This is a genomic window from Acetobacterium sp. (genome assembly GCF_039830195.1).
GTDB lineage: Bacteria > Bacillota > Clostridia > Eubacteriales > Eubacteriaceae > Acetobacterium.
This window is the reverse complement of sequence record NZ_JBDODG010000042.1, coordinates 1-57671: the sequence shown is the minus strand read 5'-3', so window position 1 is coordinate 57671 and position 57671 is coordinate 1. Positions and strand designations below refer to the sequence as shown.

The following is a 57671-nucleotide window of genomic DNA, read 5'->3' as shown; positions in this document are numbered from 1 at the left end:
ATCTTGTTTAATGTCTGGAATTTCTACTTTAGCAGCATCTCGGTTAGGGAAGTTTTCAACAGCTAATTTAACAATTTCGTTAGCATTGTCTAAACCGGTTGCTTCAGAGAATTCGATGTACATATCACCTGCAATTTTTGCTTTTGCTGAAGTACTGATAAATCGGGTATGGTATGTTTTAGCCAGTTCTGGAAGGGCCGGGAAGATACATTGAACGTCAACTACAACTGCTTCGATAGCACCTGTAATAATACACATTTCCTGTTGGTAGAAGTTACCGGCAATTTTAATACCATGTCTCATGGTCATTTCATTACCTGTACAACACATACCAACAATGTTAATGCCTTTAGCACCTTTAGCTTTTGCCATTTCAACCATTTCTGGGTTTTGAGCAGCTAATACAACCATTTCAGCCAGGTTAGGATCATGACCATGAATCAGGATATTAACCATTTCAGCATCAATAACACCCAGGTTAGAAGAAGATGCACGTGCGGTTGGTGTTCCGTATAAGATATCAGAGAATTCGGTTCCGATCATGGATCCGCCCCATCCATCAGACATACCAGTTCTCATTCCACGTCGGAAGATGCTTTCATAGTCAGCAGCACAACCCATATGAGTTGAATGCATTAAAGTAGTTACTTCCATATCAATCGCACGTGGTGCGATATCTTCACGTGCCCAGATTTCTTGTCGAGCTTGTGGTGCTCTTTTTAAGAAACGTTGGGTTCCAAAAGGTTTACCAAATTCTTCAAGGGCTAAATCAGCCATTTCGTGAGCTAATGCATAAGTTTCTTTGGTATCGGCATCAACTACATCCCATTCTTTAGCGATTCTTCTTAATTTAGCTTCATCACGAATTTTGAATGGGCCTTCAGCTTTTGTACTATGCATAGCATGAACGATATCACGGGCATGATCTGAATGGGCAGATGTTCCGCCGGCAACCATTCTGGCAAAGTTTCTTGCTACAATTGTGTCAGCGTTTGCTCCACAAATACCTCTTTCAGCTCCTTTTCCAGGAACTGGACTGACTCGACATGGACCCATTGCACAAATTCGGCAACATACCCCTGCTTCTCCAAAACCACATTGGGTTTTTTGTGCAGCTCGGCGATCCCACATTGTTTCTGCGCCATCTCTCTGAGCTTTCGCAAGGGAAGCTTCAGCGACCTTATCGTAGTTTAAAATTTCATTGCTCATATTTTTTCTACCTCTCTAAATTTATAATTTATATCAACGCACCCGTTTCGTATAAAAGTTATTTTTTACGTATTTGTAAAAAGTTTCGTCATATTGAAAAAAATAGTCAAAATTCCCTTTACAAACATTGTTAAATGTTATACAATGTAGGTGAGTGATACATTATACATAGTTGTTTGCTCCTGACCTTCATCTTATCTTGTGCGGCAAGTGATGAATTGTGGTCGGGGGCTTTTTTTTATTGAGTATTTTCAAATACCTGTTTTATTGATTTAAAAAGGTATCTAAATTAAAACTCGAGAACTGAATCTGCATAAAGGATATTATTTTTGATAATATCGCAAGCTACGATTGTTTCTCGTAATCGTTTGTCGCAAGGATTAACGATTGCAGAGCTGAATCCACACTGCATAGCCATTGCTAAAACAGCACAGTCTAATAATGGACGAATATGTTTTGGCGCACCGTTAGATACGTTACTTAATCCACCAGTTGTTAACAAGCCCATGTCAGTGATCATTTGGATTGCTTCTAAAACATCAACTAATTGATCTTGCATTCCTTTGATTACGATGAATAATGGGTCAAACAGTAAATCTGTTGGTTCCATTCCTCGTTCCATACCACGTTCTAATAATTCTGAACAGTAAGCAATACGTTCGTCATTATTTCCTGGTACACCTTCTTTAGAGCAAAGAGCGATAACCATAGCGTCATTAGCTGCTGCTAAATCAACATATTCAATACGGTCGCCTGCATCTGCAGAGTTTACGATTGGTTTTCCTTTTGATCGGTTATAAACCTGAATACCAGCTTCAATCGCTTTCATGTTAGCTGTATCAAGCGCGATTGGCACATTATCAAAGTTTTCCTGGAGTAATTTAACACCCCATTGCATTAACTCTTCGCCGCCTCTTTCAGCAGGTCCGATGTTTAAATCTAAGTAGTCTGCACCAGCATCTAATTGTTCTTTTGCTCTTAAAAGAATTGGTTCTGGATTTCTATCTGCAAATGCCTGACGGATTGCAGGAGAAATACAGTGAATTCTTTCACCAATAACCATGAATTTTGACATATTGTTCCCCTTTCAAATTGAAAAAATGTTTAGGTGTGTCCGGGAATAACCCCGGACACAGATTAATATTATGCTTGCATATCTCTTAAGAACTTAGGTAATTGCATTGCTTCGTTTGGTCCAACGATTACTTCCCATTCAGGCAGTAATTCAGCTAAATCGCCTTGAAGTACAGCAACTTTACCTGGTAAGATTAACTTACGAGAGGTAGTTAAGCTGGCAACATCGGCTTCTTTAATGAAGTTAGCGATAACAGAAGAACCAAATTTACCAGCAGCCCAAGCAGTAAGAACTGAGTAACCACCAGCATCTGGAATTGCCAGGTAAGCAGGAACTTTAGATCGTTCGATTTCACCAGCAACAACAAAGTAAGATAATGCGAAGTCAACGGTAACCAGAACTGGATCATTACCGGTTGGTTTGTTGAATTCATATACCTTAGGTTCAACACGCATTGGTTTTTGTGGATCTGTAAAGATATTTTGTCTTAAACCAAACAGTGGTAAAGCAGCGTTGAAGTCCATTTCTTCCATAACGATGATTGAACCATATCGTAGAACAAAAGCAGAAGCCAAAGCAATTTGCAGGTTGGTGTTACCAGCTGCCAATTTGTTAGCAAATACTACTGATGGATATCCGAATGTTCGGTCATTGCCTTTGATTGCTGCGGTACGGATATCAACTGCATTTGCATAGGCTTCTTTGATTGAAGCTTCGCCGACATTTAATACCAGGTTTTTATAACCCATTTTTTCGATTTCTTCTACTAAATCGTGTAATGCTTCAATACTGTCTGCAGAAACACCAAGAACAGCATCTGCTGCTTTAGCTACGTCAACCATAGCTGCTGCGTTATCTTTAGTAGCACCCATGATAATTGCGCCAGCGCCAGCGCCAGCAACCGCTGCTTTTGCTACTTCAGCATCAGTTGTAACGATCATTGGAATTTTGCCGCATTCAGCAACTTTTTTAACAAGAGCTGCAAATTTAGCTGCATCTGCTGCAAAACGCACAGCTACAACTTCAACGAACATCATTTCGCCAATTCGTTCATAGTTTACTTTTTGTAATTTTGCACAAGCTGCATCAACATCAGCATCGCTCATTGCATCTGATAATTCAACTGCAAATAAGTTTTTGTTGACTAATGTTTTTTCATGTCTGAATAATACAGTTTCGCCACCAAGAGTTTTTTCAGTTTCGCCAGATCCTACTTTGATTGATTTCATTGGAGGAGCAGTTGCTTCTGATAATAATTCTTTGGATTCTTCTGAAATGTATGGACATTTTTCGATGGGAACACCACCGGTAGCGGCTTTCATTGAGAAAGCCATACATGTTGGGAAACCACACTCTTTACAGTTTGTTTTAGGTGTGAGTTTAAAAATATCTAAACCTTTTACTGCCATTTGTATTCGCCTTCCTTTCCTAACCTATGATTCCAGCAACTAAACTTTTGATTGTTTTAGCTGATTCTGGATGTCTTACGATGATAGCGTTTGATCCGCCAACAACACAAGCTGCTGCTGTCGAAACTTCCATACCGATACCACGTGCTTCCTGATCGCCCCATTCTGGTGCATCTTCAATTGTGGAAACCGCTTCTTTTACGCCCCATGATTCGTTAGAAACATTGGTCATAATTGGCATCTGTAAAGCTTCATCATTTTGACCTAGGCCGGCCAGACGAATACGATCCATGGTTGAAGCAACATATTCAAAACCGTAACCGGCTGCTGCTGTTCCAACATCCATGATGATATCTTTGCTCTTAACACCAAGTTGTGTTAATAAGATGTTTAATTGTTTTGCAAGGTTGATGTCTACTGCAGATTCAGCTGATACTTTTTGACCATAAGCCATTCCGCCGGCAGCACCGATTGTTTTGTAATTATCTTCTATTGCAGAGAATAAAACGACATTTTTTCCTTCAAGAGCTTTAGCTACTTCTTCTAATAACTTAGCATCTTTTTCTGCGTTTTTACATCCTTCTACAACTAAAGGTACGTTAATTGCAGCTTCTACTGCTACAGCTGTAGCAACACAGCTTTCAACTGATGCATCAGCGCCGTTTGGATCAGCACTTTCAAGTTTAATTAACAAGAAATCAGCACCTGATTTTTCTACTGCTGCTTTTGCTAAAGCTGCTGGATTTTTAAGATCATCACCGTAAATTGTTCCAAAGCAATCTGCCCACTCATCGGTGGTATCTGAGATTGCGATTCCAACTGCGGTCTTGAATCCTTCAGTACCTAAAAATGGTAATGAGTTTTCTCCACCTATGCTGATAGCTGCATCTCCTACACCTATCTCACATACGTTGATCTTGCCACTAAATTTTTGTTCTGCTTTTTTGTATGGCATTTTTTTGTTTCCTCCTAACCTGTTACCTTTTTTCAAAATATTTATTTCAAAGCATGACACTTTAAAACCAAATTAAAACCATTACATATTCTACAGCTTTTTACCTGTATATATAAGTATACACAGATTGTACTATATTAGTTAAAAGTTTGTCAATTAATTTTCGGCATTTTTCTAAAATTTATCCTAATTTTTTTTAGAGTCTAAAGAGAAAGTAAAGGTTTTCAACGAAATCATTAAAACATCACCTAAAATTGCTAAATCTTTAATGTTGAAGACGTCCGTTAATTTTTTATCAAACAATATTTGGGCTTCCGCTTCAAACTCATCGTCCCCAAACCATAAAATCCAGATGATATCAACTCCGGTTGTCACTGTGAACCGCCAGGAAAGATCTCCTTTGCCGTAGGTCTCGGCTTCTAGCATATTCATATAATTTTTTAAATGTTCTGGCATTTCGTTGCCTATTTGTGCAAAAACTTGAATGCAGCGTTTATGAAAATTGGAATAGTATAATGGGCCATCGGGAAATTCTTTAAAACTGATCCATTCATTGGTCGCTTCTTTTCCGTTGGCATTCATTAAATATCTGAGAATAAAAATTTTGACGGAATAATTATCAAATTCCGCGCCCTGGGCATTCACAACCATACCACTGGGGTAGTCTATAAAATAGGATTCACCTAGGACGGTCAATTCAAACCGCCCATTTTGCGGATCGTAGGGACAAAGCGAATTTTTGCTCATCTCATCGGGATCATAGTTTTTGAATAAATCACGGTTGATGACATAACTGCTTTCCGAAAAATGGGGATCAATATCATGTATTTTTGATTGCTTCATTATTTCTTACTAAGTTCTTTTAATGCCGGGATAAAAATATCGCCCATCACTGCCATATCCTCGGCACTGAAGGCACTGGGGAAGTTAGCGTCAAATAGTATTTGTGCTTCTGGTGGAAATTCATCATCACCGATCCATAAAATTACGGTCATAAACATATTATTAATGACCTCAAAACGCCAGGATAAATCTCCCAGTTTTTGTGGCTCGGCGTTTAGAACTGCCATCGCCTTCTTTAATCCGTCAATATTGTAATTGAAGGTAAAAGCAAAACGTTTGAGACATCGGCCTTCAAAACAGGCAAAATAGACATTACCACCGGAAACATCCCGGTAGGCAATATTTTCGCCGGTGGCCTTGACCCCTGTGGCATTGATCAGATAACGTAAGATCATGGTTTTCAGTTTATAATTATCAAAGTCCTGTCCGTCCATATCGGTCACATCTCCCTGAGGATAGGCGACCTTGTAAGGGGTCCCCATCAGGGTAGCTGTAAAAAAGCCACCTTCTTCATCATAAGGACAGGTGCTGTTTTTAGCGATGGTCTCGGGATCCTGGTCTTTTAATAGGCCTTTGTAATGTTCGTAGGGTATTTTATCTTTTCTTTTCTCTTCAATTGCGGTTTCATCCCGTAACGTATTTTCCATTCAAAATCTCCTGTTTTAGTTTTCCATGTTAGCTTTCTAACGAGGGAAATAAATTCATATTGGTATGAGGAATAAAGCATGCCGAGATGAATTCATCCATATAGGTCGGGTGAACGCTTAATTCCATGTATGTCATATTTTGTGATATTTCCCGAATCTTGTCTTTTCCCTCACTGAGGGTCAAGGCCAGATAGCATCCCTGCATCGAGCTGTTGCCGATATAGAAATACTTTTCCACTGGGATATCTGGCAGCATCCCCAGGGCTATGGCGTTGGTGATATCCAGATTGGTCCCGATGCCCCCGGCAACATAAATGTTTTCCAGGACGTCGATGGGCATATCCAGGCTTTCCATCAAAATATAAATGGCCGAGAAAACAGCTCCTTTGGCTTTGATAAAGCTGTCGATATCAATTTCAGTAATATAGATATCTTTTGAGCCATTATCCAATTCTTTGGAATAGAGATAGTATTGGCCAATTCCGTATTCATCAAATTTGATCCGGGGATGATCAAGATCCCGTTCCATTCGACCCTTGCCATTAATAATACCGGTTCGCTTCATTTCACAAATTAAGTCGATAATCCCTGATCCACAGATTCCCACTGGGCTGACATGACCAATGGTATTATAAAAAGGTCTTAAATCTTCTTCATTGATGGTGACTTGTTCAATGGCGCCCGGCACGGCCCTTGTACCACAGCTGATTTCTCCGCCTTCAAAAGCCGGTCCGGCCGAACAGGCACAAGTCATTAAAAAGTCTTTGTTGCCAAAGACAATTTCGCCGTTTGTTCCCAGATCTACCAGCATCGTAAAGTCTTCCCGCATCCATACCGGTACGGCAAAGACGCCGGCAGTAATATCGCCGCCAACGTAGCTGGCGACCGATGGGGCCAGATATATTTTTCCTTCCGGATTAACATTGATCCCCAACTCGGCACATTTCATTTCGGGAATGTCATTGATGGCCGGGATAAATGGCTCACGTCTTAAATAATCGGGATTTAATCCCAATAACAGGTGATTCATGGTGGTATTCCCCGCGGCACAAACTTCATAAATATCTTCTTTGTTGATACCGACAGTCTTGACCATCTTCTCGATCAGATTATTAATACTCTCATCAACGATGGCATGGCGAAGGTTTTCTAATCCGCCAGGCTTTTCAGAATAAACAATGCGGTTGATAATATCAGCCCCGTATTTAACCTGAGCATTACCCATCGAAGCTTTTGTCAAAATCTCATTGGTATTCATATCCACCAGACAGGCTGATACAGAAGTTGTACCAATATCCAGAGCGATCCCGTAAAGCACTGATTTTTCGCTATTAGCCGGTTTGACATCGAGAATTTCAGCTACTTCCCGACGTTTTAAATAAACGACTTCGATTAAAAAATCATTTTTCCTGAAGGCATCCGGCAGTTTTTTCATCACATTCAAACTGATGGTTATGTCTTCATAGCCAAGATTCTGTTTGAAATAGAGCTTCAGCCGATCTTCATCGGCACTGTTATCTTCAATACTGGGGCATGGCAATTGGATGATCTCCGACCAGAGTCGGCTGGCATTGGTCATACCTTCTTTAATCATTTTCTTGCGAACGTATTTGATGTTCTTATTTTCGTTATTTGACAGATCGGTGATCTGCATTTCGTTTACAAAAGAAGATGCTAAATCTGGTACTTCCACCTCGATATCTTCAATGATGGTTGCATTACAGGAAAGAACGATCCCGTTGGCCATTTCTTCCTCAGAAATATGTCTGGTTTTTTCAGTTTTAACCTGACCCGATCCAATCTTCACCTTGCATTTACCGCAGGTGGCATTCCCGCTGCAGGGTGAGTCAATCATGACACCGGCTCTTCTGGCTGCTTCCAGTAAGTTTTCTCCATCGCTTGCAATTAAATCAACCGTTCTTTTTCCTTTGATATTAAATCGTACCTTTTTCATATAACAATCTCCCCTTTTCCGCAGTTTCCGTCTAAAAGGGCTGGATACCAGCCCCGTTTGTTATTTAAAATCTATTTTATCTATTTTTTGCCGTTTTTGATAATTTCCAGTTTCTTGACAATATCTCTTAAGGCAACCTTGGCTGGTGAATCAGCAGGTAACTGAACCAGTGGTTTACCATAGGCATCATATTCAAAAACATTTTGATCCAATGGCACAACCCCAATCAGGTCAAGGCCCTGATTTTTGATTTCTTCGGCGGTTCCTTCGTTTAAAACGCCATCAGGCGCCCGGTTAACGATCAGCTTGATCACCGGTACTTTTAGTTTCAGTTCGGTAACCAGCTCTTTAATTCGGCCAACGGCCTGAATCCCGCGACGGGAACAGTCACTGACCAGAATGAGCATATCGATTTTACCAAGTGTTCCCCGGCTTAGATGTTCCATCCCAGCTTCGTTATCGACGATGATGTACTGATAATTTCCTGCCAGCATATCGATTTGCGTTTTCAGAATTCCATTGACGTAACAATAACAGCCGGCACCCTGGCTGCGGCCCATAACCAGAAGATCATAACCATTGCCTTCGGCGACTGCCTGATTTAAACGCAGTCTTAAAAAGTCAGTTTTGGTTACGCCTGGAGGCAGTGGTACCCCATCCATTTCGGCATGGTTTACTTCTTCTTTGATCTCACCAATGGAAAGTTCCACTTCTTCCCCTAGCACTTCGTTAAGGTTTGCATTGGCATCGGCATCCACTGCTAAAATAGGACCCAAACCTTCTGCAACTAAATATTCAATAAGCATACCGGTAAGACTTGTTTTTCCAACGCCACCTTTACCTGCAACTGCAATATTAAAAGCCATAATGTTTTCCTCCATTATCGTTTCCCCGGTCAATTTTCTTTAATCAGTGTATGTTATTATCACTGATTTTTCAACAGGAAAAATTCGTATTTTGTCAACTTGTATATATATGTATCGACAGGGCTATCATATCATAATCATTCTCGTTTTACAACAGAACTTTGACATATTAATCTCAAATTAAGGCCTCATCAAATTATTTTTTCCCAACTTCTGCAAAGGTTTACGAAACCATGGTAATTCCTGTACTTTTTTTACGATTCGTCTCTGTTTGCACATTTGAAATACGTTTTATTTTCGTTCATTAATAGACCCTATTCTTCTGTTTTTAAATTTAAAAAGCCATATCCCCGGAGATTTGGGATATGGCTGTATTTTTTAGGTAACAAATTAGAGGACAAATTTTTATCGGTAGGTTAGATATTTGAAATTAATCGCGATCCACTTATCTTAGTTCATTCCCTCAATTGAGGAAAAATATCAATTGAATATATCGCAGATTATTCTTTTGCCGGAACAGCATGGATAATATTTCTACTCATTCCTGTAATTTATCGTTTTTTACGATGGTGCTTTAGGCATTTTCTAATACTTTTCCATCAGTGGTGACCGTTAATACCTGCCAAGGTATCATTTTCCCTGAATTCTGGAGCGCTGTAGTAACCGCTGCCGTGATGCCGCCGCAACAGGGAACTTCCATTCGCACCACAGTGACGCTTTTAATGTCATTAAGCTTTAGTATTTCAGTCAGCTTTTCAGCATAGTCAACGGCATCCAACTTGGGACAACCAATCAAGGTAATTTTATTTTTGATAAAGCGATTATGAAAACCGGCATAGGCATAGGCGGTACAATCTGCCGCAATCAACAGGTGAGCGCCGCTGAAGTAGGGTGCATTAACCGGAGCCAGTTTAATTTGAACCGGCCATTGTCGCAATTGCGATTCAGGAGCTGCTACCACAGGTTTTTCCGCTGCAGCAGTTTCCCGAACAATTGCCTTTGATGAGGAGCCGGGGCATCCGCATGCCAGTGGTTCCAAACCATCATCTTCTGCTACGTTTTCCCGGACAATGGTTTTAGCATGGGTTCCCGGACATCCGCCTGCTTTTTTCTCACCACTGTTTTGTGTTGCTTCTTTCTTTTTCATATTTTCCAGAACAGCGGCTTCGTCGTAAGCTGCCGCTTCCCGTTCCACAAAGGTGATCGCCCCGGTAGGACAGCTTGGCAGACAGTCTCCCAATCCGTCACAGTAATCGTCTCTTAATAATTTTGCTACACCATTAACCATTCCAATGGCTCCTTCATGGCAGGCTTCGGCGCATAATCCACAGCCATTGCATTTTTCTTCATCTATTGTAATTATTTTTCGTATCATCTTTTTTTCCTCCCTGGAATATCGTGTATTGATTTCTTGAACCAATCATAATATAATCTACCCAAAACTACCGTTGCATATGCAACATAAAGGGAAATTATGAATAAAAATATAGAAGTTTTAAGAAAAGTCAAATTATTTGATGGCATTGATGAAAATCTCGAGGCTATGCTTCAATGTCTGGGCGGTGAGGAAAAAAACTATGACCGGGGGGAAATCGTCCTGCTGACTGGTCAGCCAGTGACCGCTGTTGGTGTCGTTTTATCTGGAGAAGTTCAGGTAATTCAAGAGGATTATTATGGTAATCGCTCCATTCTCACCGAATTAAGTCCCAGCCATATTTTCGGTGAAGCCTTTGCCAGTGCTGGCATTAAGGAAAGCCCGGTGACTGTGTTGGCCAAAACCAATACGACCGTGATGTTTCTGGGGATCGAACGGGTTATTAACACCTGTCCCAACTCCTGCATTTTTCACAACCACCTGATCGAAAATCTATTGAAAATTCTGGCCCGAAAGAATATTCTGCTCAGTAATAAAAACCAGTTATTATCACGGCGAACGATTCAGGATAAGGTTCTTTCTTATTTATCGCTGCAGGCCGAAAAAAAAGGAAACCTCGCTTTTGAGATTCCCTTTAGCCGCAATGAGCTGGCAGATTTTCTATGTGTAGACCGCAGCGCCCTATCCCGGGTTCTTTCCAAGCTGCAAAAAGAGGGCACCATCGAATACACCAACAATCATTTTAAGCTTCTTTAGAACTTACCAGCGCTTCTTCTACTGCATCCTTTTCCAGGTTGTTTTCAATATCCTGATACAGGGTCCGGGAAACCACAATGGAATCCCCGCGGTCATAGAGACGATCCAGATAGTCCAGATAGGCTCCGGGGGTAATAATGCCGTTAACCTTGATCAGATCGATTCCGGTTTTACCGACAATGGTATCCACCAGCTTAACACAGTTGGTGCCCAGAGCATAATAGGTTTTGAATTCATTGCCCTGCTGAAATTTGTAAAAGCTGGCTTTGGCGTCGTTATAGAGCTGACTGGAAACATCCTCAAAATCCTGTGGACTTCCTTCGATTTCCCCCTTTTCCGCCTGTTCTGCCTTCGGTTCCCAGGGAAGCACCTGAGAAAGGAGGTTGTCCAATTGATCTTGGACACCTTTTTTTTGTTCCGGGGTCAGAGCGAGGCCATAGCCCATCAAGATTTTCTTTTCGACTTTTAAGGCCTGTTTAACATGTTCGGCTTTGGGCATTTCAACCAGAACCCCATCTGCTAAAAATCCGCCCAGTTTCCAGGTGGAGTCATCATAATTTCCATAACTGTAAACATTCGCCCCGATGGAGGCGTCCACATGTCCCATCCCCGGGATCAATCCTTCTTTGGTATGGATAAAAATCTCCATATCAGTAGTTCGTTCAATGGTGTGGTCTTCCAATAGCAACAGCGCATCCGGTTCTTCTTCCACCAGTTGATTCACTTTTTTCAACATCCGCATCGGTAAAAATGCTGCAAAAACCAGCGGCAGGGTCACTCGCAGATGTTTTTTGGCTTTTTGCGCTCCGTCATTGTGCTTCATTAAGCTGACCAGGGCATCGCCAAAAACATTAATGGCAAAAAAGATCAGATAAATTCCAAAAATGATCCCAAACAGCCGACCAGTGGTGGCAAAAAAAGCCATGTCAATGCCCAGCCCGATATACACCAGGGCCACCAGTAGGGTCCAAGCCCAGGGTGCTCCGTCATTTTTTAGTTTCAAACTGCTGATCAGGACAAAACAGCCGATGATGATCCCGAGCATTCCCACTGCAAAACTGAAAGGTCCTTTGAGAAATTGGGGATAGGAATAGACAAAGATCCCACCTAAGATACAAAGTAATCCAATGCCGAGCTCTTTAAATTTACTTTCATTCTTTTTTAAAAAAATGGCTGAAAGATACATAACCCCAACGATAATCAGCATAATCGACATGCCCATTACCATAATACCCCAGGCCAGTTTAACGTCAAGCAGCATAATCAGCCCACCGATGAAAACTGCAATGGATATTAATAACCAAACAACCGGTGCGGTATTTTTGAAAGCTGACATAAAAACGAACCTCCTTGGGTTTTCTTTTATTTTATCAGAATTCACCACGAACGACAATCGTATTATTTAGATCAATGGCAATCAGAACTTGCTCGTTTCACTACGCTCGTATGATTGTGCAGCAAATGTCATTGTCTGCGAAAGCGAGCTTTCTCGCCAAAGCCGCTTGCTGCACTTTTAATAAAAAAACTCTGGTATCAACAAATAAACCAGAGTTATTCTTATATTCAGGTTAAGGGAATCACGACTTTCTGGTTTTGATAGGATTCGACGGCGACGGGGACCTGGTAGACGGCACCGATGTTTTCGGATGTCATAACGTCCATTCCGCCGTAACAGAAAATTTCACTGTCTTTCAAAAAAAGGAACCGATCACAATACCGCAGCGCCAGGTTCAGATCGTGGATCACGATAACTACGGCAATTTCTTTTTCTTTGGTAATGTTCTGGATCAGTTTTAGTACCTCCAACTGGTTCTTGAGATCAAGACAGCTGGTGGGCTCATCCAAGAGCAGCACCTTTGGTTCCTGGGCCAGCGCCCGGGCAATCATAACCTTCTGCAATTCCCCACCGCTTAGCTCGTCGATATAGCGCAGCGAAAATTTTTCCAATTCCATATTTTTAATAATCTTTTCGACAATCTCGTAATCTTCTTTTTTAGGTGCCAGTTTGATATAGGGTTTTCGGCCCAATAAGATGGCATCGTAGGCGGTGATGCGACTACCTTCGCTTTTCTGGGCGACATAAGCCGTATTTTTGGCGATATCAAGTCGCGTCATCTTGAGAATATCTGCCTCATTCACGACCACCCGGCCTTTTTGGGGGGCGATAATCTTATTCAGACACTTTAACATGGTGCTTTTTCCGGCCCCATTATTACCCAAGATCGCTACACATTCGCCATTGGCAACGTCAAATTCAATGTGATCCAGAATTTTTCGATTGGATCGATACCCAAATTCCAACGCATCAATTTTCAGCATGATGACCAACTCCTTTAAATATCAGATATAAGAATAACGGAGCTCCCAGGAATGAGGTAATGGCTCCGATCGGTAGAATAACTGGTGAAATAATCAGCCGGGCAAAGGTATCGCTGATCAGCAGCATCAGCGCCCCCATTAAGGCTGATGCCGGCAATAAATAGCGATAATCATTGCCGACAAAACGTCGCATGATGTGGGGGGCAATCAAACCGATAAAGTTGATGATCCCCACAAAGGAAACAATCGTTGCTGCCGTCAGAGAGGCCACCGTCATCCCGATCAGACGGACCCGGGAGACATTGACTCCCAGACCGGTGGCGGTATGTTCGCCACATTCCAGCGCATTGTAGTTCCAGCGGTTAAACATAAAGTAAATCAATGAGGCAATAGTCACGACTGCTGCTACCTGAATATTTTGCATGCTGGCTCGCCCCAGATCCCCAAAAGTCCAGAAAACAATGGCCGCCATCTGAACATCTGAGGAAAAGTATTGAAGCAGTGCCGTTGCTCCGGCAAATAAAGAACTGAGGGCTACTCCGGCCAGTATCATAGTTTCTGGCGAGGCCTTTCTAGCCTTGGATAAACCGAGGATCACAAAGGTCACAAACATCGAAGCTAGAAAGGCACAGGTGCTGGTTAAGTACGGGTTATTAACCGTCACGGCACTGGCCGTATTTCCCATCACTGTTCCACCACCCAGGAAAGTGATGGCAATGGCAGCTCCGAAAGAAGCCCCCTGGGAGATCCCCAGGGTCGATGCTGATGCCAGAGGATTTCTTAAAATACTTTGCATCACACAGCCAGCGGCGGCCAGACCGATGCCCGATACAATGGCCATCAGAATCCGCGGTAACCGGATATTAACGGTTACCAACACATTTTTTGCCGCCCCAAATCCAAATAATGCCTTGAGTACTTCCGTGACCGGAATATCGGCCGATCCGGCAGATATGGCAAAAATAGCGGTCAGAAATGTCAGTATCAGTAGCGTTACAAGGGTCAAAACCTTGCGGTGAACGTATTGATCATAATTAACGCCGCAGGCTGTCTTTTTTTTGTTGTCCATTTTTTTACTTGCCAATTGTCAGCGGCCCAAAGCCCTGACCGGCTGCTACGTATTTTGAATACAGTTTTTCCCCCAACAGGAATTCGAAAATTTCGTCAGTTTTCTGCTCGATATTGATATCCTTGAACTTGTCAGGATAAACCACCGTACCTGCATAATAGGCGTCAGCCAAAGCAATCTCCACATTGGTATAATTATTGTTGTAAGCTAATTGAGTATAAACCTTGTTGTTCTGCACTGCTTTTAGCGAGCTGAAAAAGTCTGGATTCTGAGTATATTGTTCGTTGACGAGATCCATGTTTTCCGGATTCAGGAAAATAATTTCTGGATTCCAGGCTAATACCTGTTCCAGATCCACAGTAAAAGCGGTCTTTTGTCCCGTTTGATCAACCACGTTATTGGCATTGATAGCCACGAAGGGTCCGTAATTCCCGCTGGTGCCATCAAAACCATGTTTACCTTTGAAATTCAAGGCGCCATTATATACCGAGATACGGCTAGCTTCCGGAATGTCTTTGGTTCGGTCATTAAGATCTTTTTGAGCCGCATCCATAAATGCATTGACTTCTTTGGCCCGATCTTCTTTGCCCAATACCTGACCAATAATATCCATCGAAGCGCTCATTTTTCCATCAAATAATCCGGGACTGGCAACCGCCACCACAGGGATGCCGGTTTTGGCCTGCAATTCATCAGCCTGGGTGTAATCCGACACCACAAAAATCACATCGGGGGCCAATTTGATGATTTCCTCATCAAAGGGAACAATTCCACCCGAACCACCCTGACCAATTTGAGCCATCGTTGCAAAATTGGGATTAACCAGGGTATAGGGACGGGTCAGCACTTGAACATTGTCCATATCGGTTCCGCCTTTTACCAGATCCACCGCATCCATATAGGTTAGCAACCGCATCACCCCAAGCGACCCCACACTATCGATCTCAGCCGGTACTTTCACCTGTCGACCCAGACTATCGGTCACTACCTTTGTGGTCGCCTCACTCTTAGTGGTCTCTGCTTTTGTATTGGTGCAACCCGCAAAGATAACAATCATCATTAAACTCAATAAAACCGCTACTATTTTTTTCATTTATTTTTTCCTCTTTCAATTTGCTTCAGACTTATCTGCTGATCCTAAATTATTTTAAAATCCGCGGGTATATGGATTAGAGCAATCTACACAGACTTTTTTGCCGTTTTCCAGCCGAATCATGTGCTCAGCCGTTTTTTCGCCGCATTCTTCACAGATCACACTCTGAAAAATCCGGGCCCGCTCCGGCAATTCATATTCTGGGGTTTTAAAGTCAAATATTTTGCTGGCATCCGGTTCGGTAAGAATATAGTTTTCCATTTCATCCCGTTCCATTTCCGGCAGAGCTTTTAATACCAGTCTGATCTTTTCTCCGGTATTTCGATTGAAAAATGTAAAGGCCTGTTTTCCCCGGTTTCTGAATAACAGGTTGCCTTTGCCCACGCTGCATCCTAAAATAACCTGAACCCCATCAACGCCGCAGGCATCATTTTCAGTGATACAAACAACATCTTCATCTTCTGAAAATGAAATACTAAGTGCCTTAATGGCTTCCTGTGATGCTCTCACCCCAATGGCCAACCCGGGACAATGATGTCCGTGAAACTCAACTGATTTTTCCCATAATTCTTGATTCATTTTGCTTTTCTCCTTAGTTTTTCAAAAAATAAAAGACCCACATAAGTGAGTCTTCAGACACATGGTTGTCGCCATAATAAAACTGTTTTTCTACATACAAAAGCCCCTTTATAACATTTTTCATAAATGGAAACCCTTTTTCAAAGCAGGTCTGAGCAATTATATTATTTGTTTGATCATTTATCCGTATTTACAAAAAAGCCAACAAAACACAACTCCTTTCAAGGAGTAAATGCCTCATTGGCTTATTTCTATTCAATACGATTAATCTAACGGTAGTTTACACTAATTAATAACATTAGTCAATAACTAGTTTAACTCTTTTTTTGATGTCCTGTGAAAATGTTTCCTAAACTCGGCTGCCCTCATGATTCGGTGTGTCAAGACCGACAAATTCTGGGGAAAACAACTCGTCTATTTTTTCACTCTTTTCAAGAGTTTCAACGATGTGATCCAGCCAATTATTATCGAACAATTCAATTAGCCCTTTATCGCAGGCGCCAGCCAGTGATGAATCAATGGGCATTTTTGCCACGACCTCGATTCCATACTGTTTGGCCACTTCTTCAATGCGGCTTTCGCCAAATAAATAATGCTTTTTATCGCAGTCCGGACATTCAAAGTAGGACATATTTTCAACCAGGCCAATCACTGGAATGTTCATCATCTTTGCCATCTTAACAGCCTTGGCAACAATCATTGAAACCAACTCCTGAGGTGAGGTAACGATGATAATGCCATCCACCGGTAGCGATTGAAAAACCGTTAATGGCACATCGCCGGTTCCCGGTGGCATGTCCACAAACATATAATCCACATCACCCCAGATCACATCGGTCCAGAACTGTTTAACGGTGTTAGCAATCACTGGCCCGCGCCAGACAACCGGATCGGTGTCATGTTCCAGCAACAGATTAATAGACATGATTTCAATCCCGGTTTTGCTTGAAATTGGAAATAAACCTAAGTCTGTGGGCATGGCTTTTTCTTTTATTCCAAAGGCTTTGGGAATCGAGGGACCGGTAATATCGGCATCAAGAATGGCGGTATTATATCCCTGCCGCTTCATGCTTACCGCCATTAGAGAGGTTACCATGGATTTACCAACCCCCCCTTTCCCACTGACGACACCGATTACTTTTTTGATTCTGCTTAATTCATGGGGTTGTTCTGAAAAATCGACTTTTCGATCTCCGCATTCTTCACCGCATGATCCACAGGATTGACTACAATCTTCACTCATAAAAATTCTCCTCTTTCATCGCTTAAATTATTGATCTTATTTCTTAAAGCTGCGCTTTATCACAACGCGCATTTGCCCGACGTTTGCGGCAGCGGCTGCAGCCATAGTTTTCTTGACCTTCTTCACACAATTTATAATTTCCGCCTTCGATCTTTAAGACGTTGCCATTCACTAACGCATCCGCCAGTTTTTTACGGGCATCATTATATATTTTTTGAACCGTTGTTCGCGCGACATGCATACTTTCGGCACACTCTTCCTGAAGCAGCCCTTCCAGGTCTATCAAACGGATGGTTTCATATTCCTCAACCGACATCGTAATGATGCCCTCTTCTGTATTTTTGGCATTGAGAGGTCCAAATAAATCCGTTTCCGGCAGACAACATACTTTTTTCCATTTTACAGGTCTGGACATCGATTAATACTCCTTGTCAAATTTGATTGTACCAGAACTTAGTGCTGACATTCATGTCCTTCATCATGGGCATGGCACATTTCTCCGGAATCCATTACCGCTCCGGCCAGCCAGCTTAAAGCCACTTCTTTAACATCTCCCGAGCAGCCCCGAACCACTTCAATTCCGGATCGACTTAATACATTGACCGCGCCTTCACCCATATTGCCAGCCAGCAGAAGACTTACACCCATATCTGCCAGGGTTGTGGCAATATTGGATTTACAGCCGCAGCCTGCCGGTGATGCAAGTGTTTCCTGATTTAGTATCTCTTTGCTGCTATCATCAATGGTGAACACAGTATAATACTCACAGTGACCAAAATGGCCATCAATTAAATTTTCTCGAGTTGGTAATGCAATTTTCATAATAATACCTCCGATTAGGGTTGTCTTTTTTATTTGCATAATTATTGACATATGCTAACAACGAAAATATTATAATACATGAATAGCATATGTCAATAATTATATTCATTTTTCACGGGCTTTCTTAAGATAAAATAATAAACATGCACCGAATAATGTATATTAAGCGGTGCATGCTCCTTTTCCTTATCTGCTTAATCCCCCTAAAAACAGGGATCTCAACACAAATATTTTATTAAAATTTAAAAACTTTGTTTATTCGCCACACTCATCATGATGCTGATGTTCATGACAAACAGATCCTGTCGATTTAAGTTCTCCTAAAAGATAACTGTTGACAAGGTCTTCTGCCTTGCCTTGAGCACCAGTAATTACTTCGATATTTTTTTCATTAAAAATATCCACTGCGCCGCCGCCCATACCACCAGAAATGATAACATTAACACCTTTGTCATTTAAGAAAACTGGTAAAAATCCCGGTTTATGTCCAGGATTGGGAACCGCTTCGGTTTTAACAACCTTGCCATCCACGGTATCATAAATCATGAAACTCTCACAATGTCCAAAATGCCCTGAAACCAAACCATTATCACTTGCTACTGCTATTTTCATTTGCTCTTCTCCATTTTCTTTTAAATTTTCTTCTAAATCCACTTCTAATTCTAAAAATTCGGCAATATGATCCAACCAATTATTATCAAATAATTCAATTAACCCTTTATCACAGGCGCCAGCCAATGATGTATCAATCGGCATTTTTGCCACCACATCGATACCATGTTGTTTCGCCACCTCTTCAATTCGGCTGTCGCCAAAGAGCTGATGTTTTTTAGCGCAATCCGGACATTGGAAATAGGACATGTTTTCAACTAATCCAAGAACCGGAACATTCATCATTTCTGCCATTTTGACGGCTTTGGCAACGATCATCGAAACCAGCTCTTGGGGAGATGTCACAATAATAATCCCATCCACTGGTAAAGACTGAAATACGGTCAATGGAACATCACCGGTACCTGGCGGCATATCCACAAACATGTAGTCTACATCGCCCCAGATTACGTCGGTCCAGAACTGTTTAACAGTGTTGGCAATAATAGGACCTCTCCAGACTACTGGATCGGTATCATGTTCCAATAATAAATTGATGGACATAATTTCGATACCAGTTTTGCTTGCGATGGGAAATAACCCCAATTCGGTTGAGCGGGCTTTATCGTTAATGCCAAAGGCTCTTGGAATGGATGGCCCGGTAATATCTGCATCCAGGATGGCCGTACTGTAACCTTTTCGCTTCATGGTTACAGCCAAAAGAGTTGTAACCATGGATTTACCAACCCCACCTTTACCGCTGACCACCCCGATTACTTTCTTTATCCTGCTTAATTCATGGGGTTGTTCCGAAAAGTCGACTTTTCGATCTTCGCATTCTTCCCCACAAGACCCACAGGCTTGATCACAACTTTCACTCATGTAAATTCTCCTCTTATGTTTTGATTTATCATCAGAATGTTTCTCTGTCAATGATATTAAATTAACCGATATCATCGATTTGCAAAACCAATGATATCATCAGCTACGGGACTCGTGACCGTACACTTGTCTAATCTTTATCTGTTGAACAATTCTTCTTATTTTTTTAATAACGCCTCTAAAGTATTGTTAAATACTTCCTGAGCCGCAAAACCCGCGTCACAAAAAACGTCTACAATGGTGAGCCCCTGATTAATGACTTTAACAGCATTTTTATCATATGGAATACTCCCCATATAGGGGATATCTCGCTCTTTGCAATACTCAATAATCGCTTCTGTTTTTTTCAGGTTTGTATCGTATTTGTTCACACAAACAACTGTTTTTGTATGAAAGGTCTGGGCTGTTTTAATGATGCGCTCCATGTCGCTGATTCCAGATACAGATGGTTCAGCAACGATCAACACCATATTCACCCCACTGATGGAAGCAATCACCGGGCAGCCGATTCCTGGCGATCCGTCAATAATGGCCAGATCAGCACCGACATCAACCGATTTCATTTGCTTTTTAACTTCCGAGACCAGCATCCCGGATGTCCCACTGCCCATTTTGAGCTGAGCAGTTGAAAAGACGACATCTTCATGATAAAGCATCAGCTCACCAGCAATATGGGGTTTTAAGCTGATCGCCCGAACCGGACAAAGCATTTCACAAACACCACAGCCTTCACAGGCAAAGGTGTCCACGTGATAGCCATCATCATCCGCTGATATTGCATCAAAGCGGCAATTTTCAATGCATCGATCGCATTTTGCACACAACGTCTGATTGATTTCCGCCTTCGGCATCCCATAAAAATCATTTCTCTTTGGTTGGCTCAAATGCTTTAAAGCAAGATGTAAGTTTGGGGCATCCACATCACAATCAGCATAAACTTTTGCCTGTGCCATTTTAATAAATGCACTAGCCAGGGTTGTTTTCCCAGTTCCGCCTTTGCCGCTAAGAATGAGTAACTGTTTCATGTTCTGCCTCCTTAACGACTGCTTGTAGCAACTCGGAAAATAATCCAATGTATTTTTCGCTTTTGGCCGCAATTTCACCATCGGAATTAATCGCTCCCAAGTCACTTTCAAACGGAATTTTACTTAACACCTTAATTTCGTTTTCAATACAAAACGTTTCAATCAGATTTTCATTTTCCATACATTTATTAATAACGACACCATAAGGTTTATTAAAAAGCTTAACGAGCTCCAAAACCAATTGAAGGTTATGTAGACCAAAAACCGTAGGTTCAGCCACCAGTATACAATAATCCGCATCTTGAATACTTTCCATTACAATGCATGCACTGCCCGGAGGACAGTCAATCAATGTCATTCTTTTTTCATCAGCTGTTTTTTTTATCAGTTCTTTGATAATAGGTATTCCCGATGCTTCACCGGTATTTAAAATACCGGAAATCACCTTGACCTTTTCGGAAATACCTGTTTTTATTTCTCCAATGACCTTGTCCTTTTCGGTCAAAGCATTGCTTGGACAAAGCATGATACAACCCCCGCATGAGTGACAAATATCATCAAAAACAAGTAACTTGTTGACAATAGCGGCGAGGGCGTTGAATTTACAAAAGTCTACACATTTTCGGCAGCCAAGACAAAGATCTTCGTCAACGATCGGAATTTTAATAGCTACTGTTTCAGTTTCTATCTCGGTGGGTTTAAAATACAAATGACCGTTTGGTTCTTCAACATCGCAATCAACATAAACGGAATCTTTGGCCACTGCTGCCAGATTGACCGATACCAGGGTCTTCCCGGTTCCGCCTTTGCCACTGAGAACTGCTAATTTCACTTAATCATCAACCTACTTTCTATGGTTGCCAGAGCTGCTTCCACTGATGTTACATCGCCCAGGATCGCCAGACAAATTATATGTTGCGGACAAACCCCTGATATTTCAGTAACAACAACGTCTGAAGTTTTTTCGGCAATATCACTGGCTACCAGCATTCTGACTACATCACCCTGACATAAACCAACTGCCGTAAACTCATTTTGAAGAATTCGCTCGACGATTTTTTTATCGCCAACTTTACGCGAAATAATTCCAAGGGTTCCCTGAGATACCCCGTTAATCAATTGCGTTTTCATAACTTAGTTTCCGCCAACGCCATGAAACCCTGCGTGAAACTGATCAAGAATAACTAACTTTTTATCCATAAACGCATTGATGTTTTCCTGAATCGAGCCCGGCTTACTTTTATAAATTTCCAGCTTAGTCGCTTTAAAAACCTCAGCGGCATTTTCTCCACATCGGGGCGTGATTAAAACATCGGCGTGACTATCAGCAACGATCTGGGCCGCTTTAACACCAGCTCCACCAGGACTGTTGGCCGCTTCATTTTCAATGAAATCGCCCATTTTTGTTAGTGTTTCATAAATATAAAAATATGGCGCCCGTCCAAAAGACATGCACACGTCACTAGCCAAAACTTTTTCATCTGCGGGAATAACAATTTTCATTTATTTCTCCTTGTTCATTATTGACATATGTCTTTAATAATTACTATTATACCTCTTTAAAAACATATGTCAATAACTATTTAAATTTGGTTGTTCGCCTTAAGCTTCCCGATTTTGCCAGCTTAGTGCATGGTATCATTCCTGTTTTTGCAATTTTTGTACTGCGATGTATTCTTCGATCATCGCTGCTGCCGTCCCCACTAAATCTTCACAGGGGCGATTTTGATAGTATTCTGCCGTTCGCAACTCTGGAACCGGACTGTCCTTGCCTTGATCTAATCCTAATAATTCTCTGCAGATGATCGTATGGTTTTTGTCTTCAAATGCATTCGCAAGCAATTGAATCCGCTCATAATGCTCAGTTTTACCCTCCTGATCTTCCGGATCACTGTAGCCGTAAAGCAATCCTGCCACCATAAACATCCCAGTTACCGCACCACATACTTCCCGCAATCTTCCCATTCCGGCACCGAACGATGAGCTTAACCGGGCGGCCGAGTCAAAGTCCAGACCACACTCATCGCAGAAAGCAAGAAAAACAGATTGGGAACAATTATAGCCTTTTCTGAATAACGCCATTGCCAACTCGGCATGCTTTTCGCTTATATCATGATCCGAAAAAGGCTCCTTATTTTCATATTGTTGATCTTCTTTTCCCATTTTAAATTAGTCCTTTCTGTCAATGAGTACAAGCTTCACATATATTGTCGATTCTCAATTTGCATCACTACTGAATAATCTCGAGAACTTTCTATCCATTATGTTTTTACACCACGACCGTTGCCCAACAATTACTGCTTTTTGTTATCACTCATTTTTTCGCCATATGGCATCTCGAACGCTTCGTTTTGAGGGATTTGCAGATATTTATACGCTAGTTGAGCCGTTGTTCCCACCATTTTCATACAGTGCACCCGACGGTCTTTTCCATTCCAATCTTCAAATGGCTCACAGATATCACGACAGGTTGCACAACCATTGGCTTCACAAAATTCTCTGACCAGATTGCTATAACGCCGGTAATATTTTTGTCCGACTTCAGGGCCACGAATCTCAGCATCGATGCTCCAGGGATCCTTGCGACCATAAACCGCACTGTTTGCCATAACGGCAGCTGATAATGCGCCACAGGTTTCGCCGACAAGTCCAATGCCGCCACCAAAACCGGTACACATCGCGATCGTTTCCCGGGGAACATCTAAAACGCCAGCACGTAATAACGCATCGTATACACTTTCTGCACAGTTTAAGCCACTCTTGAAATTCTCAATCGCATAATCATTGACCAATTGACTTTTATTATCTTCCATATTCATTTCACCGCTCTTTTCTTAATTTTTTCACACCACATGAATAATCGTTACAGTATATAAATCATTATAATCCATAAATAGCATATGTCAATAATGCAAATTATTAAATCAATATCTGTCCCATGATCGGTCTATCAACAAAAAAAAGATACAAGCAACAACGCTTGTATCTTAAAATGATGCTATTGACTAATTTTGACCCCAATATCAATGGGTTTGGCACTGTACAGACAGGTTGTCACAATGCCATTGACCTGAGTGCTGGCATAATCCGTAATATTTGTTTCATTGATGCCTCCCGCCGCCAGGAGCACAACACCAGGAAATTCATTACGCAGCTGCTTAACCGCTTCGGTCAGATCCTCCACCGTCAGTTTGTCAAACTGGATTCCATCGACACCGGCTCGACAAAGATCAATTGCCTGTATCAGGGTAGTGGCTTCCACAATAATTTTCTTCTCGCAGCATTCAGCTTTCAGCTCTGGCATTTTTTTCAACAAGCCATCAAACCCGCCAATAAAATTCAGATGCTGTTTAAACACCAGAATGGTTTCCGACAAGCCCAACCGGTGAGGCATGGCTCCGCCGGACATGATCGACTTGATCGCCAATGCCTTGGTTCCGGGAAATCCCTTCCGGGTTGTCAAGATCGCCGTGTTCGGGCTTACCCGCTTAGCCATGTCCACCATTTTTCGGGTTTTAGTGGCGATTCCGGAACAATTATCGAGAATATTCTGGCCCACCTTCCAGGCCTTATGCAAATCTTCGGCCCGGCCTGTACCAGTGATCAGTTCATCACCGGCACAGACTTTCTGCCCTGAGGCTACCATCAATCCGGTCTTGATGTGTAAGCGCTCAAAGATCGAACTGACTTCTTCAGTACCACAGACAACCGCATCTTCTCGAGTAAAATAAGAAATTTTCCCTGGCTGTTCCCTGACCCCCAAAACCCAGCTGGTCAAATCAATATAGGGTACGTCCTCGTTAATTAACTGGTCGATCTCATTGATGGATATAAATGACATCTCTCTTCCTCCACTTTAAATGTTTATTTTGAATGCTTTACCTTCAATTTTTTCGATGCTATCTTTGATATTATCGGCGATGATAATCCGCTCGTCAAATACAATTGCCACTGACTGATAATCATCACTAACACCAACCTGATTGATCCCATCTTGTTTTAATAGTACTTCCGTAATTTTATTGACACATTTGGGACACATAATCCCCTCTACCTCAAATACCTGCTCTTTCATTATTGAACACTCCCTTCATAATTCCTGCCCAGAAACTGATTAATTTCTTCATCTTGACACCGCTCGAATAAGTCGGCACTTTTTCTAATTGCTTTTAGTTCACCATTTACCATAATGCCAATTCGATCAGCCATACGCTGAGCTTCATTAAAATCATGGGTCACAAATAGAATCGTGCATCCGAAAATTTCATGTATTTTGTTAATCTGATCATACATGTTTTCTTTGGTTGCCGGATCCAGGGATGAAAAGGGTTCATCCATTAAAAGCAGCTGTGGGTTTAATATCAGCGCCCGGGCCAGTGCCGTTCGCTGTCGTTCTCCGCCGCTTAAGGTTCCGGGATACTGCTTAAGAATATGGCCGATGGATAATATTTCCGCCATTTTATCGACCATTTCTTTTTGAACCACTTTGTCTGTTTTGCGGATTTTTAAGCCATAGGAAATATTATCAAAAACGGTCATATGGGGAAACAAACCAAAGTCCTGATAAACAAACCCAATATTTCGCTTTTCCAGCGGTACATCGATAATGGGGGTCCCCTGAATCATTACTTTACCGGAAAATTTTCGGTAAAATCCCGCAACCGATTCAAGCAAAACGGTCTTACCCGATCCGGTTCTGCCTAAAACCGCAAAGATCTCTTTCGCACTGATGTTTAAGTTGATCTGATTCAACTTAAACTTTCCCAATTGTATCGAATAATTGTTGATTTCAACCATTGCATTTACCATCTATTCACATCCTTCATCCGGCTTTTTTGCTTATTTTTTTTGCCGATCCAGTTAGTTAAAAACAATGACAGCAGTGAAATGATCAGAATCACCGTCGCCGAAGCCATCGAGGCTCCAGTATCACCAGTCGCCAGATTTAAATAGATCGACGTCGTCAATGTTTCTGTTTTCATCCGCGTCGCCCCCACCAGCATCAGGGTCGCACCAAACTCGCCTAAGGCTCTCGACCATGTCAGAATAATCGTTGAAATAATGGCGTTCCGGGAGAGGGGCAGGGTAATGGTGATAAAGCGCTCCCACTTTGTCGCTCCCAGACTACCGGAGATAAATTCCAGCCGCTCATCAACTTCTTCAAATGCTGTGCGAATGAAGCGAATAGCAAACGGCAAATTGACAACTGTCTGGGCAATAATAATCCCATTTTTATCAAACACGACTTTAAACCCCAGTGCTTTTAAGGCTTTTCCAAAATCCGAGGAAAAAATAATCAATAGACTGAGACCCAAAACTAAATAGGGCATCGATAGCGGCAATTCAATTATCATTTGACATATTTTTTTAAATGGAAACACGGTCCGGGTCAGTGCATAAGCAGTCGGTATGGCGAGCAACATACAGATGCAAGTCGCAATACTGGCCGTATATAAGCTCAGCCTGATGGAAAACCGTACTTCTTCCGAATAAAACGCCTCCCCTAAAGAAGGTACCCCTTTAAAGACGATTGCCAATATCAATGCCGCCGTAAAGATAATAACAATAATGGTAATCATGATGGTTAAGATTTCAAAAAAATCAAACGCAGAAAACCTTTCTCTCATCGCAACAGTTTAGTTGAGAACTTCGTATCCGTTTTTTTCCCAAATCGTCTTGACTGGATCCGAACCCAGATAGGTTATAAACGCCGCAAGTGCTTCTGTATTGCTACTACTGCTTAATTTGGCTGCCGGGACGGTTTTTACATAGGCGTTGAGGTCTGGTGTATTGACAATTTCGGCATTGGCAGGCACATTTTCTTTCCAGATAATAATTGCATTACATTCGTCAACTGACAAGGCATTGGCAATTTCCGGGGCGGTTGCCGCCCGGGCGATGACGTTCACATTGTTTAGAATGCCCAGATCGGTTAAGGCTTTATTGGCAATCTTACCAATCGGTGTCGCTTCACCATCCCCCAACACGACTTCAACCCCAGTCCCGGTTAGGTCATTTAAGCCGGTGATACCGAGCGGATTGCCGCTTTTTACCGCCAGTACTGGAATATGCTTAACCAGATCGGTGCTTTCGCTCACCTTATCCTGAACCGGCTTGAGTTCATCAGCCGAACCGGCAATAAAGAGATCCCCTTCGCCGGTAGTCTGAATCTGATTCTGGATTTGAGCGGCGTTGGTATAGACCACCTGGATGTCACAGCCGGTTTCTGCTTTAAACTGATCGGCAATCTCACCGAAGGGTTTGGTCATACCAGCTCCGCAATAAATGAACAAGGTTTGACCAGCGAGACTTTGACCCTCATCGGCTTTTTCTTGAGATCCTTCTGCTTTACTGCTGCAACCTGATACCAAACCGACAATTGTACCCATTACTAATAATACCATTAGCCATTTTTTCAACTTCATCATCACTCTTCCCTTTTCTTTCTTTTTGTATTGTTTTATTATGTTTAAATATGTTTTGGATTATATAATAGGTTATGGACATATGTCAAGTACTAACTCGTTAATTTAAAATTCAAACCTAAGCTTATAACGAATCTTTTTTTCACAATTCACCTTACTTTTTGCCGTGATTATTTCATCGTCATTTAAAAAATAATAACTTGCTTGATTAGGCCCAGCGTATAGACTGGATCATTGATTTCTTAGATATCATTTAAAAAGCTCGTTATTTTCATTATGAAAATAACGAGCTTTTTGATAGGTACACACAAATAAAACCTTCTTCTGTCTCTCGCAGATTTTTGCATAAACAGGTAGGTCTTCTGACTCAAGCGTCAACATTACCTCCTACCTTCCCATATTACTACAGTGGCATTCCTGGAGGAACTCTTCTCTTACAGCGGCGGGACCGCGGGGGATTTTCACCCCTCTTCCCTTTTAATCGAACTGCAATACAATGGATTGCAACCGACACCTATTTGAAATTTATTCAATTTATTCGCTTCTGTTAAACGATCAACTTCTTAATTGGCAAACTACTTGTTTTTTTCTTGGCCGTCTTGCCTTCTTCCTGCTTTTTCCGTTCCACAAATCGTCCCATTACAAAGGCAATAATCCCGACCCCGATACCAGTTTGAAGACAGAAAAACATACTTTCAACTTCACCGGGGATTTCACCATTAATGGCCGTTTCAAAAATTGGGGTAAACCATGGTTCATACTCCGTTCCGGTTATTTCCGAAATCGCCACACTGCCGGCATCATCAGAACCACCAAATTCAGCATCCTGAAGGATGAACAGGGGCACGATGGCAATCAGGGCCACCAATATCAATAAACCAATCACTGTTTTTTTTGTTGCTGTCATTATTTTACACCTCCGGTAAGAAATCCCAGATCATTAAGTTCTGGCTGCGCATAGGTTTCCAGCCCGATGATGATGACAACGGTCAGAATCCCTTCAATAATGGCCAGTGGCAATTGGGTCGGCGCAAACACTGCTAAAAACTTAATCACGGAAGCTCCAACGCCGCCGCTTTCTGAGGGATAGGCTAAAGCCAGCTGGAAAGCGGTGATACAGTAGGTAAACAAATCCCCAATGGCCGCCGCCATAAAAACACCGACATGACGGTTAATTTTTATTTTTTTACAAAGAATGAAAATTCCATAGGTTACAAACGGGCCCGCAATGGCCATCGAAAAGGTATTGGCGCCCAGGGTGGTCAAGCCGCCATGAGCCAGTAGAATAGCCTGAAATAATAGGACAATCACCCCTAAAATGCTGACTGCTGCCGGTCCAAAGAGAATCGCTCCCAGCCCGGTTCCGGTCATATGCGAACAGCTGCCGGTAACGGATGGTATTTTTAACGATGATAGCACGAAAACATAGGCTCCCGCCATGGCCAGTAAGGTAATAGTTTTGGGATTTTCCTTGAGGGTCTTTTTAATCGACATGTAGCCGGCAATTAAAAATGGGATGCAGATTACGCCCCAGGCTACACTGAAGCCCACCGGCAGATAGCCTTCCATAATGTGCATGGCACTGGCTACCGGGGTAAACCCGAATACCAATGCGATAGCTGCTGCAACCGCAATAAATCTTTTTTCTCTGGTGTTTAAACTTGTGTTCATAGTTCCTCCTCTTATCATTATCTATATATTAAGGGCTTGCAAAAATTCTTGAGCGCTCTTTTCAAATCCCGCAAAGCCATCTTAATCCTTATCATTAACTCATTTATTTTCCCTGTTTAAAAATCATCTGCCAGAATGGTTCAGCCATGATTAAACTGTTTTTCCAGTAAAACTTTCAGTTCCTCGGGAGTGGTGGGATAATTATTGGTATCCTTAATCAGCTTATTGCCAATTAGCATTTCATAAACATCCAGCATGGCTGGCCGTTTAAGATTCGCTTGTTCCAGAATGGTCGAATTTTTAAAAATTTCCAGCGGTGTGCCATCGGCAATGATTCTCCCCTGATCAAAGACAATCGCCCGCTCGGCCCAGCGGTAGGCAAAATCGACATCATGGGTGGAGATCAGCATGGTTTTACCTTCTTCCCCCAGTTTTACCAACACCTCTTCTAACATCTGGGCATTGAGGGGATCCAGAGCCGCGGTTGGTTCGTCAAAAATGATCACCTCGGATTTCATGGCAATGATGTCGGCAATCGTCACCCGCTTTTTTTCACCACCACTTAAATAATGGGGCGGTCGATCCTTAAAATCGAGGATGTTCATCGTCGTCAAGGCCTCATCAACCCGCTTAACGACTTCCTCCCGGGGCAGTTTTAAGTTCATCGGGCCAAAACCAACCTCGGCCATGACCGTGGAAGCAATGATCTGATTGTCAGCATCCTGAAAGACAATCCCGATATTCTTTCGCAATTCCTTGATATTCTTTTTATTAATGACGGCACCCTGATAGCTGATTTCGCCATGATCAGCAGTCAGCACCCCATTGGCATTGAGAAAAAAAGTCGATTTACCGGAGCCATTGGAACCGATCACGGCAATCTTTTCACCCTGATAGATATCGACACTAACACCTTTTAGTGCCGGGTTCCCGGTTCCATAACTGTAATGCAGATTATTGACCTTAAGTATTGGTTCTCTCATATAGTGGACCTTTCAAAGTAAATAATTATTTCGTAACATACCATAGCAGCAACAGAAAAAATAGAAACCCTGCTGCGATAAACAGATAGCTAATTTGAAACGGTTTTTCATCTTCCAGAAAAACCAGATCACCTTCATAACCCCTGGCTTCCATGGCGGTATAATAGGCGTTAGCCTTTTTTAGTGAAGCCACCAGCATATTGCTGGCAACACTACCAAAGGTAGTGCAGGATGTTTTAAAATCACAATATCCTTGCCGGGAATCAGCTGAATTCCGCATGTTATTAAAAACATCCAACAGAATAAAAATATACCGATAGATCAGATTCATCAATTCAATAATCAGTTTAGGCACATGGGCTTTTCGGAGTACTCCAATAATTTCGGCCGACGGTGTCGACAAGGTCATCATGATCATCGCACTGATGGCGCCAAAAACTTTCAGCATCAGCACTGCCATTTCCTGGAGTTTATCAACCGATGTAAAAACATAGCCAAAACCGAGATAGAGATTAAACTGGCCCACCGGCTGGTTTGAAAAATCAATACCAATAGCAATGGTTCCCAGCAGGATAAAGGTTATCGGAATCATCAGCACTGATAAATATGCCGATAGCGGCAGCCCACCTTTTACGACGGTCAGGAAAGCCATCCCGAGAATCACGGTGATGGACACAAAGGGATTGTTAAGCCCAATGCATAGCAGCAGGGTAGTAACTGAAAAAGCCACTTTAAAATTCGGGTTCCAATGTCTGATTTTCGAAGCATAGGCATAGAAATCTATCGCTGATCCTTCCCCATGTTTATGCCCGATTTTATGGTGATGTGTCACTTGATGTTCGGCTTTTTCACTGGTTCTAATAAAGTTGATCGATTTACCTAAACTATTTTCCATTTGAAGACTTTACCTTTCAGTATTTCATGATTACTGATACCATCAACCCGCGTCATAGTTTTTTTCTAATAGTCTCTCAATTACTGTTTTGGCATCGGTTGTCCCGGCTATTATTAGTACTTTTGACATCTTGCTCCATCACTCTCCATTTAAATTTTTGCACAAAAAAACCTCATTATCTCTAAACAAAACAATGAGGCCGCAAAAATGCGCACAAAAATAAACCTCCTCTATCTCTCGTAGAGTTTGAGATATACAAACAGGCAGGTCTTCTGGCTCAAGCGTCAACATTACCTCCTGCCTTCCCAACAAAGTGGTGGCATTCCTGGAGGAACTCTTCTCTTACAGCGGCGGGACCGCGGGGGATTTTCACCCCTCTTCCCTTTTCACCGGCTCATAATACATTGATTACAGCCGACACCTGTTTATTATTTAATTCTTATAATTTTCTTAATTCTATAGTACTATATCAAAAATTCATGGTTTTGTCACGTATTTTATCCATGAATTTTTACGTCCTGAAAACTTCCGTTCTTAAACCGAGCTCGGCCAATGACATTCCGGCGATGGAAAACACATAGGCTTCACCAGGATCCACCAGCACAATGGCTTCTGTATCAATGGTACTGATTGTTTTTAAATCATCACTCAGACCTGCGCCTGTTTTTTTCATCAGGCTTTCTTTTATTGTCCAGATTTTTGTAAAGGTCAGGGCCTTATTATCACTTTTATTGATCACTTTCAATTCACGTTTATTGCAGACATGTTCAGCTAGCTCAGCATCATAGGCTGCCACGGTTTCGATATCCACCCCTATCGCGCTAGTATGGATGGCACAGATCGCCCCATTTCGACAATGGCTGATATTAAAATGAATCTGCGGATAGTGAGTTAAAAAGGGCTTTCCCTTTGCTGAATAACTGAAAATTATGTTTTCAGTTATCCCATACTCATTTTTCAACCCGTAATTCAGCAGAACGTAACCCAATACCGAAAGTTTCTGGTCAATTTTCTGACAATAGGTTGTTGCCTTTTTCTGCCGTTCGTCAGGAAGTAGCATCAGACTACGTTTAAAAAGTTCGTCTGAAAATTCTTCCATTTGATCAAATAAATAAACCGCCATTTATTACCCTTCACTTTTTAATTTCAATAGAAGCACTATCTTAGCAAATTTTTTCAGTCTTGACTATTTGTTTCATAACAAAGGGCTAAACCATTCTTCAAATGAAGATAGTCCAGCCCATTTATTTTTTTACTTTTGCTCGTAGTTAATCTGAAATGACTTGTTTTAGTATTCTTCCCGGACTCCAAATTCGGCATCTTCCACCCATTCTTCCGGACGTTCGACCAGCGTGATCAGGTTGTCAAAGATTTTAAAATGATTTTCTTCCTGCTTGACCAGGTAGCCAAACAATTTTTTTGTTTGTTCATCTGTTGATTCAGTAAAAAATTTCTGATAGAGCTCAATGCTGTCTTTTTCCATTTGCAGCGCCATCCGATAGACATCCAATTGATTGGGGATTTTTTCGAATTTATTTTTAAAATCTCCCCGTTCTTTGAAGACGTTGTTGGTTTCCGCCAATGTTTGATTATCGGCCAGGTCGTAGGATATTTTCTTCAGTTCATTTTGCAAAAGTGCAGCATGACCTTTTTCATCATCTGCCAAAAATACAAATATGATGTTCAAAGGATTGTCCTGATTGTTTTCCGCTTGTTCACGGTAATACTTTTCGCCATCGAGTTCCATTTTTATTGCAAATTCAATACTATTCATTCACTTTCACCTCAATATTAATCAGGATTCTATTCCTGGAACTTCTTTTTCCCACTGGGCGATAAATTCCGCCATCTCGTCTTTCATAACTGGAATCCGGGTGCCCGTTGCCCCGCAATGCAAACACTTGTCATTTTTAAATCCCTGTTCGGTACACTTATCCAGAACTTCCTGATCGCAACCGTAGTTCCCGCATTCCGAACAGCGAAAAATCGGGTTTTTACAGGGATGTTCATCCTTATTTCCGGTGCAGGTGGCGATATTGGCCTTTTCTTCTGCAGTCATATCCAGATGTCTTTTCTGGTTCATCCTGCCGCCTCTTGGCCATCGCTTGTTGTTTGGCAATACCTTTGGCATTAAAATCACTCCTCACAAAATTAAAATTTGTTAGGTGTTTGCGTAACTGCGTTGGGTTTCGCATTTACCTATACGTTGTACTATCGATATACCCTAAATTACATCATTCAATCAATTAATTTCAGATAGGCGCCATAACCCTGGGCTTCCATCTCGTCAGCCGGGATAAAGCGGAGGGAGGCACTGTTGATGCAGTATCGCAAACCCCCAGTAGTAATCGGGCCATCCTCAAAGACGTGACCCAGATGGGCATCGCCAGTGACACTGCGCACCTCGGTCCGCTTCATCCGCAGTGTAGTATCACTGAGTTCTTTGACAATGTCGGGATCGATTGGTTTGGCGAAGCTGGGCCAGCCACAGCCGGATTCAAATTTATCACTGGATGAAAAAAGCGGTTCACCAGTGGTGATATCCACATAAATCCCTTTGCGGAATTCGTCATAGTATTCATTCTGAAACGGCGGTTCGGTGGCATTTTTCTGGGTCACCGCATATTGATCCTGGGTCAGCGTTTTTATTAAGGTGTCCTGATCTTTTTTCTGGTATTTCATCATGGTTCCTGCCTTTCCTGTGATTGTTCTGTTTCTACCCCATCTTTCCCGGTGTTAATCAGTCTTCAATAATTTTAAGAAAGCTTTCAAGATCATTCACCGGTTGCTCACAGCGGTAATTTTTACAAATATAGGCCGTCGGTTCGCCATGAATCATCTGCTGATTAACGGCAAACTCATTGATCTTTTTCAAATCGGTTTCGCTTTTATTGAAAAGCACCACTGAAAAAGGTAAAAACTGCTGGTTCAAGCGACGGTTCATTTCACGGATCGTCGTATCCTTTTCATATCCAGCAAAGACCACCTCAGTGGTTGGCTGTTCATGGAATATTTTTGCACAGAGCATCATCGTGCTGGCCATCGGTGCCTGATTCAGGTTTCCGGCAAAATAGGCAAACATACCATTGACAATATCGAGATATTTTTGCTCCCCGGTTATTTTCCCCAACTTCAGCAGACAATAGGCTGCCAGTGAGTTTCCGGATGGCTTGGCGTTATCATAGACTTCCTTGGGCCGGGCAATCAATTGTTCGGCGTCATTTCCATATAGAAAAAAGCCGGCGGTTCCAAATTCATCGCCAAAAAGGTTGATCATATCCACGGCCCGGACAATGGCTTTTTCCAGATAGTCAGTTTTAAAGGTGGCCTGATAAAGCTCCAGATAACCCCAGATGACACTGGCGTAATCATCCAGATATCCCAGAATTTTCGCCTCACCGTTTCGATATCGGGCATAGAGTCGGCCATTTAGCCTGGCCATGTTGGTTTCAATAAAGTTCATCGCCTCTTCGGCCTGTTTGATATAAACGGTTTTATTAAATATCCGGCCGGACATCGCCAGCGCTGCAATCATCAGACCATTCCATGAGGTCAGGATCTTGTCATCCTTATGGGGATGAACCCGCTTCTCCCGCTGGGCAAACAAATCGGCTGTCATCTCATCCAGCGCTTTTTCCAGCTCCGGATTGGCTTCGATCAGCTCAAGGTCACTATCGATCATGTTAGGAATGTTCTTCCCTTCGAAATTACCTTTAGCCGTCATCGGATAGAATTTAAAAAAGACCTTGGCCCGCTTTTTTCCCAATATTTTCTCCACCTTATCCATCGACCAGAGATAGAACTTGCCTTCTTCACCTTCTGAGTCGGCATCCTCGGCGCAATAAAAAGCACCTTCTGGCGATCTCAAATCACGGTTGACATAGGTGATCGTTTTTTCGGCTATTTTTTTATATAGCGGATTACCCGTAGCCTGGTAGGTTTCCGCATAAGCCATGACCAACAGAGCATTGTCATAGAGCATTTTTTCAAAATGGGGAACCAGCCATTGTTCATCGGTAGAGTAGCGGGAAAATCCAAACCCGATATGATCAAAGAGTCCACCCTTGTACATCTGCTGCAGGGTTTTTTCCACCATCACCAGGGCATCCGGCTGTTTAAAGGCCTGATAGCAGCGCAACAAATAGAACAGATGATGGGGGGTGGGAAATTTGGGTGCCTTACCAAAACCACCGTAACGGTCATCAAAACTTTCATCAAAAAAATCGTAGGCTTCAAAAAAAATGGTTCGCTTTAATTCTGTTTCGCCTTTTCTTTGCTCCAGATCATTTAACATTCCGGTCATCTTATTAGCAGAAAGGACAATGTCTTCATTGTTTTTTCGCCACTGACTTTCAATTCCCAACAACACATCGATGATACCGGGATGTCCGTAGTGGGATTGTTTAGGCAGGTAGGTAGTGACATAAAAGGGTTTGCGGTCGGCAGTTAAAAAGACATTGAGCGGCCAGCCGCCCTGACCAGTACTGACCTGAGAAAAGGTCATATAAATCTGATCAATGTCCGGCCGTTCTTCCCGGTCCACCTTAATGCTGATAAAATATTTATTCAGAATTTCTGCCACTTCTTCGTTCTCAAAGGATTCTTTTTCCATCACATGACACCAGTGACAGGTGCTGTAACCGATCGAAAGAAAAATAGGTTTATCCTGTCTTTTGGCTAGATTGAAGGCCTCATCCGACCAGGGATACCAATTAACCGGATTATAGGCATGCTGTAATAAATAAGGACTCATTTCATGAACAAGTCGATTCGCTTTCTTTTGAACGTCGTCGAGAGCCATTTCTTCAACTCCTTTTCATTTTATTAACGGGTTATCCGAATTCTTATTAGTAATTATGATTCGCAACCATTAACTTCGGCTTTAATTCGCTATTCAAAATTCAAAAATTCCGTTTCCAGACGATTGCTGATCACCTTGTAAAAAACAACACTGATACCAATACTGATCAGCATAAACAAGCCATATCCCAGTAAAGGGTTGACAAAATATCCCAACAAACCACAGATCCCAATCAACAGCCCGGTATAGGCCATACCGACAAAAAGGGTGATGACCACATTCATATTGTTCTTGATGGCCTTTTGGGGGTTGTCCCAATTAAGCAGCGGTCGGTTCATGTCCATGAACAATCCAAATAACAAAATTGGCAGTGATCCCAGAATTCCCAGAACAACCGTTAACAGCAGGGTGGACAGGTTTAAGGGGAAAATGAACTGAATTGCGATGATGGTAAAAACAATCCCCAAGCTTTGAATCAGCATCGCGACGCCGGTTCGTCCCATAATCTGATCTCTGGCCGTTACCGGAATCATCCGAGTGAGCCAGGAGGCCTTTCCTTCCCGGGAAAAAGTAGTGGCCGTGGTGGCGGAGGTGCCGCCGAAAAAAATAAAAAAGGCAATCAGTAAATAGTTGATCAAAATCGGCATCTCTCTGAAAAATTCCCGCATCCCCTGTAGATCTTCCGGAGGGATTTCAATAAATGAAACGCTGAGGAGAATGCAAAGCGGTGCAATAATAACAACGCTGACATTATTAAAAAAGTAAACCGGGGTCCGTAACAATATTCGTAAATCCATGGTAAATACCGCCATCGCCCCGTGGCTTTTTTTTGCAAGCACTTTGCTTCGCTCCGCTCCGCTTAATTGTTTGCCCTTTTTCATCGTTTTTCCGCTGACAATACTCTTAATGTAAACCCGTTCACCGATTGCTACCATCAAGGCCCCTGATAACAAGGTAATTCCCATCAATGCACCCACCCAGACAAAGGACATCAGGGTGATTTTATTCAGCGCCCAGGCCATTAAAAAGCTGCTCGGCATGACATAACCAATGATGTTTAAAATCCCCTCATTATTGGTCAGCATCGTATTCATCAGTTGCTGAAAATCCACCTCGTCGCCATTCCCCAATTGACCGGTGAACCAGAACTGCACTCCAAATATAACAACAAGGCCGATAAAGACGAAAACGATCTGCAACATGTCTTTCCGGCCTTTGAGAGACGCTGATTGCATCATCAGCATAATCAGGGCGGTCATCAACGACAGCGGCAGCACTGGAATGGTCAGAAAGACCAAAAAAGCTAATAACACATAAAGCAGTCCCATTCCCTGGCCGACGCCGTAAATAATCAGAATCGGTCCAAAAATGAAAGCTGCAAAAATATATTCAAAGACCAGAATACTTAAGAATTTTGCCACAATCAGTTTTCTCTGGCTGATCGGCAGCGGGATCAGTTCTTCGATATTGTCTGAAAAATAAAATTCCGAAAGAATATACATGACCCCAAAAACAATAATCAACACCGTTGCCATAATATACCCGATGCTTAAAAAAACCGAGGTCTGGTTAATCATCGTCAGCCCAAAATAGGTGGCGGACATCAGCGAAACGTACATAAAAAAGGCGGGGATCAGGGCTACCGGAACAATAATCAGGGTAAATAACTGTTTATAAAACTCCTTTTTATTAAACTTCTGATTATAGAAAAACAACGAAAATCCCAATGACTCGTTGATAAACAATTTGGTTAAATTAACTACTTCTTTCATTACTCAGTCAACTCCAGAAAAATATTTTCTAATGATTCCTGACTCCCGGCTTTTTCCCGAATCTCAGCCATGGTTCCCACTTCGATGATCCTGCCCTTTTTAATAATGGCAATCCGGTCGCAGATTTTTTCGGCCACATCCAGAACATGGGTGGAAAAGAACACCGACCGGCCCCGATCACAATGATCGCGCATAATCTTTTTCAATTCAAAGGACGCCTTGGGATCCAGACCGACCATTGGTTCATCGAGGATAAAAACCTGGGGATCGTGAATCAGTGCCCCTACCAGTGCCAGTTTCTGCTTCATCCCATGGGAAAAGGATCCGATTGGATCGTTGACGGCATCTTTGATTTCAAAGATATCCAAATATTTCTCGATCCGTTCCTGTCTTTCGGCCGCGGGGACCTGATAAACATCAGCCATGAATTTCAGATACTCAATCCCCTTTATCTTTTCAAACAGCTCGGGATTGTCTGGTACATAACTGAACTGTTTTTTTGCACCCAGGATATCATTCTGATTATCGATCCCATTAATCGTAATTTTACCGCTATTAGGGGCCAGCAAACTGACAATCATTTTAATGGTGGTGGTTTTTCCGGCGCCATTGGGTCCGACAAATCCAAAAATTTCACCAGGATATACTTCAAAACTGATGTCATCGACGGCTTTTTCATTTTTATTGCCATAGGTTTTTGATATATGTTCAAGTTTTAGCATCGTCACTCCTCTAATTCTATATGATTCTGTTTATTTTAACACAACTTCGACATTTTGAGCGGGTAAAATTTAATATTGTTTTTAGAAACTAAGCATACAATAGAGAAAACAAACCATCGGTATTCGAAAAGAGTAACTGGTCCGCGATGATATGGGTGAGTATCCATCTGTGGCCACTTATTTTTTTGGAATTCCTCATACCTTTAGGAAAGCAGGTAACCGCGTGATCACACAAAACGAAATTGCAGCATTGAAAGCCCAGGGGATCTTAGCCCAGCAACAGGAGGGTTATTTTTCTATTCGGGTTTTGAGCCGGGCCGGAAATTTTTCCTCAGCAGAATTCCAGACTCTGGCGGAAATCGCCGAGAAATATGGCCGGGGCTATCTGGGCGAAACGACTCGTTTAGCCATTGAAATTCCCTGGATCCGTTACGATGATATTGAAGCGGTTAAATCTGCCCTCACCGCCGGCGGACTGGTTTACGGCGGCACCGGCAAAAAAGTCCGGCCCCTGGTGGCCTGTAAGGGCACCGTTTGCCAACATGGCCTTTATGATACCCAAAAGCTCTGCGGCATCTGCCATGACCAGTTTTACGGCCGGGATCTTCATGCCAAAACAAAAATCACCTTTGTGGGCTGCCCCAATAATTGCGCCAAGGCCAACACCAATGATATTGGCCTGGTGGGACAATCCTACATCCAGTTTGACTGGGATGCCTGCCTGAACTGCGGGAAATGCACCAAAGTCTGCCGGGCGCAATCACTGACGATGCTCAATCAAAAGCTCCTTTGGAATGAACGAAAATGCGTCAATTGTGGCAAGTGTGCCCAGGTTTGCCCCACCGGCGCCATCACCGAAGAGGTGCGCGGTATTGCCATCTATCTGGGCGGTCGAATGGGTCGGGGTTACCGTTTCGGTGATCAATTAACAGACTTGTATGCCGCCGAAGAAATTCCCAATCTGATTGAAAAAATCCTGGACACCTATCTGGAGCTGGGTAGAGACGGCGAACGGATTTCTGCCGTACTCGATCGCATCGGGATCAGTTCCTTCGAAGAATCGTTGCAGGAACGTCTTGATGGCTAGTTATCGAACCTTTACATGATAATACCGGGCGAACAATAAGGGGGCTGATTTCTCAGCCCCCTTATTGTTACCACTTCGTATATTTTAGCAAATTTTTCTAAAATTCTTTGTTACTATAAACCCGTAACGAAATAAGATAGGAACCGGACACCATTATGACGGTAAAGCCAAGCAGCAAAAATAAATAAATCAATGGATTGGTCGCTTCTGGTAGCGGGATCTTTATCTGTGTAAACAACAGAATCAATCCTGTGGGAATCAGGGCACAGAGGAACATCATGATCCGGGCTTTTTCGGTGCCAAATCGGTAAATTAACGGAACCATCAATGAACCAAAACTAAAAGCAATCAAATAGAGCACTCCAATAGTGACCAGAACTTCCGTAGAAAAGCTTTGTCCCATGATTACGCTGCCGACTGCTCCGACGATTAAGGCCAATACCACCCCCAGGGTGTTTAAGAGTGCCATCACCAGATATTTACTGAGCACCATTTCTTTTCGGGTTACTGGCATGGTCAAGGCGTAAGCGTCCCACTTGGCCAGATCATCATAGCTAATCGTGGTCACCACCATCATCGCAAACATCAGGATAATCATCCCAAAGACAAAACCATTTCCCTGGGGTATGTAAATAACCGCAAAAACGAAAATCATCACTCCCAGCATTTTGAATGTACTTTTTAAGTTAAGCAGATCTTTTAAAATCAATCCCTTCATTATTTTCCCCCCCTTATATAAAACAACATAATTTCTTCAATGGTTACCCCATCAACAACAGCCTCGGGATATTTTTTCCGAATGGCCACCTTGTCATTCACCAGCACCTCAAAACTGAACTGATTTTTGCGATAACGGATATATTCATCGCCCTCAAGCTTACGAAAATCTTCTTCGCCACATTTTAAAACCCCCATTTTAGACAGCAGGTTCTCTTTTTCCTGATCCAGCAGAATTTCACCCTGATGAATAAAGACAATATAGTCAGCGATTTTATCGAGATCACTGGTAATATGGGACGATATCAAAATGGAATGTTCTTCATCCTGGATAAACTCCATAAACACGTCCAGAATTTCCTCCCGGACAATCGGGTCCAGTCCGCTGGTGGCTTCATCTAAAATCAGCAACTCTGGTTCATGGGATAGCGCCACCGCAATCTGCAGCTTCATTTTCATCCCCCGGGAAAATTCCTTGATGATCTTATTTTCCGGGAGCTTGAATTTTTTCAGATACTGCTGATACAATTTCTGATTCCAGTTTTTATAGATACTGGCCAGCATCTTTGAGATATCACCCGTTTTTAAATTATCGTGGAAGTTGCAACCATCCATCACAACGCCGACTGATTCTTTTATTTTTTTCTCATCTTTTAAGGTATCCATTCCCAGCATCTCAATGGTTCCCCCATCCCGTTTGACCAGATTCAGGATCGCTTTAATGGTTGTCGTTTTGCCGGCCCCATTCTCACCGATAAATCCGACGATACTACCCTTAGGTACCTTAAAGCTGACATCTTTGAGTTGAAAATCCTGATAATTTTTGTTCAAATTTTTAATTTCAATGGCATTAGTCATCTTATTCTCCCTTATACAATAATTCTAACAGTTCACTGAGTTCTGCCCAGGAGATGTCACTGCTTCTGGCAACATCCACTGCTTTCTGCAAAAACTCCTCGGCCAGCCTTAGTTGCTCTTCCCGGATAAAGGATAAGTTCTGGTTGGCCACAAAACTACCCTTGCCGGTAACCGTTTCAATAAAGCCATCCCGTTCCAGATCCGAGTAGGCCCGTTTGGTGGTGATCACACTGATTCGCAGCTCCTTGGCCAGAAAACGCATGCTTGGCAGAGCTTCCCCGGGACTCAGTTCACCGCTGATAATCATTTTCTTGATCTGCTGGGCAATCTGCTCATAAATCGGTTTGTCACTGGAATTGCTGATGACGATATTCAACGTACCACCTCATTTCGTTTGTCTTAGTGTGTATATACTGTATATACACTATAAGCTCTTTTTTCGCACTTGTCAAGTTTTTAAGTAAAAAAAATAAGCGAGATGGTCTCGCTTATCAGACTGTAAAAAAAGATAACCTAGTACCGACAATTGTTACATCATGTTGTACGCATCGGAGCGGACACGGCAGAGCCTGTCCGATTCCGCGGCGAACAACAGATTAACAATTGGTCGGTGCGGTAGGTTTATCGACATCCTCATAAGCGAGATTATCTCGCTTATTCCCAGCACTGAACGCTTAATTTTTTCTGGAGTTTTTTCAGTTTTTCCCGTTCCGCTTTGTAATTGGGTAAAACCTGTTCCACGATTCGCCAGAAGTTCGGAGAATGGTTCATTTCAATGAGATGGGCCAGCTCGTGAACGACCACATAGCGAATGGTGGCCTCTTCGGCCATCACCAGATACCAGGAAAAATTGAGATTGCCGGCACTGGAGCAAGAACCCCATCGGGATCGGGCAGCGTTAATTTTGACGGCCTTGGGCTTTAGTCCCATATGTTTTGCCATTTCTTCCACTATATCACTGAGCACTTTTTTTGCCAGCGTTCGGTAGACACCCACCAGACTGGTTCTTAATTCCTCGGCCGACATCTGGGCATAGGCATAAAAATGCTGGCCATCAAAGCCGAAAGCTGGTTTTTCTACCGGCTCCAGGGGAAATTCATGGCCTAGGAATAGCAGAGCGGCCCCAAATTTCAGTTCGAAATTTTCCCGCTCCGCCACCTGTTGAGCCACCGCCCCGTGGTGGGTACTAATCCATTGCTGGTGCTGGTTAACAAAATCCGCTACGATTTTTTGGGGCGTTCCATTGGGAACCCGTACCTCAATCTCAGCATTTCTGGTAATATAAAGGCCCATCGTTTTTCGCTTTGAATACTTGATTGTATAATCCTTTGTCATCTTGATCCTTTTACTATTTTAATCCACTTTTTTAATCCGTCTTATTTCTCAATTCGCACCTTGCTGCCGCCGACTCCGGCTTCGCCCGGCGTAATCAGCAGTTTAACCGGCATTCGATTCTTGATCGATTCCACATGGCTGATGATTCCTACCTTCAGGCGGTCATTATGCAGCATTTCAATAGAATTCATCACCACCTCCAGGGCATCTTCATGGAGCGAACCAAAGCCCTCATCGAGAAAGAAAAATTCCAGCGGCGCCCGTCCTTTTAACTGTATCTCGGCAGACAGCGCCAGCGCCAGCGATAATGAGGCCAGAAAGGTTTCCCCGCCAGATAATGTCGAAGCATCTCGGGCGGCACCGCCGTTTTTGTAATCCCGGATAATAAATTTCCCCTCATCATCGGCTTCCAGTCCGTAATTACCGTTGCTGATATCGGTGAGCCGTTTGGATGCCTCAATAGAGATGTACTTGAGCCGGGAAACGGCCACAAACTCGACAAAACGTTTTCCCGAAAACAGTTTTTCCAGATCAGCAATCAGGGCCAGTCGATGATCTAGCTGTTCCTTTTGCTCCAAATAGTTCGCCAACTCGGCCAGACGCTTTTCCAGCTCATCGATGCTGGATTTTAGCCGGATTTCCAGGGCCTTCTGCTGCTCAATACTTTCTTCTAACACCTGATGTGATGTTACGATCTCGCCATAAGCAGCTGTGGTCATTTCTCTGTTATTAATTTTTTTGTTCAGATCTTCCAGCTTACCACTTAATTTAGTACGGTTCTGGTAATAACTATCAATCTCCATTTCCAAATTTTTGATGGTTTGGTCGTCGATACAGGCGTTTATAGCCGTGGTCAGATCGTTAAAACCCAGGTTATTCAGCTGCTTTTTCAAGGTTGTTTTGGTGGTGTCAAATTGACTTTGCAAAGTCTGCAGATTGGCTTTCATAATGGTCACTGCTTCCTGAATTTTGCCATACTCTTCCTGAGCGATATCCAGCTTTTTCCTGGCCGTGTTCCAGGCATTTTCGATCCATTTGATATTACCGATAAACTTATCTTTTAATTCACCCAACTCTTTCAACTCATAATCTTTACCCAACTTTTCCTCAATGGCAACTCTTTTTTCTTTATACTGCCTGGCCTTTTCGCCAATCAGCAATAGATACTCCTGAACCTGTCGGTTAATACCATGAATGCTTTCATCCAGTATTTTCAGCTGCTGTTGATGGGCAGTAAATTCATTTTCCAGTTTTTCCAGACTGTCCATCAATTCGCCCCGGCGCTGATCCATCTTTTTAATGGTTTCATTGGCGGTATGAAAATCAAAGGCTTTTGGAACCTTGAGCTTAATTCTTAATTCCGTCCCTTCAGCTACCAGCTCACGTAACGCTGTTTCCTTATTCTTTATAAGTTCTTCCAGCTCCTGGGTCTGTAACAGCAGCGCTTGCTTACCGGCTGTTATTTCTTTAAGATCACCTTCCAGCTTTAATAACTGGTTTTTTGCTTCATGGTTCCGTGATTCCAGATTTTTCAGCAGCACTTCCCAGGCTTCCATAGCCTGACTCAGCTCAGTATTGGCGGCCTCCAGCAACTCCGGCTGTCCTGGGGGAATCGGGTCACCAAGCGTGGCGATTTCAGTTTTGAGATTCTTCTGATTTTCAACCAGAACGGTAAAGCTGCCGGTTAGCTGGGCAATGTCTGCCGCCAGTTCGGCCAATTCCCGCTCCTGTTGCTGGTGGGCCTTTCTGATGACTTCCTCACGGATGGCGTCATCCGATTCGTCTGAATAGTCCGTCAGCGGATGCTCCGTTGCGCCGCAAACCGGGCAGGGTTCGCCGGTTCGGAGCTGTTCCCGGAGTTTAAGCCCGATGTTTTTATTTTCCAGATGAATCAGTTCAATTTCTACCGCTGCATTTTTTTCCTTTAAAAGCTTTTCCGCTGCCTTTTTAGTCTCAATGGTTTGAATCAGGGTATCAAGCTGACTTTCCAGCGCTTCAAGACTCGCTTTACTGGCCCTTTGTTTGAGAAAGATATTTTTAATACCCGTGATTTCCTCTTTTTCCTTCCCGATGCTGTCCCAGGTCGCCGGCCGGGCCTTTTCATGAGCGTTAAGCTCCTGCTCAACACTTGCTTGTTCCGTTTCTTTTACCTGCTGCTGTTCGGCCAGCTTTTGCTCGCTTTCACGAAGCTTGTTTGTTTCCGTCAGATTTTTCGCCAGCCGTATCTCATCGCTTTCAATTTCTTTGTTTAGCCGAATAATTTCCTCGGTGATGGCCATCCCCCGGCTGATTTTTTCCCGATAATCCGGTTCGATCCGACACTGCTTTTCCTCCCGGCGTTGTGCATCAAGTTGCTTTTTTTCTTTTTCCAGCGCCTGAGTCAGCAGGGCTTTTTCATTTTCCAGACTGACCTTGCGATGATTTTCCTCATCCATTTTTTTATTCAGCTCACGGATTTCCGTTTCCAAAACTAATTGGGCTTCTTTCCAGAGAATGGCATCCGCTACCTTCTCCAGCTTGCTCTGAAATTTGAAAAGATTTTCGCTTTTATAATCGTCAGTTTGTTTAAAGTTTTTTTCACAAGTTTCTTTTTCATCAAGCAGCTGCGCCAACTTTTCTTCACTGTCGGTCAGGCTGCTCCCGCTTGCTTCGACCTGCTTTTTAAGGGTTTCAAAAGCTTCCAGAAAGGGTCGCACTTCCAGGGCTTTTTTCCCCAGCACCACCTGCCGTTCTTTGGCGGTGATTTCGGTTTGCCTGGTTTCAAGGTCTTGAGCCTCTTTTTTGGCATTCTGCTGCTCCGTGAGCAAACTCATTAACACCTTGGCTTCTGACAGTTCACCGTTGAGCTTTTCAAATCGTTCCCGATTTTCGTTAAGCTGCTGATGGTTTTGCCTATAGCTGCCCTGCTTTTCTGCCAGTGCTTCCGGAGTGACCCCTTCATAGGTATTCATGCTGCCGACGATTTGATTGAGTTTTTCAACCTCACTGATGCGCTCCGATTTGAGCCGATTGGAAAGGTCATCCCCATATTTGGACAGATTAAAAAGCCGCTCCAGCATATCCCGGCGGGGCTTTCCCTCCAGCTTTAAGAAATCACTGAATTTGCCCTGGGGCAGCACCACGGTCCGGGTAAAATCGATGAGACCCAGACCAATGATTTCCTCACAGGCATTGGTCACCTCGGTGGTCTTGTCAGCCAGCACCAAGGACCCTTCGGGGCGTAGTTCCAGTAACTGACATTTTCCCTGATTGATACCCTCGTTCTTATTGCGCTTAAACTCGCGGCTGACCTGATAGGTTTTTTCCTCCGCACCGGCGATGACAAACTCATACACGACACTGGCCTTCTCTTCGTTGACATTGATGTAATTGGAACTGTTGCGGGACAGCTTACCATAAAGCGCCAGAGTAATGCCATCGAGAATGGTGGATTTACCGCTGCCAGTGGGCCCGAATATGCCAAAAATACCCGCCTGGGTCAGGGTCTCAAAATCAATGAGCTGTTCTTCCTGAAAGCTGTTAATGCCTTTTATTTTTAATCGGATTGGTCTCATTGTTTGTCCTCCTCAACAACCAGCGAAAGCAGCAGTTCCAGCACCTCATCATCGGCTTCAGTGCCCCGTTCCCGGCGGTAAAATTCTTTAAAGACATCCCCAAAGGATTTCTCAGTCAAGGCTTCCAAGCTGGCCTCGGTTTCCAGGGTGGTCAGCCGGGGGATCACCTCCAGAATATCATCCTTATGGGCCTTCATTTTTTTGATTTCATCTTCCCGGATATAGTGATCCGTCTCAATTTCCAGATAAACCCAACAGGATCGATCCGCATTGGCTGCGCATCGGGCAATGGCATCATCGACATTGTCACATTTCCAGACCTCGATCGGTTTGTATACCTTCAGATCTATTTCGCGGATCTCATTTTTAACGGTCACGCCATCGGCCACGATAATTTCTGCCATCAGGCACTTTTTCCCGTAGGCAATTTCCCGGCGGTTAAAATGAATCGGCGACCCGGCATAGCGGCCCCGGCCATTGGTACCGGGAATCACCTGGGGTTTATGAATATGACCCAACGCGATATAATGGGCTTTTTCAGGAAAGCACTGACCATCGACAATATAGCTACCACCCAGCTGAATGGTCCGCTCTGAGCCGGCTTCCTCGCTGCCCATGGCAAAGAGATGGGTGGTCACCAGATTGATGGTATCGTCCCGGAAATGCGACTCCAGTTGCGAAAAATAGCTGTGAATCCGATCACTGTACGACTTTTGATTTTCGTCTTCAGCGGTGGTCAGATCATATAAAACCTCATTGAGCCGTTTTTCACTGGGATAGGGCAGCAGCAGAATCACGGCCCGTTCGCCGTTAATTTCCAGCTCGATATAGCCTTCACCCGCTGCCACCACCTGATGCTGGCCGTAGGCTCCGGTTGGGATGATCGTTTTGGGCACCCCGGCCATCAAAATGCCGTGATCCCGGGCCAGCGGTCCCGGTGCTTCAAGTCGCTGGGGATTGTCGTGATTGCCGGCGATCACCAGAATCAGCCGCTTGCCGCCGTCGGACAATTGCTTTAAGGTCTCATAAAACAATTCCTCGGCTCGGGCCGGTGGATTATAGCTGTCATAAACATCCCCGGCAATGATCAGCAGATCTATTTTTTCGTCTTTAACTATTTTAACAAAGTCCGCCAGAAAGCAGGCCTGCTCATCCATCCGGCTATGACCTTCGATATTTTTGCCTAAATGCCAATCGGCAGTGTGTAATATTCTCATTTGGGTGTCCTCACTCGTATCCGTTTTGTTTATTATCCCACAGCCGCTTTTTTTTGTATAGACTAAAAAAAGCTCCGGCAAACGCCAGAGCCGGAGGGTCTTGTGTGCATATATTATTTTTTGATCAGGTGTTTTATCCGATAATCCAAGTCAACTGTTTTCAATTTCTTTTACGGCAAGCACGCCTTCAAACATAAAAAAGCCAGATAAAATCGGAATCAGGCAAATTAATTGCGTCATAAATTTTCCGCTATAAATCATTGGTAACGGAACAAGGATGCAAAAATTTATCATAAAATATATCGCTGCACATATAAGTGCAATAGCAAGATAAATGAGGTCAACTTTAAATCGCAGCTTTCCGCTCTTACTCATAAAGTGCAGCAAAAAACCAAGAACATACCATTTCAAAAAATTAATCAGCATCATCCCCCAAAAACGACTGTAATGAAAAATATCGCTCCTCAGTTCCAGCGGATTAAAGCTGTTCTGGATGGATATGACCCAAAAATCCATCACTACAAAAAAACACAGGTAGCCGATCATTAAACCAACTTTTATCATCTTTTTATTCATGTCAAGTCCTCTTTTCTTAAACTATCAATCAATAAATAAGCGTAATAGCCCATCAAAATAAAATCAAAAACAAAAAATTCTTTGATGCTGGCAAAATATAGAACGCCAAAATAACTTACTCCGCAAAACAGCATCAACATTAAAATATTACCTGACAAAACAACCTTTGTCATTCTCAGCGCCCGAATTTTCTTAAAGCGCTCGTACAAGCCGGCCAGCAATATTCCTGTTGAAATGTAAAGAAATAAGTCAAACAAAACGCGATACCATAATAAATTAAATTGCAGGTTAGCTGCCTGATATCTTATAAAATAGTCCCTAAAAATAACAAGGCCTAAAATAAGACAGGGCGTTATGGCAATTTTTATCATTGATTTGTAATGTGACAATTTCAGTTCCTCTTTCTACTTCCAGATCCAATAAGATCAAGCACGAATCCACACGACATGGCAAAAATACCTGTGTTATTTCGTATTACATTTTGTAGCAATGATTTTTAGCATTAATGTTCTAATTTCAGGTAACTGCTTTCGCTTAACCTTAAAGAAAGGATCTTGTCACTCTTCAGGTAGATGTTACAATAATAGGTATCAAGTGCTTTTTCTCTCACTTCATATCCTGAAATAAATTCAAGTTTTATCGGTTTATTAAAATGATAGATTAGATGATCCGATTGGATGTAAGAAGTGGTCGTAAATATGCATGTGTTTATTAGCAATATTAACAAGCCATATACAATCTATATCCAAATTCTCATTTGGATTGACATAGACTACGTTTACCAGGCTTATAATGAATGTAATTTCTCCAGTCAAAACCATTATAAATATTGCTATTTCAAAAATACTTTGACGCCCTTCATAGGATATTCAAGAACTATCTTAAATTTTATGTTTTCATAAATTGAAAAAATCAAAAAAGCAGTAAAGGCGACTACGTAACCATGATAAGCTATCTTTGTTGCCGTAGCAATGAATAATATCATCATCATAATTAACAAGGTTAAATCGATATCGTACTTTCTTTTCATGTTTTCACCATTCTCCTTACAGATCCAACTTAACTACATTAACTATAAGATTTCAGTTACCCACATCGCTATTATTTTTGGTTGAAACGAATCCTTTTGAGAAATAATATCCTGCTACTACTGGAAAAACATATACTATAACTGGTGAGCTAACTAATAAATATGGTATTGAAATTGTAATATTTACATAAAAGCCAAGTATTGAGATATAACGAGCGTAATAAAACAAGATCAAGAATATCGCAATAATTAAATCATGCACATTAGTTTTCAAAGTCAATCTTAAATCATCTAAATTGAATATATACAAAAAAACACCAACTAACAAACCGACAATGAGTCTGATGAACCCCGCATAAAAAAACGATTGGTTTTCAGACGCAATGATCTTTCCATTGCCAATAACTGCAATGTAAATGACAAGAATGATTATGATCAGATATGGTTTAAATGGCTTGATTTTTTCAATGAGTTCAAGACAAGCCCCCCTTTTCTAAAACTTTAATTAGCGGTTCTCGAAATGCAGCAATCTATTGAATTGGCACTAAAAATCGCACAGAATATTTACTCAAAATGCATTAAGATGTTTAGTCAGTATTTTAAAGAACTGATCCTTTTCCATATGATTAACGAGGCATCTTTCTATTATACCATCTTTTAATAAAATTACCTCATCCGCAAAGCTGGCGATATAGGGATCATGGGTAACCAGAGCTACCGTTTTTCCCAATTCCTGATTCATTTCTTTAAGACACCTCACCACTTCTTTTGATGATTGCGAGTCCAGATTTCCGGTTGGTTCATCAGCCAAAATCAATTTCGGGTTATTTGATAAGGCGCGACAAATAGAGGCTCGTTGCTGTTCACCTCCTGATAATTCCCCTGGGTATTTATTTAAGTGCTTTCTGATCCCAAAGCGCTGGGCATAATACATCACACTTTCTTCAATTTCTTTCAGCTTTTTATTGTCCAATAACATTGGCAGCATTATATTTTCTTTTATTGTCAGACTATCCATCAAATTATAGTCCTGAAAAACAAATCCAATTTGTTCACGGCGATACTGAGCCAGCTGATCATGACTTAATTTCGTCAATGGCTTGCCCTTGTATAGTATTTCGCCTTCTGTTGGCGTATCGAGACCACCAATTAATTTTAACAACGTTGTTTTTCCACAACCCGATTTTCCCATAATACTAATAAATGAACCGCTTTCAATCTTAAAGTTAAGATCATCAATTGCCACTGTTTCGACCACTGTCCCTTTTGATATTTTTTTCCGGTACTTTTTTTTCAGACTGCATATTTGCAAAATATCCATTTTTTCTCAACCATAACTCACATGCGAAACAAGCTGCCTTTCTAATATTTTATAAAATGCCAATTCAATCAGAAAATAGCTGATGCCAAAGGCCATAAATAAACCACTGTTTTCTAAAAAAGCGACATTTTGAAATTTCATTTCAGCACAAAAGAAAAACCCACTCCATAAAAAAGAAGTCACAATCGGTAAAAATATCAGCATAGCGGTCTCTTTAGTATATATTTTTTTTATTCCTTTGTCGGTCATACCAAGCTGTTTCAGAAATCTTGCATCCGCTAAAAACTGATTTCTATCGGTAAAAAAGCGAAAATAAAGCGAACTTCCCAATTGAATCATCATGATCAAACCTAATAAGATAAAAATGAGGAACATTATTTGATTTTCATTTTTAATTTGTTGCAACATATCTTGTTTGTACACCGTCACTAACAAATTACTCTGATCAAATGCCGTTTTGTCAAAATTCATAGATATTTTCCCGAGAAAGAGTGTCATTTCATTATTGGCATCAGAATATTGCTGTTGAAATTCTTCATCACTAAAAACAATGATGTTGTTTAAATTCTTATTTGATATTTTGCCGAAGATTATTTCTTGAAAATACTTCTGGATCTGATAATTGCTGCTACTCCCCGCTATCGTTAGGGCTCGCTTCATTGCCGTTGTCGCAGCGGCTGTCACGCCATTTTGAACATCCTCTTGCTGCGATATTAAAATAATCTCATTTCCACCCAGTGCTTCCTCTTTACCCGTTAATTTGAAATAGCTATTAAGCGATATCCCCCAATAATGAGGCTCTCTATTGTCATTCGAGTCATATACCGGCAGAATTGGGATCGTCTCAAACGCTGTTATCCCTGATTGATTAATTCTATTCTCATCCATCTTAAGTTCTGATATCGCAACAGCATCGTAAGGATAACTTTCTTGATCTTCAGCGTTGATTAAGGTTCCATATGAGGCGGTGATGCTCCCCATTAAATAGAATATCAGAAAATTTAGACTAAATATTGTAAACAAGAGTTTTTTATTCTTATTAAATTGATACATCATGCGATTACTGGTTAACAAATTTTGATAATACCATTTTTTATTTTTTCTCATTTTTTTGAAAATAAACCGACTACCTGAAAAAACAATTAGACAAGCACTCCCTACCAAAAGCATCATCGAAATGAGGCTATTAAGCACACTGTAATAAAACCACAAGTTAACCAGAATCCCAATTACAAGCAGACCTCCGATTAATAAGAAGGGCAAATCATAAGCCTTGTATGATTCCCATTCCATCGCACTTTCAGAGTTTGTTTTTTTGCCTGGGCGACTAAAACATCTGCAATTTACGATCATGCAGATCCCGACTATCACAATAAATATGAAACTGCTATTAAGATAATTCCAAATTGAGACCATTAAAATATCATTTTGAAAGCCTGACTTACCGAGTAAATCAGCAATTCCCAGCACACAAAAGCTTCCGCCCAGAAGTCCAACCAGAATTGCCAGTAGACTTCCCATTGCAAATTCAACGCATAAGAGTAAATATAGCATTTGCGGACGGATACCTAAGATCGCTAAAAAATCATAATCTTTATTTCGAATCATTAAATAATTTCGCAAATTCATATTGGTTGATACCAGTGTAATGATTACGACAATTACAACGGCAGTATAAATAAAAGAAGCGAGGGAGCTAACATCATCCATCTCGCTCACCTTGAAGGCAATTCGGAAAAAGAATGTCATCACAAAAAAAATAACGACCATGAGGCTCTGATGAATGAAAAATAGCAAATAGTCTTTTAGACTACTGCGAAAATTCTTAAGTAATATTTTTAACAGCATGATTTCTCCATTAGTCTAAATATGACATGTTCAAAAGAGGGGGAATTAAAGTTTGAATCATAAGATCCATATTTTATCAGATTTTTCACTTTTAAGATGATACTAATATAACCCATCTCTAATGCTATCACCAGCTATGGGTAGATTTTTTTAATATCCGCACAATAATGACCTTTCTTTTTTGAAATTTCTTTATCATTCAGTTATTCAATTGCAATTGAAATTTATGATAATTAAAATCATTCAGACCCAGCTTCAGCACTTCTTTGTTTTTCATATGGACAACTAGAGAATATGTATCCAACGTTTTTTTCTTCATCTCGTACCGATCAATGTCCTGGATATCAATAACCCTTGAAAAATTGTAGATTAAGTTATTATTACAGATATAAGCCGTATTGCGGAACATCGATAGATACCAGATAACAGGAATAAAACCGTAGATGATAAAATTATGCTGCTTATCAGAATTCGTAATTGTTAGATTTAATAGGCCAATGATGTACAACAACTTTCCCAACAGAATTTCAAAATACCCCAAATAATTGCCAATACTTAGCTTCCCTTCATACGGATATTTAAAGATGATTCTAAATCTCAAATTGATATAGGAGAATATGACGGCAAAGCTAATCAAAATTATGGTATAAACGGGATTCTCAACTCTAAACATTAAGTACACGGATAATCCCAGGATAATGATTAATAGTCCTAAATCGAGATAATATTGTTTTTTCATTTTCAAGCACCTCCGCGATTAAAATCTCCAGTATGAACGATAGTCTTTATTTCGAATTTTCGCATTCGCCGGAATTTTTCTTAAAATCCCATAAAATGACAGAACATCCATACTCGATAGTACCATGTTCATCAGGGCAATTTTTGACAAAAGTGGATAATTTATATTTGAGATCATTAAAAATAGAACGGGTATAACCGTTAAAATAATGACCGGAAATATCAGCAGTAATAACAGCCTTTCCTTTTTTATATCTCCAAAAAATGATCGATAAATCGACCCTTTATAACCACCAATAAATTCTGTAAACAAAATCCGATCCGGATAAAGTATTACATGCAGCATTTCATGAATTGGGATCAAAACTACGAACAAAAAAACGTCTCGCCAACTGTTTGTCATATTCAAATGATAATCCGCTCCTAACCGGATCTTTAACATTAGTCCAATGATAAACATGGAAATGAGAATAACCGGAATAGTCATCAAGCAAAGTTTTAAAAAGCTCGGCTCATTAATGGCATGATAACCCTCATTCTCAGGATCAAAATCATTATTTTCGGGAATTTTTTCTATTAAGAATCTCATGTTACTGGCTCCTTTGAATTTTTTTACTAACGACTAAATTAAATCTAACATATCTTCATAAGTATTTTTCATATCATTGTCTTTGCGTCTCACAATTTCATTTTCAATGCATTTCTTTATGATTAAGTACTTCTTTTTAGCCTTTGAATATTCTGTCATTTGATTAATTGACTTAGTTCTTAAAATATTTACCATAAAAAATAAAGCGATATAAGTAAACACAGCCATCACTAAAACACAAAAAAATGCGTCTTGACTACATAATAGTAAAACTGTAGATGCAATAATAAAAACCATCACTATGTACAAGATAGTTTCTAATGGATCAAATATTTTGGGTTTTAACTCTTCATTATGTACAACTTTTATTTCAATTAAAAATACAAATTTTTCTAAATCATAAACTTCATATTTCGGATTTCTAAAAAGTTTTGAATACTTTTGGGAAATTTTATCGTAATTAAATACTTCCTTGTTCTTATCTTGAGACATTACATACCTCTAACTCATTTTATATGAACCTCAGGTGCTGAACTGAAAAAACATTTCCCGCATCTTCAATCTCCATCGACCCGTCATATTTTTCTAAAGCTTTTTTTCCGTTCTCTAGGCGTAGATCATGTACGCTTTTTCTTTGCGTGTTGTGAGATATCGATCCCCAACTTTTAAACACTTCTCATAAAAGGGTTTTCCCCCTGAATAATACAGTGGTCTTTGTCATAATTGAACATAAATGTGTACGATACATGTTAGCTAATAAATTGCTCAGGTTTTTTATTATTCCACGCAAAGCGTCTGTTTTTCACTTTTTCAAAAAAACAATCTATCGTTAGTATCAAACGTCATCTTTCTTTTTTCGTACCATCAACACCAACTTGCGAAATATCTTAGGCAAATAAAACAGAATTAGCCAGATTACACCTACATTTGCTACGAACTGCAATGGATTAATTCCCACACCAGCAGGAAATTCGGAAATATGCCTATGCAGCGTAATGAAAGCACCAGGAAATCAAAATACAAAACATGTTCAACGTTTCCCTCTTTTATTGTGAATACCCCTGCAAGCAAAGAAATTGCCGTTGCAAGAATAAGCAATCTGACCTTATGGCTTTTTAATAATTTTTCCATGCTTTACCTCAAAATATTTCTAACAGCTTCTACCAGCGCACCATTAACCCCCGGCATTACAATTTTGTTTGATTAGAACATTCTTCAGATTTTCTTCTTATTAACGCTTCGTTAATACAGTCTTTTTCTATTTCTAATTTAGCATCTTTCTTCTCATCTATTCCTAATGCTTTTCGAATAAGCAAGTACAAAATAAATATTGGCAACCATCCCCAAACACTTAAAAGAAAGCTCATAGTGCCTGTTAGTGATTTAATAAAAATATCGGGAAGGATGCTAGTCCTAATTTTTGTCTCAAAGAGGGTGCTATATCCGATCGTAAACAAACCTAAGAAAACATATAAAAGTGCCATATTTTTTAACAACTCATGGGTTTTTGTTTTATATGAACTTTTCATTTTGAACAATTGACTTTCTAATGAACTACTTGTGGGGTATTTTTTTATATTATTATACTTACGCGAGTATTCTTCTGCTAAATCGATTTTCTTGACTCCATATATATATCCACCTAAGTCATTTGCCAGTATAATCAATATAACCAAAATAATTATTATCACTACTATTTTCCTCACATAATTTTTATAATAATTTTAAATTTTTGTTCTAATCAAGAATGTCAAGTCTAAATTAGTGTGTAAAAACGACCATGTGTTGTGATAACTTAACTCTTCCCAATACAAGCACAATACCAACCACAACGTTCCCCATCATTATACAAACTGAAATCGCTAATTGACCAATATAACAAAATAGCATAACCAAAAATACAAACAAACCCAAAGAGACACGTGTTCTTTTTTTATACACAGCTTTTTCGACTTGTCCTAACGGTTTATTTACAGCCTCCACTGGCGCAAGGAAAAAGATAATCGTTCCTGCAACTACTGTCAACGACAAACAAATAACCCCTGTCCAAGGTACAATCTTAATACCTACCAAAGTCACCGTAATCATTGCAACTGAATACAAATAACATCTTAACTGTGTTTTTGCATGATAGCCACCGGCGTTGGAACGAAGTGGTACAAATGTTAAAAGGAAGATAATACTTTCCCAAACCATATTGAACACAATCCCGATTCCCAGAATCGTAGCAACATTGAGGATCATCAACAGTCCTTGCTGTAAACCATAGGTATACAAATTTCTGTTCTTTGCTATGATGATTTCATTGCTAATAAGGATATCTGTAATTCTCCTCGTCATTGCGCTTTTCATTTAAACTTTTTGAGTTTTTCTGCACCCTCAGGTAATTTGGGCTGGTGCATAATAAAAAAACAAGCCGTATTGACATTTAACGTTGTTACCATCAACGCCATAATTGCAATCACCCGATAGCACTTTAATAATAGATTTTTCAAAGCAACCTCCTCTTTTTATCTTTTATGTCCTAAATCTACCATATATTTTCACTTGTGCGAGATTATGTTGAAATTAATATATTTTTTTGTAGTGAACTAAGATTTTTTTACTCAAATAAAAAACAAGCAATCTTATTAAAAGTATGCTCGCAACAACGATCTATACAAACAACAGCAGGGAAACTGAGAAGACCTCTTTCTGCTGGGTAATCTCCATCGTCCCATCGTATTTTTGTAATACACTTTTTATATTTTCCAGGCCTAAACCATGCTGGCTTGGCTCTTTATTTGTTGTTAGATAACGATTCCCGACTTTTACACGTTCACCCTGATAAGGATTCTCCACCAGAATAATTAAGCGTCCTCTAGCATAGCTTATTTTTGTTTTTATCTGTCTTTCTTTTTCCAACTCAGCAACTGCCTCAATTGCGTTATCCAGTAAGTTCCCCAAAATTATCGCCAAATCAAATGATGGAATGTCCATTTTTTCGGGAATACTCAAATCTAGTACAATTTTTATATTTTGTTGCTCTGCTGCCTGAATTTTAAAATTTAAAATACTGTCAATATCGATGTTTTCGGTGCACGCGTATTGTTTCTTATCGTCATAAACATCAGTCATCTTTGCTAAATGCTTTAAAGCAGCTCCTCTTTCCTCTTTTTCAAGCAATGCATAGATAACCGATAAGTGATTTCGCAGATCATGCCGCATTGCCTTCGTTGTTTTTAAGGATGACTCCATAAGTTCGAATTGTTTTTGGTAGTATTTATTTTGCTGTCCAAGCAAAATTTTATCCATTTTATCGACCATGGAAGCTGAGATGACATCATATAGATAGAAGGTTGTAAAATTAATGAGTAGTATGAGCACCACTCCAAGCAGAACCTGCTCCCAGAACAAACCCATTGCTTGAAATAAGGTTAAAATGATATATAAGGATGAAATCGGGATTATAATAATCGCGATCCAATTGGCAATCGGGATTATTTCTCCTTGCCTGATATTCTCATAATTGTTTAGGACACGAACGACTAAGTATGAAATAATTTGAACTATGACGAGCCCATATTCAGATGAATAATTGTTAGTTGACATCAACGGGAAATGAAAATAACCAGAAAGCAATGCAACAATCACTTCAGTACACATCAAAATCAAATAAATCATCAATACCGACAAAATACGCCGCTTAATCCCAGCTTTGTAGTTAAATGACAACCCTAAATAAGCAAGGATATTACCGAACATCGTAACAACTGGTATATTGATCATCAAATATACCAGTGCTATAAATATGTAATATCCCGCATAGGATAAGAATTCTATCTTATGATTGGCTTCTTTGGTCTCAAAGAAAATATGCATAAATTTATAAACGATATATGTTCCAAAAATATTGGTTATCAAATATACCATCTCATAGGTGCTTAGCGCCATTAAAGAAACCTCTCTTGTTCGTATTTCATCTGCAGTCCTCTAACTTCTTTTCGTTTTAACTGACTAATTGGCAGACAGTCCGAATTCGACATCAGAACCTCGTCATACTTAAAATTCGCTACCTGTTCATAATTGATGATATACGATTTGTGAATGTTAATAAACCGGTATTTAGCGACTTGACGAAACACCTCCTGGAGTTTGCCATAAAATAATTCTTCCCCGGTCGTGGTCACAATTTTGATTTCTCGGTTGACACTCTGAAAATAGATAATGTTTTTGATGGGAAGCTTATGTGTCTCCGATCCTTTTTTGAAGCTGAAAATGCCGCCTAAACGGTTTGCTAATTTCATGGCCAGTTCAATGTCTTTGATTACCTTATCCGGCTCCACCGGTTTTGACAGAAAATGCATTGGCCGAACCTCAAACAAATCTTTAAAGTAGCTATCTTTACCCGAAACATAGACAATCTGGGTGACCTGGTTATCCATTTCTTCGCGAATTTTCCGGCCCAGATCAAGACCATTTACACCCTTCATTTCTATATCCAGAAAGATTAAATCAAAATTATGTTCATGTTCCATATAAATACCAAGTTTTTCTGCCGAATAAAACACTTCGATTTGCATTTCCAGCCGGGTTGATTTTTTATACTCTAAAATAATACTTTCAATTTCCGAACAGATTCCACGCTGATCATCACAGATTGCAATACTAAACATTCAGGGCACCTTCTCTTTATGGTTTATAAAATCATTTTACATGACAATAAAACAACTGTCCAGTTTAATGTCGCTATTTAATCCGATAAAGATGTATTTATTTCTTAATCTACAATCGGGTAGGAGGCTGACCATTAATTGATCAGCCGACCTCCCACACCACCG

61 protein-coding genes and 2 riboswitches (1 of these 63 running past the window's edge) are annotated in these 57671 nt (G+C 41.2%); of the genes, 2 read left to right on the top strand and 59 right to left on the bottom strand.

The annotated features are described in order from the left end of the window. The 9 genes from cooS to ABGU93_RS13470 form a co-directional block, all read right to left on the bottom strand. On the bottom strand, positions 1-1209 hold the 5' portion of the coding sequence (cooS, locus tag ABGU93_RS13510) for an anaerobic carbon-monoxide dehydrogenase catalytic subunit (protein ID WP_347413965.1). Its footprint begins 690 nt before the window's first position; only the first 1209 of its 1899 coding nucleotides appear in the window; the start codon lies at positions 1207-1209; the stop codon falls past the left edge of the window. 289 nt (positions 1210-1498) lie between these two features. After that, complete coding sequence (gene acsE / locus ABGU93_RS13505; protein ID WP_186894088.1) at positions 1499-2284, bottom strand: carbon monoxide dehydrogenase/acetyl-CoA synthase methytransferase subunit; 786 nt, start codon at positions 2282-2284, stop codon at positions 1499-1501. A 68-nt stretch (positions 2285-2352) separates the two neighbouring features. Continuing rightward, the gene (gene acsC, locus ABGU93_RS13500; protein ID WP_347413964.1) at positions 2353-3693 is read right to left on the bottom strand and encodes an acetyl-CoA decarbonylase/synthase complex subunit gamma; all 1341 of its coding nucleotides are present in this window, start codon (positions 3691-3693) and stop codon (positions 2353-2355) included. 19 nt (positions 3694-3712) lie between these two features. After that, positions 3713-4648 (bottom strand): acetyl-CoA decarbonylase/synthase complex subunit delta, encoded by a 936-nt coding sequence (acsD, locus tag ABGU93_RS13495; protein WP_347413963.1) that lies wholly within the window; start codon positions 4646-4648, stop codon positions 3713-3715. Between the two features lie 186 nt (positions 4649-4834). Next, the gene (locus ABGU93_RS13490) at positions 4835-5491 is read right to left on the bottom strand and encodes a DUF3786 domain-containing protein (protein WP_347413962.1); all 657 of its coding nucleotides are present in this window, start codon (positions 5489-5491) and stop codon (positions 4835-4837) included. Then, on the bottom strand, positions 5491-6138 hold the full coding sequence (locus ABGU93_RS13485) for a DUF3786 domain-containing protein (protein WP_148636685.1): 648 nt from the start codon (positions 6136-6138) through the stop codon (positions 5491-5493). The genes ABGU93_RS13490 and ABGU93_RS13485 overlap by 1 nt, the downstream gene beginning before the upstream one ends. A gap of 28 nt (positions 6139-6166) precedes the next feature. Next, the gene (acsV, locus tag ABGU93_RS13480; protein ID WP_347413961.1) at positions 6167-8092 is read right to left on the bottom strand and encodes a corrinoid activation/regeneration protein AcsV; all 1926 of its coding nucleotides are present in this window, start codon (positions 8090-8092) and stop codon (positions 6167-6169) included. Between the two features lie 80 nt (positions 8093-8172). After that, the gene (locus tag ABGU93_RS13475) at positions 8173-8958 is read right to left on the bottom strand and encodes an AAA family ATPase (RefSeq protein WP_347413960.1); all 786 of its coding nucleotides are present in this window, start codon (positions 8956-8958) and stop codon (positions 8173-8175) included. Positions 8959-9532: 574 nt separating this feature from the next. Beyond that, positions 9533-10333, bottom strand: coding sequence for a 4Fe-4S binding protein (locus ABGU93_RS13470; protein WP_347413959.1), 801 nt, complete (start codon positions 10331-10333; stop codon positions 9533-9535). A 99-nt stretch (positions 10334-10432) separates the two neighbouring features. Here ABGU93_RS13470 and ABGU93_RS13465 point away from each other — a divergent pair, with 99 nt between their 5' ends. Further along, a complete protein-coding gene (locus tag ABGU93_RS13465) occupies positions 10433-11089 on the top strand; it encodes a Crp/Fnr family transcriptional regulator (RefSeq protein ID WP_347413958.1) in 657 nt (218 codons plus the stop codon). Here the strand turns inward: ABGU93_RS13465 and ABGU93_RS13460 are convergent. From ABGU93_RS13460 to ABGU93_RS13310, 31 genes are all read right to left on the bottom strand, one after another. Then, the gene (locus ABGU93_RS13460) at positions 11076-12425 is read right to left on the bottom strand and encodes an MFS transporter (protein WP_347413957.1); all 1350 of its coding nucleotides are present in this window, start codon (positions 12423-12425) and stop codon (positions 11076-11078) included. The genes ABGU93_RS13465 and ABGU93_RS13460 overlap by 14 nt on opposite strands. A 227-nt stretch (positions 12426-12652) precedes the next feature. Then, the gene (locus tag ABGU93_RS13455) at positions 12653-13408 is read right to left on the bottom strand and encodes an ABC transporter ATP-binding protein (protein WP_347413956.1); all 756 of its coding nucleotides are present in this window, start codon (positions 13406-13408) and stop codon (positions 12653-12655) included. Further along, positions 13395-14477: an iron ABC transporter permease gene (locus ABGU93_RS13450; RefSeq protein ID WP_347414002.1), complete on the bottom strand. Its 1083-nt coding sequence runs from the start codon at positions 14475-14477 to the stop codon at positions 13395-13397. The genes ABGU93_RS13455 and ABGU93_RS13450 overlap by 14 nt, the downstream gene beginning before the upstream one ends. A gap of 4 nt (positions 14478-14481) precedes the next feature. After that, positions 14482-15570, bottom strand: coding sequence for an ABC transporter substrate-binding protein (locus ABGU93_RS13445; RefSeq protein ID WP_347413955.1), 1089 nt, complete (start codon positions 15568-15570; stop codon positions 14482-14484). Between the two features lie 54 nt (positions 15571-15624). Next, entirely contained in the window at positions 15625-16149 is a 525-nt protein-coding gene (locus ABGU93_RS13440; protein WP_347413954.1) for an FmdE family protein, read from the bottom strand. A gap of 349 nt (positions 16150-16498) precedes the next feature. Then, a complete protein-coding gene (locus ABGU93_RS13435; protein ID WP_347413953.1) occupies positions 16499-17392 on the bottom strand; it encodes an Mrp/NBP35 family ATP-binding protein in 894 nt (297 codons plus the stop codon). 43 nt (positions 17393-17435) lie between these two features. Then, positions 17436-17807 carry a DUF134 domain-containing protein gene (locus tag ABGU93_RS13430; protein ID WP_347413952.1) on the bottom strand — a complete coding sequence of 124 codons (372 nt, stop codon included), beginning with the start codon at positions 17805-17807 and terminating at the stop codon, positions 17436-17438. A 38-nt stretch (positions 17808-17845) separates the two neighbouring features. Beyond that, complete coding sequence (locus ABGU93_RS13425; RefSeq protein WP_347413951.1) at positions 17846-18214, bottom strand: NifB/NifX family molybdenum-iron cluster-binding protein; 369 nt, start codon at positions 18212-18214, stop codon at positions 17846-17848. 255 nt (positions 18215-18469) lie between these two features. Then, positions 18470-19687, bottom strand: a complete 1218-nt coding sequence (locus ABGU93_RS13420) for an iron-sulfur cluster carrier protein MrpORP (protein ID WP_347413950.1) — start codon at positions 19685-19687, stop codon at positions 18470-18472. A 158-nt stretch (positions 19688-19845) separates the two neighbouring features. After that, positions 19846-20712: an ATP-binding protein gene (locus tag ABGU93_RS13415; RefSeq protein WP_347413949.1), complete on the bottom strand. Its 867-nt coding sequence runs from the start codon at positions 20710-20712 to the stop codon at positions 19846-19848. Continuing rightward, positions 20690-21544, bottom strand: a complete 855-nt coding sequence (locus ABGU93_RS13410; RefSeq protein ID WP_347413948.1) for an ATP-binding protein — start codon at positions 21542-21544, stop codon at positions 20690-20692. The genes ABGU93_RS13415 and ABGU93_RS13410 overlap by 23 nt, the downstream gene beginning before the upstream one ends. After that, positions 21541-21843 (bottom strand): BMC domain-containing protein, encoded by a 303-nt coding sequence (locus ABGU93_RS13405; protein WP_347413947.1) that lies wholly within the window; start codon positions 21841-21843, stop codon positions 21541-21543. Before ABGU93_RS13405 ends, ABGU93_RS13410 begins: the two co-directional genes overlap by 4 nt. A gap of 3 nt (positions 21844-21846) precedes the next feature. After that, positions 21847-22215 carry a NifB/NifX family molybdenum-iron cluster-binding protein gene (locus ABGU93_RS13400; RefSeq protein ID WP_347413946.1) on the bottom strand — a complete coding sequence of 123 codons (369 nt, stop codon included), beginning with the start codon at positions 22213-22215 and terminating at the stop codon, positions 21847-21849. Positions 22216-22350: 135 nt separating this feature from the next. Then, a complete protein-coding gene (locus ABGU93_RS13395) occupies positions 22351-22794 on the bottom strand; it encodes a C-GCAxxG-C-C family protein (protein WP_347414001.1) in 444 nt (147 codons plus the stop codon). A 212-nt stretch (positions 22795-23006) separates the two neighbouring features. Continuing rightward, on the bottom strand, positions 23007-23531 hold the full coding sequence (locus ABGU93_RS13390) for a C-GCAxxG-C-C family protein (protein ID WP_347413945.1): 525 nt from the start codon (positions 23529-23531) through the stop codon (positions 23007-23009). Positions 23532-23710: 179 nt separating this feature from the next. After that, positions 23711-24553: a ModD protein gene (gene modD / locus ABGU93_RS13385; RefSeq protein WP_347413944.1), complete on the bottom strand. Its 843-nt coding sequence runs from the start codon at positions 24551-24553 to the stop codon at positions 23711-23713. A gap of 15 nt (positions 24554-24568) precedes the next feature. Beyond that, on the bottom strand, positions 24569-24787 hold the full coding sequence (locus tag ABGU93_RS13380) for a heavy-metal-associated domain-containing protein (RefSeq protein ID WP_347413943.1): 219 nt from the start codon (positions 24785-24787) through the stop codon (positions 24569-24571). Continuing rightward, positions 24787-25521, bottom strand: a complete 735-nt coding sequence (locus tag ABGU93_RS13375) for an ATP-binding cassette domain-containing protein (RefSeq protein WP_347413942.1) — start codon at positions 25519-25521, stop codon at positions 24787-24789. The genes ABGU93_RS13380 and ABGU93_RS13375 overlap by 1 nt, the downstream gene beginning before the upstream one ends. Next, positions 25515-26339: an ABC transporter permease gene (locus ABGU93_RS13370; RefSeq protein ID WP_347413941.1), complete on the bottom strand. Its 825-nt coding sequence runs from the start codon at positions 26337-26339 to the stop codon at positions 25515-25517. Before ABGU93_RS13370 ends, ABGU93_RS13375 begins: the two co-directional genes overlap by 7 nt. A 9-nt stretch (positions 26340-26348) precedes the next feature. Next, positions 26349-27137 (bottom strand): substrate-binding domain-containing protein, encoded by a 789-nt coding sequence (locus ABGU93_RS13365; RefSeq protein ID WP_347413940.1) that lies wholly within the window; start codon positions 27135-27137, stop codon positions 26349-26351. A gap of 334 nt (positions 27138-27471) precedes the next feature. After that, positions 27472-27670, bottom strand: a riboswitch (cobalamin riboswitch). 14 nt (positions 27671-27684) lie between these two features. Next, positions 27685-28044, bottom strand: coding sequence for a cobalt transport protein CbiN (locus ABGU93_RS13360; protein ID WP_347413939.1), 360 nt, complete (start codon positions 28042-28044; stop codon positions 27685-27687). Then, complete coding sequence (locus ABGU93_RS13355) at positions 28044-28808, bottom strand: energy-coupling factor ABC transporter permease (RefSeq protein ID WP_347413938.1); 765 nt, start codon at positions 28806-28808, stop codon at positions 28044-28046. The genes ABGU93_RS13360 and ABGU93_RS13355 overlap by 1 nt, the downstream gene beginning before the upstream one ends. A 140-nt stretch (positions 28809-28948) precedes the next feature. Then, positions 28949-29791, bottom strand: a complete 843-nt coding sequence (locus tag ABGU93_RS13350; RefSeq protein WP_347413937.1) for an ATP-binding cassette domain-containing protein — start codon at positions 29789-29791, stop codon at positions 28949-28951. Between the two features lie 25 nt (positions 29792-29816). Next, on the bottom strand, positions 29817-30686 hold the full coding sequence (gene cbiQ, locus ABGU93_RS13345; protein WP_347413936.1) for a cobalt ECF transporter T component CbiQ: 870 nt from the start codon (positions 30684-30686) through the stop codon (positions 29817-29819). Positions 30687-30930: 244 nt separating this feature from the next. Next, positions 30931-31126: riboswitch (cobalamin riboswitch) on the bottom strand. Positions 31127-31197: 71 nt separating this feature from the next. Continuing rightward, positions 31198-31809: a 4'-phosphopantetheinyl transferase superfamily protein gene (locus ABGU93_RS13340; RefSeq protein ID WP_347413935.1), complete on the bottom strand. Its 612-nt coding sequence runs from the start codon at positions 31807-31809 to the stop codon at positions 31198-31200. Between the two features lie 165 nt (positions 31810-31974). Further along, positions 31975-32460 carry a ferritin family protein gene (locus tag ABGU93_RS13335; RefSeq protein ID WP_347413934.1) on the bottom strand — a complete coding sequence of 162 codons (486 nt, stop codon included), beginning with the start codon at positions 32458-32460 and terminating at the stop codon, positions 31975-31977. 21 nt (positions 32461-32481) lie between these two features. After that, complete coding sequence (locus ABGU93_RS13330) at positions 32482-32769, bottom strand: hypothetical protein (RefSeq protein WP_347413933.1); 288 nt, start codon at positions 32767-32769, stop codon at positions 32482-32484. Positions 32770-32924: 155 nt separating this feature from the next. Next, on the bottom strand, positions 32925-33368 hold the full coding sequence (gene msrB, locus ABGU93_RS13325; protein ID WP_347413932.1) for a peptide-methionine (R)-S-oxide reductase MsrB: 444 nt from the start codon (positions 33366-33368) through the stop codon (positions 32925-32927). Positions 33369-33426: 58 nt separating this feature from the next. Next, positions 33427-35487: a thioredoxin domain-containing protein gene (locus ABGU93_RS13320; RefSeq protein WP_347413931.1), complete on the bottom strand. Its 2061-nt coding sequence runs from the start codon at positions 35485-35487 to the stop codon at positions 33427-33429. A gap of 89 nt (positions 35488-35576) precedes the next feature. Further along, the gene (locus tag ABGU93_RS13315; protein WP_347413930.1) at positions 35577-37259 is read right to left on the bottom strand and encodes a hypothetical protein; all 1683 of its coding nucleotides are present in this window, start codon (positions 37257-37259) and stop codon (positions 35577-35579) included. After that, positions 37259-37981: an ABC transporter ATP-binding protein gene (locus tag ABGU93_RS13310; protein WP_347413929.1), complete on the bottom strand. Its 723-nt coding sequence runs from the start codon at positions 37979-37981 to the stop codon at positions 37259-37261. The genes ABGU93_RS13315 and ABGU93_RS13310 overlap by 1 nt, the downstream gene beginning before the upstream one ends. 223 nt (positions 37982-38204) lie before the next feature. Here ABGU93_RS13310 and ABGU93_RS13305 point away from each other — a divergent pair, with 223 nt between their 5' ends. Further along, positions 38205-39068: a 4Fe-4S binding protein gene (locus ABGU93_RS13305; RefSeq protein WP_347413928.1), complete on the top strand. Its 864-nt coding sequence runs from the start codon at positions 38205-38207 to the stop codon at positions 39066-39068. Between the two features lie 97 nt (positions 39069-39165). Here the strand turns inward: ABGU93_RS13305 and ABGU93_RS13300 are convergent, their stop codons facing one another. From ABGU93_RS13300 to ABGU93_RS13210, 19 genes are all read right to left on the bottom strand, one after another. After that, on the bottom strand, positions 39166-39786 hold the full coding sequence (locus ABGU93_RS13300) for an ABC-2 transporter permease (RefSeq protein ID WP_347413927.1): 621 nt from the start codon (positions 39784-39786) through the stop codon (positions 39166-39168). Further along, positions 39786-40643, bottom strand: a complete 858-nt coding sequence (locus tag ABGU93_RS13295; protein ID WP_347413926.1) for an ABC transporter ATP-binding protein — start codon at positions 40641-40643, stop codon at positions 39786-39788. Before ABGU93_RS13295 ends, ABGU93_RS13300 begins: the two co-directional genes overlap by 1 nt. 1 nt (position 40644) lies before the next feature. Continuing rightward, positions 40645-41019: a GntR family transcriptional regulator gene (locus ABGU93_RS13290; RefSeq protein ID WP_347413925.1), complete on the bottom strand. Its 375-nt coding sequence runs from the start codon at positions 41017-41019 to the stop codon at positions 40645-40647. 278 nt (positions 41020-41297) lie between these two features. Next, positions 41298-41978 carry a SprT family zinc-dependent metalloprotease gene (locus tag ABGU93_RS13285; RefSeq protein WP_026396200.1) on the bottom strand — a complete coding sequence of 227 codons (681 nt, stop codon included), beginning with the start codon at positions 41976-41978 and terminating at the stop codon, positions 41298-41300. Between the two features lie 41 nt (positions 41979-42019). Next, positions 42020-45532 (bottom strand): SMC family ATPase, encoded by a 3513-nt coding sequence (locus ABGU93_RS13280; protein WP_347413924.1) that lies wholly within the window; start codon positions 45530-45532, stop codon positions 42020-42022. Beyond that, positions 45529-46749 (bottom strand): exonuclease SbcCD subunit D, encoded by a 1221-nt coding sequence (locus ABGU93_RS13275; RefSeq protein ID WP_347413923.1) that lies wholly within the window; start codon positions 46747-46749, stop codon positions 45529-45531. The genes ABGU93_RS13280 and ABGU93_RS13275 overlap by 4 nt, the downstream gene beginning before the upstream one ends. Positions 46750-46899: 150 nt before the next feature. Next, positions 46900-47325: a hypothetical protein gene (locus tag ABGU93_RS13270; protein ID WP_347413922.1), complete on the bottom strand. Its 426-nt coding sequence runs from the start codon at positions 47323-47325 to the stop codon at positions 46900-46902. Further along, on the bottom strand, positions 47322-47714 hold the full coding sequence (locus tag ABGU93_RS13265; RefSeq protein WP_347413921.1) for a hypothetical protein: 393 nt from the start codon (positions 47712-47714) through the stop codon (positions 47322-47324). The genes ABGU93_RS13270 and ABGU93_RS13265 overlap by 4 nt, the downstream gene beginning before the upstream one ends. Positions 47715-48157: 443 nt before the next feature. Continuing rightward, positions 48158-48355, bottom strand: a complete 198-nt coding sequence (locus tag ABGU93_RS13260) for a hypothetical protein (RefSeq protein WP_347413920.1) — start codon at positions 48353-48355, stop codon at positions 48158-48160. Positions 48356-48923: 568 nt separating this feature from the next. Continuing rightward, positions 48924-49676: an ABC transporter ATP-binding protein gene (locus tag ABGU93_RS13255; protein WP_347413919.1), complete on the bottom strand. Its 753-nt coding sequence runs from the start codon at positions 49674-49676 to the stop codon at positions 48924-48926. A 6-nt stretch (positions 49677-49682) separates the two neighbouring features. Then, on the bottom strand, positions 49683-51386 hold the full coding sequence (locus tag ABGU93_RS13250; RefSeq protein WP_347413918.1) for a hypothetical protein: 1704 nt from the start codon (positions 51384-51386) through the stop codon (positions 49683-49685). Positions 51387-52281: 895 nt separating this feature from the next. Beyond that, positions 52282-52851: a DUF3267 domain-containing protein gene (locus ABGU93_RS13245; protein ID WP_347413917.1), complete on the bottom strand. Its 570-nt coding sequence runs from the start codon at positions 52849-52851 to the stop codon at positions 52282-52284. Between the two features lie 33 nt (positions 52852-52884). After that, positions 52885-53343, bottom strand: coding sequence for a hypothetical protein (locus ABGU93_RS13240; protein ID WP_347413916.1), 459 nt, complete (start codon positions 53341-53343; stop codon positions 52885-52887). A gap of 438 nt (positions 53344-53781) precedes the next feature. Then, positions 53782-53982, bottom strand: a complete 201-nt coding sequence (locus tag ABGU93_RS13235) for a hypothetical protein (protein ID WP_347413915.1) — start codon at positions 53980-53982, stop codon at positions 53782-53784. A gap of 56 nt (positions 53983-54038) precedes the next feature. Then, the gene (locus tag ABGU93_RS13230) at positions 54039-54542 is read right to left on the bottom strand and encodes a hypothetical protein (protein ID WP_347413914.1); all 504 of its coding nucleotides are present in this window, start codon (positions 54540-54542) and stop codon (positions 54039-54041) included. A gap of 70 nt (positions 54543-54612) precedes the next feature. Next, the gene (locus tag ABGU93_RS13225; protein ID WP_347413913.1) at positions 54613-55203 is read right to left on the bottom strand and encodes an accessory gene regulator B family protein; all 591 of its coding nucleotides are present in this window, start codon (positions 55201-55203) and stop codon (positions 54613-54615) included. After that, entirely contained in the window at positions 55200-55346 is a 147-nt protein-coding gene (locus tag ABGU93_RS13220) for a cyclic lactone autoinducer peptide (RefSeq protein ID WP_347413912.1), read from the bottom strand. Before ABGU93_RS13220 ends, ABGU93_RS13225 begins: the two co-directional genes overlap by 4 nt. A gap of 160 nt (positions 55347-55506) precedes the next feature. Beyond that, the gene (locus tag ABGU93_RS13215; protein WP_347413911.1) at positions 55507-56784 is read right to left on the bottom strand and encodes an ATP-binding protein; all 1278 of its coding nucleotides are present in this window, start codon (positions 56782-56784) and stop codon (positions 55507-55509) included. Beyond that, complete coding sequence (locus ABGU93_RS13210) at positions 56784-57506, bottom strand: LytTR family DNA-binding domain-containing protein (protein ID WP_347413910.1); 723 nt, start codon at positions 57504-57506, stop codon at positions 56784-56786. Before ABGU93_RS13210 ends, ABGU93_RS13215 begins: the two co-directional genes overlap by 1 nt. Positions 57507-57671: the final 165 nt, after the last annotated feature.

Excerpts from the sequence above, each read along its gene's own strand:
- acsE (WP_186894088.1), bottom strand. The coding sequence starts at position 2,284 with ATGTCAAAATTCATGGTTATTGGTGAAAGAATTCACTGTATTTCTCCT.
- acsC (WP_347413964.1), bottom strand. The coding sequence starts at position 3,693 with ATGGCAGTAAAAGGTTTAGATATTTTTAAACTCACACCTAAAACAAAC.
- acsD (WP_347413963.1), bottom strand. The coding sequence starts at position 4,648 with ATGCCATACAAAAAAGCAGAACAAAAATTTAGTGGCAAGATCAACGTA.
- ABGU93_RS13490 (WP_347413962.1), bottom strand. The coding sequence starts at position 5,491 with ATGAAGCAATCAAAAATACATGATATTGATCCCCATTTTTCGGAAAGC.
- ABGU93_RS13485 (WP_148636685.1), bottom strand. The coding sequence starts at position 6,138 with ATGGAAAATACGTTACGGGATGAAACCGCAATTGAAGAGAAAAGAAAA.
- acsV (WP_347413961.1), bottom strand. The coding sequence starts at position 8,092 with ATGAAAAAGGTACGATTTAATATCAAAGGAAAAAGAACGGTTGATTTA.
- ABGU93_RS13475 (WP_347413960.1), bottom strand. The coding sequence starts at position 8,958 with ATGGCTTTTAATATTGCAGTTGCAGGTAAAGGTGGCGTTGGAAAAACA.
- ABGU93_RS13470 (WP_347413959.1), bottom strand. The coding sequence starts at position 10,333 with ATGATACGAAAAATAATTACAATAGATGAAGAAAAATGCAATGGCTGT.
- ABGU93_RS13465 (WP_347413958.1), top strand. The coding sequence starts at position 10,433 with ATGAATAAAAATATAGAAGTTTTAAGAAAAGTCAAATTATTTGATGGC.
- ABGU93_RS13460 (WP_347413957.1), bottom strand. The coding sequence starts at position 12,425 with ATGTCAGCTTTCAAAAATACCGCACCGGTTGTTTGGTTATTAATATCC.
- ABGU93_RS13455 (WP_347413956.1), bottom strand. The coding sequence starts at position 13,408 with ATGCTGAAAATTGATGCGTTGGAATTTGGGTATCGATCCAATCGAAAA.
- ABGU93_RS13450 (WP_347414002.1), bottom strand. The coding sequence starts at position 14,477 with ATGGACAACAAAAAAAAGACAGCCTGCGGCGTTAATTATGATCAATAC.
- ABGU93_RS13445 (WP_347413955.1), bottom strand. The coding sequence starts at position 15,570 with ATGAAAAAAATAGTAGCGGTTTTATTGAGTTTAATGATGATTGTTATC.
- ABGU93_RS13440 (WP_347413954.1), bottom strand. The coding sequence starts at position 16,149 with ATGAATCAAGAATTATGGGAAAAATCAGTTGAGTTTCACGGACATCAT.
- ABGU93_RS13435 (WP_347413953.1), bottom strand. The coding sequence starts at position 17,392 with ATGAGTGAAGATTGTAGTCAATCCTGTGGATCATGCGGTGAAGAATGC.
- ABGU93_RS13430 (WP_347413952.1), bottom strand. The coding sequence starts at position 17,807 with ATGTCCAGACCTGTAAAATGGAAAAAAGTATGTTGTCTGCCGGAAACG.
- ABGU93_RS13425 (WP_347413951.1), bottom strand. The coding sequence starts at position 18,214 with ATGAAAATTGCATTACCAACTCGAGAAAATTTAATTGATGGCCATTTT.
- ABGU93_RS13420 (WP_347413950.1), bottom strand. The coding sequence starts at position 19,687 with ATGAGTGAAAGTTGTGATCAAGCCTGTGGGTCTTGTGGGGAAGAATGC.
- ABGU93_RS13415 (WP_347413949.1), bottom strand. The coding sequence starts at position 20,712 with ATGAAACAGTTACTCATTCTTAGCGGCAAAGGCGGAACTGGGAAAACA.
- ABGU93_RS13405 (WP_347413947.1), bottom strand. The coding sequence starts at position 21,843 with ATGAAAACGCAATTGATTAACGGGGTATCTCAGGGAACCCTTGGAATT.
- ABGU93_RS13400 (WP_347413946.1), bottom strand. The coding sequence starts at position 22,215 with ATGAAAATTGTTATTCCCGCAGATGAAAAAGTTTTGGCTAGTGACGTG.
- ABGU93_RS13395 (WP_347414001.1), bottom strand. The coding sequence starts at position 22,794 with ATGGCGTTATTCAGAAAAGGCTATAATTGTTCCCAATCTGTTTTTCTT.
- ABGU93_RS13390 (WP_347413945.1), bottom strand. The coding sequence starts at position 23,531 with ATGAATATGGAAGATAATAAAAGTCAATTGGTCAATGATTATGCGATT.
- modD (WP_347413944.1), bottom strand. The coding sequence starts at position 24,553 with ATGTCATTTATATCCATCAATGAGATCGACCAGTTAATTAACGAGGAC.
- ABGU93_RS13380 (WP_347413943.1), bottom strand. The coding sequence starts at position 24,787 with ATGAAAGAGCAGGTATTTGAGGTAGAGGGGATTATGTGTCCCAAATGT.
- ABGU93_RS13375 (WP_347413942.1), bottom strand. The coding sequence starts at position 25,521 with ATGGTAAATGCAATGGTTGAAATCAACAATTATTCGATACAATTGGGA.
- ABGU93_RS13370 (WP_347413941.1), bottom strand. The coding sequence starts at position 26,339 with ATGAGAGAAAGGTTTTCTGCGTTTGATTTTTTTGAAATCTTAACCATC.
- ABGU93_RS13365 (WP_347413940.1), bottom strand. The coding sequence starts at position 27,137 with ATGAAGTTGAAAAAATGGCTAATGGTATTATTAGTAATGGGTACAATT.
- ABGU93_RS13360 (WP_347413939.1), bottom strand. The coding sequence starts at position 28,044 with ATGACAGCAACAAAAAAAACAGTGATTGGTTTATTGATATTGGTGGCC.
- ABGU93_RS13355 (WP_347413938.1), bottom strand. The coding sequence starts at position 28,808 with ATGAACACAAGTTTAAACACCAGAGAAAAAAGATTTATTGCGGTTGCA.
- ABGU93_RS13350 (WP_347413937.1), bottom strand. The coding sequence starts at position 29,791 with ATGAGAGAACCAATACTTAAGGTCAATAATCTGCATTACAGTTATGGA.
- cbiQ (WP_347413936.1), bottom strand. The coding sequence starts at position 30,686 with ATGGAAAATAGTTTAGGTAAATCGATCAACTTTATTAGAACCAGTGAA.
- ABGU93_RS13340 (WP_347413935.1), bottom strand. The coding sequence starts at position 31,809 with ATGGCGGTTTATTTATTTGATCAAATGGAAGAATTTTCAGACGAACTT.
- ABGU93_RS13335 (WP_347413934.1), bottom strand. The coding sequence starts at position 32,460 with ATGAATAGTATTGAATTTGCAATAAAAATGGAACTCGATGGCGAAAAG.
- ABGU93_RS13330 (WP_347413933.1), bottom strand. The coding sequence starts at position 32,769 with ATGAACCAGAAAAGACATCTGGATATGACTGCAGAAGAAAAGGCCAAT.
- msrB (WP_347413932.1), bottom strand. The coding sequence starts at position 33,368 with ATGAAATACCAGAAAAAAGATCAGGACACCTTAATAAAAACGCTGACC.
- ABGU93_RS13320 (WP_347413931.1), bottom strand. The coding sequence starts at position 35,487 with ATGGCTCTCGACGACGTTCAAAAGAAAGCGAATCGACTTGTTCATGAA.
- ABGU93_RS13315 (WP_347413930.1), bottom strand. The coding sequence starts at position 37,259 with ATGAAAGAAGTAGTTAATTTAACCAAATTGTTTATCAACGAGTCATTG.
- ABGU93_RS13310 (WP_347413929.1), bottom strand. The coding sequence starts at position 37,981 with ATGCTAAAACTTGAACATATATCAAAAACCTATGGCAATAAAAATGAA.
- ABGU93_RS13300 (WP_347413927.1), bottom strand. The coding sequence starts at position 39,786 with ATGAAGGGATTGATTTTAAAAGATCTGCTTAACTTAAAAAGTACATTC.
- ABGU93_RS13295 (WP_347413926.1), bottom strand. The coding sequence starts at position 40,643 with ATGACTAATGCCATTGAAATTAAAAATTTGAACAAAAATTATCAGGAT.
- ABGU93_RS13285 (WP_026396200.1), bottom strand. The coding sequence starts at position 41,978 with ATGACAAAGGATTATACAATCAAGTATTCAAAGCGAAAAACGATGGGC.
- ABGU93_RS13280 (WP_347413924.1), bottom strand. The coding sequence starts at position 45,532 with ATGAGACCAATCCGATTAAAAATAAAAGGCATTAACAGCTTTCAGGAA.
- ABGU93_RS13275 (WP_347413923.1), bottom strand. The coding sequence starts at position 46,749 with ATGAGAATATTACACACTGCCGATTGGCATTTAGGCAAAAATATCGAA.
- ABGU93_RS13270 (WP_347413922.1), bottom strand. The coding sequence starts at position 47,325 with ATGAATAAAAAGATGATAAAAGTTGGTTTAATGATCGGCTACCTGTGT.
- ABGU93_RS13260 (WP_347413920.1), bottom strand. The coding sequence starts at position 48,355 with ATGAAAAGAAAGTACGATATCGATTTAACCTTGTTAATTATGATGATG.
- ABGU93_RS13255 (WP_347413919.1), bottom strand. The coding sequence starts at position 49,676 with ATGGATATTTTGCAAATATGCAGTCTGAAAAAAAAGTACCGGAAAAAA.
- ABGU93_RS13250 (WP_347413918.1), bottom strand. The coding sequence starts at position 51,386 with ATGGATGATGTTAGCTCCCTCGCTTCTTTTATTTATACTGCCGTTGTA.
- ABGU93_RS13245 (WP_347413917.1), bottom strand. The coding sequence starts at position 52,851 with ATGAGATTCTTAATAGAAAAAATTCCCGAAAATAATGATTTTGATCCT.
- ABGU93_RS13240 (WP_347413916.1), bottom strand. The coding sequence starts at position 53,343 with ATGTCTCAAGATAAGAACAAGGAAGTATTTAATTACGATAAAATTTCC.
- ABGU93_RS13235 (WP_347413915.1), bottom strand. The coding sequence starts at position 53,982 with ATGGAAAAATTATTAAAAAGCCATAAGGTCAGATTGCTTATTCTTGCA.
- ABGU93_RS13225 (WP_347413913.1), bottom strand. The coding sequence starts at position 55,203 with ATGAAAAGCGCAATGACGAGGAGAATTACAGATATCCTTATTAGCAAT.
- ABGU93_RS13215 (WP_347413911.1), bottom strand. The coding sequence starts at position 56,784 with ATGGCGCTAAGCACCTATGAGATGGTATATTTGATAACCAATATTTTT.
- ABGU93_RS13210 (WP_347413910.1), bottom strand. The coding sequence starts at position 57,506 with ATGTTTAGTATTGCAATCTGTGATGATCAGCGTGGAATCTGTTCGGAA.